Raw genomic sequence first — 51,516 nt, 5'->3', positions numbered from 1 at the left:
CCACCATTGAGGTTATTGTTGCCGCTGTTACCCGTAATCACATTATTGAGACTGTTACCAGTGCCGTTAATAGCAGCTGTGCCTGTGAGAACAAGGTTTTCAAGATCAGCAGCACCTAAGTTAAAGCTGTAGGCAGACTCAACTGTGTCTACACCTTCACCAACGTATTCAGTAATACTTATATAATTATCACTGTTGAATATATAGCGATCGTTGCCAGTACCACCGTAGAGTGTGTTATTGCCAGCACCACCGTTCAAAATGTCATTGCCAGCACCACCGTAGAGCGTATCATTACCAGCACCACCATTGAGTGTGTCATTGCCAACGCCACCATTGAGGTTATTGTTGCCGCTGTTACCCGTAATCACATTATTGAGACTGTTACCAGTGCCATTGATTGCAGCTGTACCTGTGAGAGTTAGATTCTCTACATTAGCACCCAGAGTATAAGTAACAGATGACCGAAGCGTGTCTGTACCTTCATTAGCGTTTTCGATAACGACATCTCCAGAGCTATTAACTATATAGGTATCATTCCCTCTACCACCTTTGAGAGTATCATTACCCGCGCCACCATCAAGAGTATCATTGCCCCTACCAGCAGACAAAACGTTAGCAGCACTATTTCCAATAATTGTGTCGTTACCATCGCCAGTAAAGGCATTTTCGATGGTAGTTCCTGTACTAATAATTAAGTTAGTTCCTTCGAGGATACTTGTAGAACCTGGATTCAGGTTGAGGTAAGAATTAGAAGTAATTGCCGCAGCATTAATTGTATCAGTACCAGAACTGTCACTTAGCGTAGTTGGGCCATAGATGCCATACTCATTAGTGTAGAAATAAGTGTCGTTGGCTGTATCTGCATCCCCATATAAATTTAATTTCCAACTGTTTAAAATGCCGATATCTGTAGGGCCTAGATCCTTTATTCTGAGTGTCCAGTTGCCAGCACTGCTTTCTCCCCAGTGTTGTGTACTGGAAAGTTTAAACACAATATTATCTCCCTCATCCTCCTTATTGCCTGGTTGATAAACCAGAAGACTCTCAACTCCACTTGGAGAAATGAGGGAAACAACCAAATCCCCTCGATAGGGATGAGTGACATTGAGTTCTACTTCAACAAAATCAATATCTAAACCCCCGCCTACAGTAAAAGTACTGCTAATTCCTGTGTTATTGTTATCCGGGATTGCCCAGCCTAAATTACCTGAACTAAAAGAAAGACGCTGCTCATTGTCAAATCGACTCTGTTTCTGCCAAGTTTCTGCCAAACGCACAGCAGCATGAGCATCTACTAAGCCAAATCCATAGTTGTGACTGACGTGTAAACCTCCGCCATTCCAGTTTTTAGCGCCGTTGTATTGCCAAATGTATGGGTACCCCCCGTAATTATTAGGATCGTTTTGACGAGCAGAATAGGCAAGGATTTCTTGGATATCTCGATAACCTAAGTTGCGATTGGCTTCTAGCATCAGAGCAACTACCCCAGAAATTTCAGGTGCAGCAGCAGAAGTACCATTAAACTCCCCAGTATAGTCTCCAATAGCATCGCCTTCATATCCTTGGCGATCTGTAGTCACAATACTGCCAGGAACCCCACTGCCAAAAGCTGATACAAGAATAGAAGCTCCAGGAGTGCTGTAATAAGATGCTGTACCATCATCTTCGAGTGCCGCTACAGTAATGACGTAACGGGAGTTGGAATAGTTAGAGTAATTGGTATTCAAACCTTCTTCACGACTATTTCCAGCTGACCAAACTATTGCAGTTCCTAATCCATTACGCCCAAACTGGGCAGCATCCTGAATAGCTTGGGCTACTGGAGTATATGCAGGATTGAGAAAATTAGCCCCAAAGATTGACGTGCTACCCCAGCTATTATTGGCGACATCAACATTGCGTAAGCGCTGCAAAGCCCTAATCTGGCTATCAGAATTTCCGTAATTAAACCGGAAGGAAGCTAAGGTAGAGCCATAGGCTACACCCACACCACCAATGCCATTTCCAGCAGTTCCACCAATAACGCCTGCAACAGAAGTAGCATGACCGCTTTCTCCAGTTAGAGGATAAGGATTACCACTGTTGGTAACGCCATCATAGTCTATGGAAGTATTGTAATTTCGAGCTAAATCAGGATGGTTGTATTCAACTCCACCCCCCTCGAAAACACCGACAACAACACCGCGCCCTGTATAGTCATCCCAAACATTAACTACGTTAAGATCCATACCAGGAGTACCACCGAGTTGACCGTTGTTGTAGAGATACCATTGATACGGAAATAAGGGATCGGTAGGAAAAGTAGGCATAAGTTTGTCTCTTGAATTGTAGAAATATTTAGATGCTGAGAAATTAGTCAAATAAGCTGGAGTGCTGATTTTTAATGACTCAGACTTGATTGCTATTTTTTGACGCTTAAAATCTTTGTTAATTCACACAGTAAAGAAATTACAGAAATTAATCCTTCAGCTTTTATGCAAATCACGATACTCAAACTTGCATCGTGATTTGCATCATCATGCATGTAATAGTGCAGAAAACTGTATTGCAATTTAGCCTGTTGTATTGTGAAGCGATGAGTTTTTAGTTATTGAGAAATAGCGATCGCTCCATTGCAGTAAACTGCATAATTAACGAAGATTCGCTGATTTATTATCTAAAGGTGCAGTTCTATTAGATACTCAAGTAATCTATATAAAATCGCACCCAATGACGATCAAATACGGTTTAAACAGGTGTTTGCAGTTCGGATTGGCAGGGTTGCTGGGCTGCTTAAGTGTAAGTCTTGTCACTAGCGAAACCCAGGCACAGCAAAGCAATATCGTGCCTGATAACACACTTGGGGCTGAGTCATCTCAAGTTATAGACAACTTTCGGGGGCAACCAATTGAAGTCATTACTGGTGGTGCAACTCGCCAAATCAATCTTTTTCACAGCTTTCAAGAATTTAATATCAGTGAGGGACGTGGGGGTTATTTTTTCAGTCCTAACGCAGATATTCAGAATATTTTGGCACGGGTGACAGGTAATAAACCTTCAGAAATTTTGGGGAGACTGGGCACATTTGGTAATTCTAGTCCAAATTTATTCTTGATAAATCCCAATGGCATTGTGTTTGGAAAAAATGCCAGTTTAGATGTGGATGGTTCTTTTTTGGGAACGACAGCAAATAGTTTAGTCTTTCCCAATGGGATAGAATTTAGCGCCACAAATCCCCAAGCACCGCCGTTATTAGCTATCAATGTACCTGTTGGCTTGCAGTTTGGTTCGCAACCTGGAAGTATTACTAGCCAAGCATTGATTCGGGATTCACAAGGAAATATTATTAGTGGTTTGAATGTTGGCTCTGGTAGCACCCTAGCACTTATGGGTGGTGAAATTACCTTGGATGGTAGTATTTTATCTACTGAAAATGGACAAGTGAAATTAGGAGCAGTTAGTGGAGATGCAAATATTGGGCTAAATGTCAATGGTTCCTCATTGGGTTTTCAGTTTCCAGAAAATTTCGGACGCGCACCCATCAACTTAACGAATAGTAGCTTCATCATTGCAAGTGGCAATAGTGCAATTGAACTATTTGGCGGTGAAATTGGGCTAAACGATTCGTTTCTTTTTGGTAGCAATGGCGGCTCAATTGTTGTTGATGCGACTCAACTTAGTTTGGATAACGGTGCTGCAATTCAGAGTGCTACTTCTGGTGCAGCGAAGGGTGGTGATATTCAAATTCAAGCCAGCGATGCAGTAACTCTCGCTAACAGCAGTCAGATTTTATCTATTAGCACCGATAAAGCTACAGGTGTGGGTGGTGATATTACTATCAATGCCGGAAAAATTACAATTACCGGAGATGGAATAGCAGAAAATAGCGGTATTCTCTCTGCATTGAGTCGTGGTAAAGGCAATGGAGGGAACCTGACTTTAAATGCTACTGAGTCGGTTAACATCAATGGTGGCTTTACCTCTGTTACATCTGGAGGTGCAGGGAATGCAGGGAACTTGACAGTGCGAGCTAGAGATGCTGTCAATATAACTAACCAAGCTTCTTTAGGACTCTTCAGCATTAGTTCAGGTTCAACAGGTAATCTGCGGATTGAAACGGGTACTTTCCGAGTTCAAAACAATTTTCTCCAAGGGGGAGTGACAGCACTTACATCTGGTGGTGGAAGTGTCGGTTCTATTTCCATTCAGGCTCGGAATGCGGTTGAAGTGACTCAAAGTAAAATATCTACAGGTATTTTTGTTACACCACGCGGAAGTACAACTCAAGCAACAGCAGGGGATATCACCATTGAAACCCAGCGACTCAATCTCAAAGATGCGGGTTATATAAGTACGGATACTTTTAGCAGTGCAAATGCAGCTAACATTTTTATTAAAGCTAGTGAATACGTAGAGATTAGCGGTTTCTCTAGCTATGTATCAAGCAGTACATTTTCTGGCTCAGGAAATGGAGGTAATGTAACGATTGAAACACCGCGAGTCACTGTCAGTCAAGGAGGACATATAGACACCACATCCACTCAAAGCAGTGGTAATGCCGGGAATATTAACATCCGTGCCAAAGATGTAGAATTGGACGGGTTTGTTTTCGTACCCAAAGAACAGTTCTTGGCTCCACTAGGTCAAGCTGGTGCGGAAGAAATTTTGTCCGATCCTCTAACACAAGAAATTCTGTCTCGGTTCGGGGGTTTTTATGAGACAAGTAACTTATCCTCGGATGTGACTGGAAGTAATACCGATGCGCGGGGTGGCACAATAACTATTGACACAGAACGGTTGCGCTTGAGTAATGGTGGAAACATCGATACCTCAGTGATACTGGGACGGGGACAAGGGGGAAATTTGGTGGTTCGTGCCACTGATTCTATTGATATTACTGGGGTTGGTGCAGAACGACTAGATGGTTCATTTGCACCATCAGGTTTATTTGCAGAATTGCAAACTGGGGGAATTGGTTCTGGGGGCAGCATTGACGTGACAACAGGACGCTTAAACCTCAGCAATAACGGAGAAATTTCTGCTTCTACATTCAATCAAGGTAATGCGGGAAATATTACGATTAATACCAATCAAATTGATTTACGTGGAAATAGCAAAGTTATAACTCAGGTTGACGACGAAGCTAAGGGGAACGCAGGCAATATCAGCATCAAAACTCAACTATTAAATGTACAAGAAGAATCGCAGATATCATCAGCAACTCAGGGAAATGGAAATGCAGGTAATTTAAGGGTACAAGCTGATAACATTATCCTGACTGGTTCAGATAGTGAGTTTGCAACTGGCTTACTATCATCAGTTGATGAAGAGGCTAATGGTCAAGGTGGTGATATAGATATTACTACCAATCGCCTGATTGTACGTGATAATGCTGAAATTGTCTCCGGCAGCATAGGTACAGGTGAAGCTGGAGATATTAGAATTAGTGCTAATTTTCTGGAAATTATTGGTAAAGGCAGTGCGATCGCTTCTTTCACGAATGCAGGTAATGGTGGTAATATCACCCTGGACATCGCTGATTTATTATTTTTGCGCGATCGCGGTTTAATTTCAACCACCGCAGGTAGGGCACAAGCTGGTGGCGATGGCGGTAATATCAACATCAACTCTAAATTCATCGTCGCCAGCCCCGAAGAAGATAGCGACATCAATGCGAATGCATACACTGGTTTCGGTGGAAGAGTCGAAATTAACTCGCAAGGTATCTTTGGTATTGAGCCACGCCCAAAACCAACCGAAAAAAGTGATATTACAGCCAGTTCAGAACTAGGTATTGCAGGTGCCATCAACATTAACGCACCCGATACCAGTTCCCTTCAAAACAGCTTCACCGAATTACCCCCAGCCATTGACACCAATACACTAATCGCCAATAGTTGCATTTCACGCGGCACAAAGCGGCAAGAAAACTCTTTTACTATCACAGGTTCTGGTGCAATAACCACTAATCGTCCTGGTGTTTTGGTTTCTAACTACACAACTGGTGAAGTTAGAGGTCTAGAAACTACATCCCGTCCTTGGAAGAAAGGCGATCCGATTATTGAACCGCAAGGTTTATATCGGCTGAATAATGGACAGTTGCTATTGAGTCGAGAATGTTCTAATTAATGTATAGCCTTTTAGGAGAGAGGTCAAAGTAAGTATCTAGGCATAAATAAATTTAAAGTTTGTAGTAAGGGCTTTAGTCCTGATAATCCTTGCTTTGAGCGATAAATCGCTCACTACAAACTAGGAGTTTATTTTATATTTAATTATGTCTACCTACTTATCCCTCTTCTGTCACTCTCCGGGAGGGCGATCGCTAGAAGCCTCATGAGGCAATCAATACAAGCTATACTATTAGAAAAAAATCGGTCTTGTATTTGTTATTAGAGAAGAATCGCGCGATCGCCTGCTATACAAAAGCTCTAGAATTCAGAAATGGCAAAAGTTTCCGGAGAGTGACAAAAGAGGGTTATATTGCTTCCATTCGAGAAGCGCTATAACTGTAACGCGAGTCTGCTTCTAATAAAGTCAAAGCAGAAATTGCTACAGACTGCGCGAAACACGGAAACGTGAAAGCAGAAGCTGCTACAGGGAAGGCAGAAGTTGCTACAAGGAAGGCAAAACAGAGAAATTTGTCGTTATATGCGGAGTTTTACCTCCCAATTACTTAACCGAACACGATATAAGTCGGGGATTTAAACCTAGCGATGTTCACAAATCAAAAACTTGTTGCGCGGTCAGGTTGAATTTGGGAAAAGTGAGGGAGACAATTACATCATTACCCCTGAATAACCTTTTGACATATTCCCCATCAACTAGTTCGCACACAAAAAAAGCAGGTTGTTTAGGGTTACCAATAAAATCACGTCCCCCCAACCCGGCATAATCTACAATCCAATATTCGGGAATTCCCATCTCCTCATAATCCCCAAACTTGTCATAGTAATCGTCACGCCAATTAGTGCTAACAACTTCTACTATTAATTTGACTGAAGTTGCATTTTGAATAACTGATTCACTTTCCCAACGTGTTTCATTACTAATAGTTTCTTGGTTAAGAACAATGATATCTGGCTCGTAACCTGACTGATTGCGATTAGGTTTAACAATCGATTCTCTAGGAATAAACCAAATATCGCTTTTGGTTGTTTCTCTAATAGTTATAAGTAATTTTTCAATTAGGGAACCTGTTAATTTGGAATGCTTACCTCTGGGTTTAGGCATCTCAACAATTACCCCGTGATGTAATTCGTAGCGTAATTCTGAGTTTTCTGGATACCATTCGATAAATTCATCGAAAGTAAATGTTTTTGGTTCGGCTTGTATTTTGGTCATAAGGTTTAGTAGTGTCAACTTAACCCTTAACGAATAGAGCTTTAAAACCCACCTCCGCGGGTTTTCCAATCGCCCTTTTAACGTTCACTTAACTACGTTAATTATAAATATTTAAATGGAGGTAATATTAAAACGGCTGATAGCGGACTGAAAAATTAAAGCCATTATCTTGCAGTGAATTACCGCGATCGCTTGTGCCCATCAATGGTATACCATAGTCTGCACGCAATACCAAACCGTTAAAAGGTTGCCAGTTCAAACCCAACCCCAGACTAGCAATGGTTTGTGGGTCGGCATTAACACCGCGATTGTTCCAAGCTGTACCGATATCAAAAAATGGTATTAGCTGTAATGTTTCCACATTCGATGCTAGGGGAATACGAACTTCCACACCTCCAACTACCCCATTGTCAGCAACAAGTTGATTTTGATTATAGCCGCGCACTGTATCAACTCCCCCAATGCTAATTTTTTCCAGCGACAGTAAGGAATCAGGAGTAAGTTGAGTGTTAACTTTAGCCAGCATCAAGATGCGGGGAGATAGCCGTTGTACCCATTGAAATTGTCCCACCCAAGAGAAAAAACGCCCGTCAGTACCACTATCGTTAACGGTTGCGTCAAAAGCATCAATCCCAAAACTAAATTGCGATCGCGCCGCTAAAACACTGTTAGCATTACGTTGTAACCAATCTTGCGAAAAGCGGATTACTGTAACTCTTGATTTCCCATCTTCGGGCCCTTCGGTAAAGGAGAAGGGGATATCGTTGAGGATGAAGGTTTGACTGCGCCGTAAATCGAATGCCAAACCTAAAGCAAATTCGCTATTTGGTGTGTGGATTAACGGTTGACGGACATTAAAAGAAAGGGTTTCGGCTTCGCTACGGATATCCAAGTCACGAAATTCGCTTTCAATAATGCGGCTAGCACTGTTGCTGTAGCGGACACCAATGGTTCCATCTAGGGCGTTAAAGGGAATAGAATAACCGATATTGTAAATGTCTAAACCTTCACTACCAGCATATTCAGCATTGAATTTATCCCCAAACCCTAAGAAATTATCGTGAGCAATAAAAACAGTCCCTTGTTCTGAACCAACACTAGGTGATTGGTTATTTGCAAAGACAACCCCAGCGTGGAATGGTGGCGATTCGGTAATTGTCACCTGTAAAATATTGCTTCCGGGAGTGCTACCTGCGGTTAACTCAGCATTGACTCGTTCAATCACGGGGTCAAGTTGTAATAATTGCAGCGCTTGTTCAAGGCGTTTTTGGTTTAAAGGCTTACCTGCCAAGCGGGCAATCCGAGAACGCACGTATGCAGCTTGCAATCTTTCTAACCCTAAAATTGAAATTCCTTCAAGTTCGCCTTCCACAACTTGGATTTGCACGACACCGCTAGCGACATTTTGATTGTTGGAAATAAATGCACCACTGGTGATATAGCCATTATCAACATAGAGTTGGGTGATTTGCGATCGCAGTTGCAATAACTGCTCGAATGTGATGTTTTTATTTTCTAAAGGCTGTTTTAACTTGATGATTTCATCTTCTAAAACAGAATTGCCTATAACTTGAATTTCTTTAACAAAAAAACTTTCACCACTAGGAAAGGTAGTATCGGGTAGATTTTCCTGTGGAGGTGATGGAAGTATGCGGTCAGTTGGTGCAGATGGTGTGGAAGGAATAGTTGGTGATGGTGATGGTTGAGGAATAGTTTCTTCCACTTTCCCTGGAATATCAGGGGGAATTGTTACTCCAGGTGGGGGTGTAGATTGTGCAAATACTGCGAGTGGAGTGATGCTGATGCAGGAAAATAAGATGAAAAAAAGCTGTTGAAACCGGAGGTAGGAACCCATTGTTTATCTATTGTTTGTAAGATTCGTCATTTGTAGGGGTTTTAGGTATATTTATACTTAGTAATATAGTTCTGTTTATTCCCACCAACTAACTTAGCGATCGCATCAATAAATAGATACAGGAATATTATCTGATTTCTGAACTGCATTTAAGATGGAACCCTGATAAAACAGGGTTTTCCGCCTCAGTATGTTTTCAACAATCAAAATATAGTCCTATATATAATAAGTATTATCACTTAATTAAAATACCATAATAGTTTGCTTGATGATTACACCTTTATGCAATCATCAAGATCCGATTCGGTCATTTTAATCTTGATAAATAAGACAATAAATGCAGTCAGAAAAAAATACGCGATAGCGCAAGCGCTGACTTCTCAGTTCGCTAATCACCAGGAAACTTGAAAGACAGATAGTTTACGCTATCTTTATTTAAGATTGGGACACTATCCTTTCCACATCTACAGTTGAACATTGTCGTAGATCATCGCAAGTATACGCTATTACTGAACCATCAGGCTCAACAGAAAACAGAAAGTTATCAGCAGCATAAGTAGGGTGTCTTCTAGAAGTTCCAGGATAAACTGGGTTATATCCCAATAAAACTAATCCTTGAGAAGAAGATTTGAGGCTAATTTCCTGGTCTACAACCTGCTTTTTATTTATTCTAGAGTCAAAATAACTAGTTCTCATCACTCCAGAATACCCGTTCATTACCAGGACGCTTTGATGGACGATTCCATCAATGCTATATCTTAGCTTCCAAGTTCCGTAAATCGGAGAATTGGCATCAACCAGTTGCGCGATCGCATAAGATGAAGATTGAGAAACATCTGGTGTTTGTACTAAAGCCTGTCTCGCATCTACTGACTTGATGCCAAACAATCCAATTCCAGCGACTAAAATTGCCATCGAAGTGGTTTGCTTGAAATTCGGGAATGCCAAAGATGTTGCTAAAACTGTGTTGCGAACTAGTTTATAAAACATAATCAACCTCTGAATCTGAGTTAAAAAAATAACGATAATTTCATCAGCAACGGTGATAAATTGATGATTTTTGCTGTTTTGCGATACATCAACCGTTTCTTTAATACTCAGATTAAGGGAGATGACTAGGTAATGCATTCACCATTTATGCATATATAGTTGCATGAATTGTATGGTGCGATCGCATGATGGTGCGTCCCAATTTACACAAAACTGCAACGCCAGATTTTCCCATATATGCAATATTTCTGTTTAACAACTTCGACTCAAGATTAATTGCCCATTGGGTAATCGATACAATCCTTGTGGTTCAATAATCGGGTCGCCTTTTTTCCAAGGACGGGATGTCGTTTCCACACCTCTAACCTCACCAGTTGTGTAGGTAGAAACCAAAACCCCAGGACGATTAGTGGTCAAAGCACCAGAACCTGTAATAGTAAAAGAGTTTTCTTGTCGCTTTGTGCCGCGTGAAATGCAACTATTGGCAATAAGTGCGTTGGTGTCGATGACTGGGGGTAATTCGGTGAAGCTGTTTTGAATAGAACTGGTGTCGGGTGCGTTAATGTTGATTACACCTGAAACGCCTTGTTCCGAACTGGCTGTAATATCACTTTTTTCAGTTGGTTTTGTCTGCGACTCGATACCAAAGATACCTTGGGAGTTAATTTCGACGTTTCCACCTGTTCCCGTAAAGGCGTTAGCACTGATATCGCTGTTTTCGTCGGGAATTGCAACGATAAACTTGGAGTTGATATTGATGTCACCGCCATCGCCGCCTAATTCTTCTGTCCCTGCGTTGGTAGAGATTTGAGCGCCACGACGAAGTAAAAGTAAATCGCTGTTAACATTGATGTTACCACCGTTACCAGATGCAGATTCGGCGTTGAGTTTGCCTTGGTTGTCTAAGGTGATTTCAGGTGAGTTGATTTCGATATCGCCTGTGATTCCTGAACCTGTGGAACTGACAAATAAGCCACTGTTAGCACCAATATTTGCTACTCTGCCACCAGGAAATTTAGTACTTCTGTCATTGTAATTAGAGTCAATACCGCTAATTATTAGCTTATCGTCAGCGTTGACAGTAATTTTACCTGCACGTCCATTGCTTGAGGTAGTGGTGGTGAGTTGTCCGCCGTTGAGTGCTTCAAAGACATTTGCATTTACCGTAACATCACCACCCTTTTGATTATTTCTAGTGCGTGCATCTAGTAAAGCACCGTCTGATACACGAAAGATATTGGTGTTTACAGTGATATTGCCACCTTCGCCTGTGGAAGTAGAATCAGTAAATGTAAATAAAGCAGTAGAAACTCCGTTTTCTTGACTAGTTCCAGAAACAGTTACCGCATCTTTTGCATTGACGCGAATATTTCCCGCATTTCCCTGTCCATAAGTTGGGGTAACAAGTTGAGAGCCATCAGTGAGTGAGAGTGAAGTCGCATTGATGTCAATGTTGCCACCCTGACCTACACCTCCGGCTTCTACCGTGCTGAAGATGGTCGCATCTGTAAGGGAAACAAAATCTGATGCACGCACTGTCACATTCCCTGCATTCCCCTGTCCAAAAGTTGCGGCATTAAGTTCAGCGCCATCTCGTAATGAGAAAGAATCAGAATCGATAGTAATGTTACCTCCATTACCTACTGCTCTGGTATTAACAAAACTGCGAATTCCAGCCGTAAAACTGTTTTTCTCCCCAGCAATATCAACAGCACCTGTCACCTGAAGATTGACATTACCTGCATCTCCCCGTCCAGAAGTTGAGGCAGTAAGTTCAGCGCCATCTTGTAATGAGAAAGAACCAGAATCAATAGTAATGTTACCTCCATTACCTACTGCTCTAGTGTTAACAGAACTGCGAATTCCACTGGCAAAACCGTTTTTCTCCCCAGCAATATCAACAGCACCTGTCACCTGAAGATTGACATTACCTGCATCTCCCCGTCCAGAAGTTGAGGTGGCAAGTGTAGCACCATTAGTAAGTGAAAGTGAAGTAGCATTGATGTCAATATTGCCACCATTACCCTCACCTTGATTTGGGACATTAGTTATCACACCACTAAAGAGTCCATTACTACCAACCCCATCTAAGGTGACAGTATCACGAGCATTAATTGTGATGTTGCCTGCATTCCCTTTAGCAAAAGTGCTAGAAACGATTACTCCGCCATTGCGTGCCGTTAAAGAGTTGGTTGTTATCTGGATATCTCCTCCCTTGCCGATACCTCCACTATTCAGATAACTAATAACACCACTGGGAATTTCATTCTCAGCTACACCATCCAAAATAACAGCATCACGGGCATTGATGGTGATATTTCCCGCATTTCTCAGCGCAGAAGAGAATAAATTGCCCCCATTTGTCAATGACAGCGTTCCAGTGTTTACCTGAATTTCTCCGCCATTACCGCTTTCCATTGCAAAGGAATTTGCACCACTGGGAAGTCCGTTACTACCGATACCATCAACAATCACTGTATCACGCGTATCAAGAAAGATACTGCCAGCGTTACCTTGCCCAGCACTATACACATTAAGTTGACCACCATTGGTTAAAAATAATGCTCTAGCGTTGATGCGGATATTGCCACCATTAGCGTAGGCGTAGCCCGCCGTAGGCATCGTATTAGAGAAAGCTATACTATTGGCGCTGCTATAATAACCATTCCTGCCTACACCATCAAAAGTAACTGTATCGCGGGCATTAATAGTGATGTTACCTGCATTTCCCTGCCCATAAGTACCGCTATCGATAAAAGCGCCATTAGTAAATGCAAGTGACCCCGTTGTAATTTGAATGTCTCCAGCATTGCCAACTGCTCTAGGATAAACATTACTGTCAGCAAAAGCATCTCTATCAAAGCTGATAGTGTCGCGGGCATTAATTATGATGTTGCCTGCGTCTCCTTTGCCCAAAGTGCTGCTAGTGATAAAAGCGCCATTAGTAACTGCAAGTGACCCAGTTGTTAACTGAATGTCTCCCCCATTACCTACACCTGAAGGGTTGACAGAACTAATTATGCGGCTAAATATATTGCTAACGTTACCAAACCCATTTAGAGAAATTGTTTCGCGGGCGTTGATAGCAATATTACCTCCGTTACCTTGTCCGATAATTGTGGTATTAATTTCCGAACCTTCTGTTAGCGAGAGGGAACCAGTTTGAATTTCAATGCTACCGCCATTACCCACAGCGCCTTGTTCAACAGAACTTTTAATATCAGCACCACCTGTAAGTGAAATACCATCCTTTGCTTGGATTAAAACACTACCAGCATTACCTTGACCATAAGTGCTAGCGTTTAATGTACTGTTATTGACTAAGTTTAGTGACCCCGTAGTGATGTTAATATCACCAGATTTACCAAAAGCTCTTTCTTCTATCACATTAGCAATAAAGCTCAATTCAGTTAGAGTTGTTGTCGCTGTAGCATTAATTACAACATCTCCACCTTGACTGTTTGGCGTTCCCAAGCCTATATCTATCCCTGCTCTGAGTTTGCTTTGCTCTGTTAAATTCACATTTCGCGCATTAATTTTGATGTTACCGCTATCTGCACCCCGGACGTTGATTTCTGCACCATTGCTCAAAGAAACATCTGCACGTTCCACATCATCGGGTATCACTAAATTAGCCGAATTGTTATTTGTAATATTCAGTCCAACTGTTCCTGGTGCAGCTAAAGCCGCCAATTCAATATTCCCACCGTAAGCCCCAATTGCTCCGCCATTGATGTTGATATTTCCACCAACCAGCAATAAGTTCTGACCATCTGCTACTCTTAAGCCTGTGACATTTTGACCAGCAGGATTAATACCTGCTGGTGCTTGGGATTGATTGGTGATTCCCCCCTGATTTAGTTGGTTAAACAGCAACGCTGAAGGATTGATGGTTAATAAGGGTGGTGCTTGGGGATTAGTTGCACTAAAATTTCCCTGATTTCCAAACTGCACTCCATTGGCTGTTGTCCCGACAAAACTCCCTTGCACATCTAACTGTGCATTCTCCCCAAACAAAATCCCATTGGGATTAATCAAAAACAAATTTGCTGCACCATCAACTCCCAAAGTCCCGAAAATATTCGATGCAATCCCACCTGTTACCCGCGTTAATATATTTTCTACTCCAGTTGGGTTGGCAAAATACACACGTTGCCCATCTTCAATATTAAACTCGCTGAAACTATGAAAAAGATTGCCACCGCGTGTTGCACCACCGTTAATTTTGTCACCCAGTGTGTCATTAATTAACACATTTGGATCGAGTTGAGAAGCTTCTGTACCAAGAGTGTTGTCAGGTGTGATTTGTGCCTGGACTGGCGAGGAAAGGCTGAATGCAGTTATTAGGCATAAAGGAATAATACTTTTAATACTAGCTTTTTGGGGATGATGTGCTTGATTCATAAGTAGTTTACCTTGGAGAAATTCAAAGACAATCCACAATATTGCTGATATGAATGTTTTTTCTCTGTTATGAGGAGTCGAGGTTAGACCATAATTCAATAATATCAGTAGAGGGCTTTATTATATACATTCCACAATATTCAATTTGCTTAACGAATTAATAGCAATAGTAGCTTGTATTTTGCGATCGCTCGACTCAATAAAGACTTGATATTGTTGGGTTTTGTTGTGATGCTAGTTTTTCGAGACGCGATAAATCGCCGTCTCTACAAGTGTTTTGGTCTTATCTGAACTGTATTGGCTACAGTGTCGGTCTAATTGCTGTTTGAGATAAATTGCAGAAAACTGCACACTTTTGAAAACTTCAGTTTTTTCTGCTGATTTCTGGTAATTTAAACAATAAAAGCTAAATACCTATTTTTTCTATGTTTAGAAATATGAAAACCAAACATAAATATCTCAAAACGTTACTCTCTATGCGTTGCTGGATGCAAATCTTGCTTAAGGTCGGAAACCTCTGCAAGAGGCTAATTTATTTCTCTACTCAGCAACACCAAAAACCAAACCGACATCACAGATTTATTCAAGTATTATTTTTGGCAACATTACTAACATGTCTTTCGTTTGGACAAGTCGTATCTGCACAAACTCCAAATGTCACTGCACTAGTTGAGCAAGGTATTAAAGACTATAATGCTGGAAATTTATTTAATGCGATAAAAAATTGGCAAGAGGCATTAAATCAAGATAATAATAATCCGTCAGTTACGGCGGTTGTAAATGAAAATTTGGCGCGTGCCTATCAACAAGTAGGAGAAAATAAAGCAGCAATTATATCCCTATCAGCAGCAATTCGTGACTATGGAGCCATAGCAAATATCCAGCAAGTAGGACGAATGCAATCAGAACTAGCCCAAGTTTACAGCAATTTGGGACAACCCCGCAAAGCGATCGCACTTTTGTGTGGTCAACTAGTAGATAAGCCGAAAAGTTACGAAAATCAACCAAGTCAGCAAATAAAATGCACTCCAGAAAGTGCTGCACAAATCGCCACCAAATATAACGATAAACGCGGTCAAGTTGCGGCTTTGGGTATTCTCGGTGAAGCATATCGCTTAATCGGAAGTTACGACCAAGCAATTCAATATTTAGATGCAGCACAAGAAGTTGCACCAGAATATAAATTTTTGGTTTTTAATAGTTTGGGCAATGCTTACAAAAGTCGCGGTCAATTGCGAGAGTTACAAGCTGATTCTGCCAATAAGACTGGTATTTTTAGTAAAGAACAAAAATTTAGTAAACAATCTGTAGAAGACTACGACAGAGCTTATCAATATTTTCAGGATAGTATAAAGTTCGCCCGCAATGAAAAACAACCTTTAGCAGAGATGCGGGGATTATTAAATTTAATTCAGTTGGATTCCCAGACAAATAAGAGCAAATTGATTAATGATGAGGAGTTTAACACAACCGTTAAAAATGCTTTAAAAGTTCTCGAAGTTTTGCCCGATTCAGCAACAAAAGTCTATGGGGCAATTGATTTAGCATACTTGCAGCCCGATGCTAAACGAACTTCACCCTTTACCGACTGTGCAAATCAGCCAGTTTTATCTAACAACGAAGCATTAAAGTTGCTCGAAAACTCAGTATTAACAAGTAAAAAATTACAAGATAATCGCCTAATTTCTTATTCTAATGGTGCTTTGGGCCATTTCTGGGAATGTAGCCCAGATAATGAAAAAGCATTAAAGAATGAAAAAGCATTAAAATATACCCAAGCTGCGATCGTTGCAGCAGACAACAAGTTGAGTGCAAAAGATAGCTTGTATTTGTGGGAGTGGCAAGCCGGACGCATTTTAGATAAAGAGAAGCGAAAAGAAGAAGCGATCGCATCTTATCAACGAGCATTTGATACCCTGGAAGATATCCGCAGCGATATTTTGACCGCCGAACGGGATGTACAGTTTGATTTCCGCGATGTTGTGCGACCATTGTACCGGACATTGGCACAGTCGCGGCTTGATTTGCTAGGAGTTGGGGCAATTGCCGATGAACGACGCGCCAATGAATTATCGGCAGTAGTTAAAACCATCGATGCTTTGAAATTAGCAGAATTACAGAATTATTTTGGTAATGATTGCATTTTAAGTGCCTTGAATCCCAAACAGGTGGGCGAACTCCTCAAGGATAATAGTGTAGCGTTTCAGAATACTGGGTTTTTGAGTTCCATAATTTTAAAGGACAAAACCGGGATATTATTGCAGTTACCCAATCAGGCAACTAAATTTAAGTGGATTGAAGACCCCAATCAAGAAGGTACAAACAAAATAGTTAGCAGCGACGCGCTACAGAAAAAAATTGCCGAGTTTCGCACAGGATTAATTAAAGGCAAAGAAGAATTTAGCTACGATACAACAACTGCGGCACAGCTTTATGATTGGATAATTCGCCCCTTTGCTGAGGATATCAAACCGGAGAAAGTCAAAACCCTGGTATTTATTCAGGATGGGTTTTTGCGTAGCGTCCCAATGGCAGCACTTTATGACAGTCAACAACAGAAATATTTAGTCGAAACCTACGCAGTTGCTACAACCCCCAGTTTACGACTTACCACACCCAAAGCACGCGATGGCAGTACACAAAAAGCGTTAATTTTGGGTTTAACGGAAAAAGCCACAATCGACGGGAAGGATTTTGACCAACTTTTTGCTGTTCCCGATGAAGTTAGTGCAGTTAAAGGTATATTTCCTAATCATACCGACCTCATTGATAAAGACTTTTTCCCCGAAAGTTTTCAGAAAACACTTGACAAAAGCACATATCCCATTGTTCACATAGCTAGCCACGCTCAATTTGGCATCATTCCTGAAGACACCTTTATTGTTACAGGTAAAAACCAAAAACTTACCATCAGCCAATTAGAAAACTCACTGCGAAACCTCAACAGTAAATCAGATAGCGTCGAACTACTCACCTTGACTGCATGTGAAACCGCAGTTGGCGACGACCGTGCCACACTAGGATTAGCTGGAGTTGCATTGCAAGTTGGGGTTAAAAGTGCGATCGCATCTTTGTGGAGTGTCAGCGATCAATCAACATCCGAACTAGTCGAAACATTTTACACCAACTACCGCAACGCAGGCATGAGTATTGCAGAAGCATTGCAAAAAGCCCAAATTAGAATGATTCATGCTAAAAAATTACCGCAATCCGAAAGTATAAATCCTAGCTATGACAATCCTGCGTATTGGGCACCAATGATTGCGATCGGTAATTGGCTGTGATGCTAATTCGTAATTAATAGGGCTACCCCTTTCAAGGCGGAGAAATTTGGAACAAAGATAAGTTATTTCAAACTTCAAAAAGCCCAAAATCCAGATGTAGAGACGCGATTTATCGCGTCTTGAAAGACCAATAATCTACACCAATAACCCTTATCCCAAGCGTATTGCTATATAAAATAAATCGGTTTGTGTGTACACCCCAGCAAAAAATTACGAATTACGAATTACGTTAGCGCAGCGTTAGCGACGCAGGAGCGTCATTACGAATTATTCTGACATTCTCGACTGAGTACCAAGCGTCCATCAGCAAGTCGATAAAGCCCTTGTGGTTCAACTATTGCATCGCCTTTTTTCCAAGTCCACGATATTGGTTCAACATTACGCACCTCACCAGTCGAATAGATTGAAATTAATCCATTCCCCGGACTATTACGTAAAGCGCCAGAACCAGTAATAAAGAATGTACCCTCTTGCTTGGAACTGCGTAAAACGCAACTATTGGCGATGAGTGCATTAGTATCAATGACGTTTGGAAATGCTCCAGTGAAGCTGTTTTGAATGGAAGTGGTATCGGGTGCGTTAATATCGGTTATACCTGAAACGCCTAATTCGGAACTTGCAGTAATATCGCTTTTTTCGGTTGGCTGTGGACGCGACTCAATACCGAAGATACCTTGCGAATTTATTTGAACTCTTCCACCAGAACCAGTGTATGCGTTAGCCCTAATGTCGGAGTTTTCTTCAGGGATGGCAACGATAAATTTAGAGTTGATATTGATGTTACCGCCATCGCCACTAGCTTGGCTTCTACCTGCGGTGGTTGATATGAAAGCACCACCGCGCAAGAGTAATAAATCAGCGATATCGAGAGTGATGTCACCACCATTACCTGCGTTCGTTGAAGAAGCGATCGCACTGAGTTTACCAATAATTTTTAGAACATTAGCATTAATTTTAATATTTCCAGCGTCACCCGTACCGAGGCTGCCAGAGATAATCTGAGCATCATCACGTATATCAAGATTATTGGTAGTGATATCTATATCACCACCTTTACCATTAGCCCCTTCGTAAACTGATGATGTTATACCAGTGAACAACCCACCGTTTGAACCAATCAGGCTAATGTTATCAGCTTGTACAGTTAAATTACCCGCATTTCCATTTCCGAAAGTTGCTGATGATATCTGCGATTGTTCTTGTACATTTAATAGTTGAGTTTGGATGCTGATATTGCCCCCAGAACCAATTCCTCGCGTTTGCACCTCGGCAAATAAACCTGATGGTGCAAATGAACCATCTAGTCGTTCTGCACCAACCCCAGTAATATCAATAGAATCAGTGGCACGAACCACCAAATTACCCCCTTGTCCTCGTCCCCCTAATACTGAGGTTGATATGTTTCCACCATTACTCAACCGCAACCGTTCCGTGTCAATAGTTATTGTGCCGCCTCGGACATCGGCATTACTTTCAGTAACATCCGAGGATAAGTCACTCATATCAGAAATACCCCCGAACCGAGACAGAATTTCTTGTGTTAGAGGATCAGACAAAAATTCTTCCGCAGCACCTTGATTTAGTCCAGCCAAAAACTGTTCTTTAGGTACGAAAACAAACCCATCCAATTCTACATCTTTGGCGCGGATGGTAATATTCCCGGCATTACCACTGCTCCTAGTAGATGAGGTGTTTATATGTCCTCCTTGAGTTAGGGAGAGTTGAGGCGTTTCTATCGTTACATTGCCACTATTTCCTGAGCCAGTATAAGTATTGCTTGATACATAGCTTTTGCCGCTAATTCTTACATATTCACTTGCTTTAATCAAAATGTTAGCCGCATTTGCGCTGCTATCAGTATTCGTTCTGATATCACTCCCATCTTTGAGATTGAGTCGCTGGGTTTCAATGGTGATATCCCCTGCTGTTGCTTGAGTTGTACTTCCGAGTGGAAGAAAAATAAGTGTATATATATTACTTTGAGTCACCTCAACCGCATTTCGAGCCTGAATAGAAATAGAACCGACACTTCCACCACCAGATGCAAGTGCTGTCACTCCCCCCCCCAAGAAATTATTTTGAACTCGCAAAGTGCCTGTTTCAATTTGTATATTCCTTGTTGAACCAGAGCCACGGCCGAATAGCCCTAAAGAGCCGTTATCAGTGATATTGACTGCATCTGTAGTTCGCACAGTCAAGTTTCCTCCATTACCTGCACCGTCATTGTTAACGTGTATAAAGCCGCCATTGACGTTAAGCGACTCCGTAGCATTTAAGGTGAGATTCCCTCCATTGCCTTTATCATTGCTAGCTGTCAAGATACCACTGCTATTTTCTGTTCCATCTCCGGTAATTGTGATTTTTCCGGCATTGATGGTGACATCACCACCCGCACCCGTAGCATAGTTGTTGGAAGAAATAAAACTGCTGCTAGCGAGAGTTACTGCATCGCTGGCTTGAATTTGAATATCACCACCCTTCACTGCACCAAAAGTAGCGCTCACAATGCTAGAGTCATTGCCTAAACTCAATTGAGTCGCATCAACCACAATTGAGCCACCATTGTTACCGTAAATAAACACATCGTTTAACCCAATCTCCCCCCCAAATAGTTCAATTGCACTATTACCACTCGCAACGATGAAGCTACCATTCGTTAAGTTGATGGGTGCGCGTCCGACATTTTCTGGTAAATTAAAACCCAATGAGGAGCCATTGACATTCAACCCAACGGTTGTATCTCCACTGACTGCTGTCAATTTCACTTGTCCATTTTGAGTAAACAAAAAACTACCATCCAAGTTGATTTCACCGCCCATAAATGCTAGAGCGCTACCAGTACCAACACTTAACCTACGAACTGCTTGACTAGTAATACTTCCGGGTTGCGAACCAAACTGTAAGCCAACTGGTACATTGATAGCCAACAACGGCGGTGGTTGGAGATTTGTGGCGCTAAATTCTACTCCATTAGGAAAGACTAAACTATTTGCTGTCGTCCCCAGAAACGATCCCTGGATATCTAACTGGGCATTTTGACCAAACAAAATGCCATTAGGATTGAGCAAAGTCAAATTTGCATCACCTAATACCCCCAAATTCCCGAAAATATTCGATGAGTTACCACCAGTAACACGAGAAAATATATTTGTTATCCCTTCTGGATTGGCGAAATAAACGCCTCGGCCAACACCAACGCTAAAATCTTGAAAACTGTGGAATAGGTTAGTACCACGAGCCGCACCGCCATCGATAATGTCATTATTTTGATTAAAAGGAATGACTTGCGATCGCTCACTTCCCAGGCTGTTATCGGGAGTTAACTGAGCAAAAGCAGGATTAATAGAAACTGCAACTGCTCCCACGCATCCCAGCCATCCCGTGACAGCAAACCACCAAATTTTCACCATTTCTATTCTGCCTACTATTTCTATAGTGGTTCTTAGTTGTTTAATACAGACCTAACCTCCAGCCCCTTCCCTACCTCTCCCTAACCCTCTTCTACGAGGAGAGGGAAGCGGAAAACTTTTGTTGTTGGAAGGGGATTAAGATTCAAACCTCTCTCCTTTTAGGAAAGAGGTTTGGAGAGAGGTCAAAATGTGTTACATCGAAATGAAAACTGCTATATTCTTTCGCTGGCAATTTTCTGGAGGTATTCGATTCTTTGCTGAATATTTTTTTTATCTACGTTGTTACCCGTCAGCATTTCAAACTGTGCAAGTTCTTTAACTAAATTTGCCCCAGTTTGCCCAAGTTTACCATTATCGGTTGCTTTCAATGCTTCTTCGAGTGCTTCATACCACAAATCATTTTCAGCATAATAATTTACGCTTTCAGGAATGCTAGTAAATTGTTTTTTTACAAGTGATTGAGGAGGGATGACGGTAAATTCTGCACGTCTAACAATCGGGTCATTTCCGCAGTCAATTGCAATTTGCCATAAATATGTTTTACCCACTGTGAGTTCGGGGTAATCGAGGGGAAGTTCTAGCTTGTTAATCCCGACTGTTGTGGGTATTTCTTTAACTGTGCCAATTTGTTTAGGGGTGTTGGTTGAATCAAATTCAGCCAATCGGAATCGCACATTTTGGGAACTTGACATATACCAAGCTAACATTGGACGGGTGGAAGTGGTTTTACCAATAAATGTCTGAGGTGCAAGCTGTGTCACAGGGATACCGCCGTTAATTGGACATCCACGAGAACCACCCGCACGGGAATGTCCGCTAGCTGGTTTGCGATCGCGTGGTTTAAACTGGGCAAATGCTGGGACTGTAGTCATGAGAAAAACCGCGCCCATAACCAAACTTGTAAGTCTGCACTGATTTCGCCAAAATGCAAAATGTTGATGACTCATGGTGATGTTGTTGATTGTATGGTTATCTAAAACTTTTAAAGGTCTTACTTTTTGCACTTTTGCATGAAACGAATCATCAATCAAAATCTCAAAGCTGAAATTATTTCATGGGTTTCCAACTAAGTTCGCATATAGTCCCGCAAGGGGAAACTGATTCGCGGCGAAACTCTCCTCCTAATTGTTTGGCAAGGATTTTAAAATATTTTGTACCTTTGTTTTCTAGCTTTGATTTAATTCCTGAACCGTTATCTTTGACCCACAAGTTGTATTTACTTGCACTATAAACACCTGATGCTTGAATGCGCTTGACTCCTTGAGCATGTTTACCAACATTACATAGAGCTTCTTCCAAAAACAGACATATTCCGCGTTTATCTTCTATACTTAAGTATTTATCATCAATTGGGTCAAAATTGCGAATTTTTACTTTTAATGTTTTAAAATGTTCAAAATCTTTACGTTCTAACGTACTAGAATAAACTTCATATAATAAATCGTGAAGTGGTCGGTTCAATTCGAGTATTAATCCGCTACCTAAACGCAAACTCTCTTCTGTGGTTAATGCTTCAAGTTTGAGAAATTCACCAATTTCCCGAATTTCCCTATCCAGCTTTTCAAATTGCCCAACTAGTTGTTCATAAGGGATATCTTTAGCACGTAGATGCTTTAATCCATAGGCAAGAGTTTGCAAAGGGCCATTATGAATTACAGTAAAAGTGTGTTGAATCGTACTTTGACGTTCGTTAATTTGCGATCGCAAGAATTTATCATGCTGGTAAAATGCAAAAGCACTCAAACCTACCCCATTCAAGGCTAATATCAGAAAACTAGGTGCTACAGGAATCCATACACCCCACACCCACAGCATCATATACCCGCAGCTAAACAGACAAAATACTGCTACACTTACACTAAGTAAATTTCTCCACACAGATTGGGTCAGCCGTCCGATAATAATCGGCAAAAAACCCCAAAGAAATATCCATGTGTACTCTCCAAACTCTCCCCAACTGTGCAACATCGTGCGACTATCTATTACACTACTAAGAATTTGACTGATGACATGAGCGTGATAGTCAATGCCATAAATTTGACCGCTTAATTTTAAATTAGGCAAAGCAGAAGTATAAAAAATATCACCAGCACTCATGTTGCGGTTGCCAACTAAGACAATGCGATCGCGCAGCAATCTTGCATCAACTTTCTGACTGAGAATATCGCGCAGCGACACAACATTAAAAGGTCGCTCACTGTTGCGGAAGTTCATTAAAATTGATAATCCCCCATCATCAACTCTGACGTATCCACCAAAATTATGGGTAATTCGGGGTAATTCAATCTCACGGAATCTTATTGTATTCGGGTCATTTTTTCCCGTTTCCAACTCAATGCCTTTCGCCTTTAAATATTTAGTAATTAACCGCAATGCTAAAGAATATTTATCTTCATTGATATTCTTAGGATTCGGTGTATATAACAAATAGCGTCGATTTTTACTATCCTCATCATTAGGTAAATCGACAAATCCAACTCCTTCGGGTGGCAAGCTCTGGGGTGGCGAAGTTTCTGCGGGTGGTAAAATTTTTTCAATACCAATAATATTAGAATTTGCTCGTAATATCTGCGCTAGTTGTTCGCCACCAGGTTCTACAGGAGCATTTTTGAAGATATCCAGCCCAATAGCTAGCGGTTTATAAGTTTCCAGGTTGGTGAGTAACTCTGCAATCTTTTCATCTGGAATTGGATATTGCTTAACCCATTCAATATCCTTTTCGTCGATACCCACAATTACTACACGTTCATCAGGTTTTTCTACCGGACGCAGACGTAACATCGTATCGAGAAGCATCCATTCCCAAGATTGCATTCCTCCAGCTATTCGGATCAACATTACCAACAACAGCACCATGATCCCTGGACGTGCAGCCAGCGACCATAAACCGAATTCTTTCCAAATGCGATTCCAGATTCTCCTTTTCATCTAGCTTCCAGATTAATTTTTTGCGTATTAATCAATTAAGCCTTCTTCACGGGAACGAATTTCGGTGAGGATTCGCATATTCCTACCACTTTGCTTGCAGTCTTCAGGATACACCCCTAAAACATCCTGAATCTTCGTCCAGTAAGTGCGTACTGCACGTTCTGATTTATACATTCTTTCGGCGATCGCTCTATCTGTCAAACTCTCTTCAAAAGCTAACCGCAACACATCCAACCATTCGGGTTTGAGTTCGATTCCCGTTTTGATGTCTTTGGTGTGAGTTGCACCCTGAAGGGCCAAATTAACCCGCATCAGCATTTCATTTTCGGGTAATCCTTTATCTGCGATCGCAAACCCACCTTGATGATTATCAATCTCGTGTTTGATTCGGATCAAGGCCTTGACATAACTAGTTTGCACCATGAAATTCTGATGGGGATATTCTTTGAGCAAAGTTTGTAACAGCTTAATTCCGGTATCAATTTCTGCTGTCTCCCCTTGGCGATCGGGAATTGATAAATCCATCATAATCAGGTCAAACTGGTAACACTGAACGTGAGAAAGTGTATCTTTTCCCGTCTGAGCTTTAATGATAGAAGCTTTGGGATACTCACGATTTAAGACATCGAGGGTACCAGTCAAAATTAATTGATGGTCATCGACAACAAGAATACCCAGCTTTTTTTCCACTGGTAAATACCCATAAACTTGATGTTCTTTCAAACTTATCCTTACCATATTTTCACCTAAATTCATCTAAATTATAAGTTTGTTTAAGCTTTACTGAAAAATCCCTAACTCTACGGTGTTTGTTTTGAGGCTTATCAGTTGAAGTATCTGCCTATTTTAATTGGAGATGAATTTTAGACATATGCAGAAAAGTGCAAATCTAGTAGCTTGCTTCCGGTTCGCCATAGGGAAGGGTGCTGCGGGGCGTAGCCATCGTCAAAAAATAGTAGTTTCCCAAATAGATTCCGAGGCAATTCTGAATTTACGTTTGATTTTTACTTTGATTGATTGGATCTATGCGTTGTTCATTGTTTGACAATCGTTTCATCATTTGTATTAAAGCTAACTGCATTTCTGGTGTAAATTCCAAGGTGCCAGAACGCATATGTAAATCTAACTGAGCAAAAGGAATTTCAATTTGCCTTTGCTGTAATACTTCGTAAATCTTGTAGTATAAATCACTCTTGAGCAAGAATTGTTTATTAGGTTCCGCAGTCCATACTAATAACTCAAAATTTAAGGTGTTGTTACCAAACTCTTTAAAAAGCACTAAAGGAGAAGGAACCTGCAATACATTGGGATGCTTAGATGCTGCCTCTAAAAGAGCAGCTTGCACCGCGTTTGGATCTGAACTATAAGCAACGCCCACGGGGAGATGAAGGCGAGAAATCGGGTTGCGGTGGCTCCAGTTGATTACTTCTTTTTCCAAAAAACGAGAGTTGGGTACAATGATTGAAACGTGGTCAAGAGTACGAATCTCGGTACTTCTTGCGCCCATTCGCTCGACAATACCGGTATATTCGCCAACTTCCACAAAATCTCCAACCTGAATCGGGCGCTCAAATACTAATACTAAACCACTGCCAAAATTCTTAGCAATATCCTGTAAGCCAAAGCCAATTCCAACGCTTAAAGCACTTGCTAAAATTGTCAAAGAGCTAATGTCAAGCCCCCAGATTTGTAGCAGTACCAATGTGCCAATAAAAATTACACCATATTTGAAAAGTATTACAATCGCTTCTTGAGCGCCACGATTGATTCTAGTAAAATATAGAATGCGAGAACGTAAAAAATTGGTTAGAGTTCCAGCAAAGATAACTAAGCCGAACAACAAACCAATCAAAATTATTAATTCAGTAATAGAATAAGGATTTTTACCTAACGTCAGAAGAGGTGAGGTGAAACTAGTAATCAGAATATTTGAAATTTGGTAGCTCCATTGACGAGTGAAAGGAAAGAGATTAGTGATATAAAGAACAGCACTTACCCAAAGCCCGATACGTATACTTGCTAAGACTAATTTTAAAAATAATTCTAATACTTTAAGTGGTTCAGAATTAGGTATGGCGTTGGTAGTAGTTAAGCGTTGTGATGCTACTCGGAAAAAGTGATGCTTAATCCATCCCAATAGCCAACTAAATCCGGCAGTTATGAATAAAATTGCTACTGCGACAAAAGTTGTTTGTTGGAGATACGTTCTAGTTCGCTCTAAGTGGGCTTGCTGTAACTCTTCTTCAAGTTGCTGCGCCCACATCGTTGCCTGCTCATCAACTGTGCTACCTGGAACAGAATCTTGTTCTGTAACAGTTAACAGATAGCGGTCATTCAGCAAAATAGTAGGTAGCTGGTTGCGCTTTTCAATTTTAACTTGAATAGATTCAGAAGTTTGAATCACATTTTTTAGTTGTAAATTGATTAAATTTGCCCGATCTTGAGCGCTATACTGACCAGAATCGCTGATCTGAAAAAGCTTTTGCCCATCCAAAATAACCGGAGCTTTAGTTAATGTTTGAGCAAAGACAGGAGTTAACCAGAGAAGTAAAACAAAAGTTAGTACTGCAATGAGAATATAGAAATATTTTGATGGCAGTCGCAAACGGTGAGAATAAAGCATGAAGATTCTCATAAGATAATTTTACTCAAGCTAATTCAGAATCCAGACTACTAAATATAGCGGTTCTTGTTTGCATGAGATTTAAACTACTTAACTTTTCAGAGTATCTGGAAAACCTCTCTCAAAATCTCTCTCCTTTTCGGAGAGAGACTTTGAATTTTCCCCTTCCCTCTCCTTGTAGGAGAGGGTTAGGGAGAGGTCGGGAAGGGGGTTAGTTTTTCGTGGACTTTTCCACATGATGTGAAAATTCAGATCAAATACGGGGTGAGGTTCAGACTGGATTGCATGCACTGAAGTGAGAACGGCATTTAGTGTAGGTGCAAAACACCTTTTATTTATGCTCAATTCTGATTCCTGAATTCTTTCTTATAAAGTTAAAAAAGACAGGCTTGTTGCCTGTCTCTTAAGTAATGATTTAGCAGAGAATTTAGAAATTCATCTCAGCAGCTTGAACTTTTTCAACCTGCTTCTTCTTCAGCACCAGCATAACTTGAGCCAACATCACAAGAGCGATAAACGCAATCATCCATTTGACTCTTGAAGCGTCTTGCAGTACGATTTCTGCATCTGTTTGACCGAATCCACCGACATTCGGGTTGCTGGTTAAAGCATCACCAGTCTTAACTGCTTGCCCTTCGGAAACAAGCAATTCTGGCCCTAAAGGAATCGTATCAACGACAACATCACCAGATTCAGGTTGGATGTTGACTAGATATTTCACATTACCGTCACCATCTTCTTCTTTGGCAATCTTGGTAATTGTGCCAGTAGCGGAAGCATTGTAAACAGCGTTGTTGCTCTTTTCGCCAGTGGGATAAACTTGTCCGCGTCCCCGATTACCACCAACGTGAACTGAATATTTACCGAAGTGGATGTTTTTGTCGGTTGCGGGGTTAGGAGAAAGAACTGGGAAGACGATTTCCTGATACTGTTCACCTGGTAAGGGGCCGACGATGACGACGTTTTCTTTGTCTTCGCTGTAGGGTTGGAAGGGAGTGTCGCCAATTTCTTCTTTAAGTTCCTCAGAAATCCGGTCTTCAGGAGCAATCTTAAAGCCTTCAGGTAGCATCAGCACAGCGCCGACATTCAAGCCAACCTTAGAACCATCGGCACCAACTTGCTGGGCGCTGATATCGTAGGGGATTTTCACCACAGCTTTGAATACAGTGTCAGGTAGTACCGATTGGGGAACTTCCACTTCTGTAGGCTTGGCCGCTAAGTGACAGTTGGCACAAACAATCCGCCCGGTTGGTTCGCGGGGGGTTTCGGGATAGGTTTGCTGTGCCCAAAATGGATAGGCGGCAGCAGATTGGGGAAGGGCTAGATCGCTGGTAAAGTAAAATGTCACGGTAGCGATCGCTATGAGCAATGTTTTTACAATCGCTCTAGCACTGCGAGTTAACCTCGCTGTTATGAAAACATTTCTCATCTCTAATAAGGGCAACGATTGAATTAGTCATTAGTCATTGGTCATTGGTCATTAGTCATTAGTCATTAAGCCCTGAACAAAGGACGAATGACTAAAGACTAAGGACAAAATTATTAACTCCACCAAGGTGCATCACCGGTGCGGAAGTCGGTTTCAGTCCAAGGGGTCAAAACAATTTTGTCGTCGTTTACTTTGGTATGAGCCAAAGCCAAAGACAGAGGTGCTGGGCCCCGGACAACCTTACCAGTTTCGTCATACTGGGAACCATGACAAGGACATTTAAATTTGTTCTCAGCAACGTTCCAGGGGACGACACAACCTAAGTGGGTGCAGATGGCATTAATGCCATAATCTTTGATCGCTTCTTTGCTATCTACCACAATATACGTGGGATCTCCCTTTAGTCCTTGGACTAGGTTGCGATCGCCTGCATTCCGGTTTTCTAGAAATTTAGCGACGCTAACATCGTTACCTAGCTCGTCTTTTGCCGTTGTACCGCCACCAGCACCACCAGCTGCGGGTGGAATAAAGTACTTGACAACGGGATACAATGCACCCAGAGCCACTCCAGTGACAGTCCCAAAAGTGAGCAGATTCATGAACTGACGACGCCCCATATCGGGCACGTCTGCTGATTCAGAAAATTGAGCCATAATCTACGCGCTCTTTGTGTATTTTGTTAAGCATTTTGACAAAAGTACTTGTACTTGAGGAACTCTTGTCTAAGTCGAAATGCTAGCGCTCACAACGATGCCATACTTCTTTGTTTCAAGATATGTTTAGCATCTTTTCTGTTAGCATTACATTTCTTTATATCCTTATCATACTGGAGTCACGGAACTTAACATCATAACTAAATGTAAAATCTGATTGAGAAAAGCTATGACAGGACAGGAATTACGTCAGATATTGCTTGATAAGTGGGGATACTCTTACGATGTGCAGTTCCGGCGGGCACAGGGAAAGATATTTTTGCAAGTAATGTGGAAATACTTGGAGCAAGCTTCTTTTCCCTTGAGCGAGGCGGAGTACCAGGAGCATCTTGATAGTATTGCTAATTATCTTCATGCCTTGGGTGGGTCAACACAAGTACAAACTTTTATTGCCCAAACACGCGATCGCCCCCGGCTCGGCAAAGCTGTTAGCATTCCTTTAGATTTGGGTGAACGCTCTTCGGAATGGATCTTATGACCCGCTATGACATTAAAGTGAATAAATTTCTCAGTAATTACAGGATTTTTTCTCCACAAGTACCATAACATGCTATAGAATTCTTTTGCCCACCGCTACATCTCTATCTGGCTGAATTAATACAACTTCTCCACCGTCTAAAACCACTCCTAATACTAAAACTTCCGAGATGAAATCGGCTATTTGGCGGGGTGGAAAGTTAGTAACAGCTAATATTAATCTGTTGATTAATTCCTTTTGCTCATAAAGTTTAGTAATTTGGGCACTAGATTTTTTAATGCCCAAATCACCAAAATCTATCCACAATTTATAAGCTGGTTTTTTAGCTTTAGGAAACTCTTCAACTTTGATGACTTTGCCAACATGAATCTCAACTTTTTCAAAGTCATCATAACTAACTTGTCTCATTTAGTTTCAAGATGAGATTTTTTAATTTTGAATTGGAGAAATGCGACGATCATTTACCTGTGAGCTTCACTAGTCCAACACCACCGAAATAAAGCCCTAAAACTGCCCCAGCTAAAAGACTTTGAGTCAGGGGGTCAGTGGAAGGTGTAAGGACGGCTCCTAAAACCACTGCTCCCATAATCACGTAACGCCAACCAGAAACCATCTGTTCAGACGAGACAATGTTCAAATTACCGAGCAACAGTTGGATAATGGGAATTTGAAATGCTAAACCAGTGCTGAATAACAGTAGCAGCACAAATTCAAAATACTTATCAATTGACCAAAGTTGTTCAACTACATCTGCTCCGTAGCTAATGAAAAATTTCAACGCTGCGGGGATAAGGAGTAAATAGGCAAATACCAACCCCGCCCCAAACAGCACACTCGAACCCAAAACCACAGGCCCCAGTAAACGGCGTTCGCGGCGAGTCAGTCCTGGAAGTACAAACTGAATAATCTGGTAAAGAATAAAAGGACTCGTTAGTACAAAGCCAGTGTAGGCTGCAACTTTGAGGGAGACAAAGAAATATTCTCCGGGTGCAAGTTGGAGAAATTTTACTCCTTGTGCTGGAACCTCAAGTAGCTGGACAATCGGCTTAACGGCAAAGAAACAACCAATAATACCCACCGCTACGGCAATCAGCGAATAGAAAATGCGCTGCCGCAACTCTTCTAGGTGGTCGAAAAGGGACATTTCGACTTCACCTGGCAACTCATCCAGAGGATCGGTGTCTGAGTTGCCATATCCTTCGGGGTCGATGTTGGGATTTACAGTATCTACGTCTTGTGAAGGCGTCATGAGTCAGCTAGTAGGCAACATTTGTTAACTATTTTATCCGGGGAATGGAGCTAGCAAGATATGTTTTTGGGTGCTGTGGGTTTTTTGTCCTGTTTTTTCGGGTTGCATTTGCATAAATTAGTAGTAAGCCATCTTGTAGGCAATTCTTAACCTAAAAAAAGAGTGGAACCGATAATTTAGAAATCACGTCTCTGCGGCTAGTAGCGCTGAGTAAATTGACACAACATCAACATCCAATACTCAGTTTTGAAAATCCGGTTCATCAAGGTGGCATCTATACATAGCGCAATCGGAAATTTTTAGCTGAGGTTTTATGAATCGGACAATTTGCATTGGACTGATGGCATTGCCTGTTTATTTATACAATGCTCAACTAGGCAATACTTATAGTAGTGGCGTGTCAATTGTCGAAAACCAGCTTCCCATAATAACTGCTCTAATTGTTTACAACACAAATACTCTGTCACACAAATTTCCGTGGCAAATATCGGCTAGAGATGACCAAACCGAAGATTGCCTTCGCGCTGGTACTTGCAGAGATTGATACTAATTCGTAATTCATAATTACAGTAATTCCATCATAATACGGAGAGAGTTAATGGTAGCAGGAAATCAACGTATAGTAGTGGTTACAGGAGCATCAACAGGAATTGGTCAAGCGTGTGCTTTGCTTTTAGACCAGTTGGGCTTCTCTGTTTTTGCGGGCGTGCGTCAAGATATTGATGCTCAAACACTTAAACAGAAAGGATCACAAAGGCTCGTTCCGATTTTTTTAGATGTTACTGACGCTGATTCGATCGCATCTGCCGTTGATAAGGTAACAAATGCAGTCGGTGGGGCTGGAATTTTAGGTTTAGTGAATAATGCCGGAATTGCGATTCCAGGCCCCTTAGAATTATTAGCGATCGCAGAATTTCAACACCAGATGCAGGTTAATGTCACTGGACAATTAGCAGTGACACAAGCATTTCTTGGTCTATTACGCCAAAGTCGGGGTCGAATTGTCAATATGGGTTCCATTGCTGGTAGAAGTCCTACGCCATTCCTGGGCGCTTACAATGCATCAAAATTTGCCTTGGAAGCACTCACTGATGTAATGCGCATGGAGTTGCGACCTTGGGGAATCTCGGTTTCAATTATTGAACCTGGTTCCATCGCTACCCCAATCTGGGAAAAGTCCCTAAGTCAATCTGAAATAGCACAGCACGATTTACCCCAAACGGCACACAATCTTTACGGACAGGCGATGAATATTGTCCGCAAGAAAATGCAGATTATCGCATCTAAGGGAATTTCTGCGGATATTGTCGCTCAGTCTGTTGTCCATGCGCTCACTGCAAAGCAGCCAAAGACACGCTATCTTGTTGGACAAGATGCCAAAATTGGAGCTATCCTGAAGCATATTTTGCCCGATAAGCTGCATGACCGTATAATTTTATACTCAATGGGTTTGTAGATTACTTCTTCATTTCTTGGAAAACCCCTACCTAGAAATATACCTCATTGCGTTACTACCGCTAAGAAACGAGGCTTTGCATCACAGTGGGCATTCCCAGCCAGAGGCTGGGAACGAGAGAAAGCTTTTTCGCTTACTGGGTTTCACCTTAAGTTGACACCAATGCACAACTTTGAATCCAGAGAATATGGTTTAATTCTTTGAAAATTGCTGTGACAGAACTCTATATTCAAAAACACCCGAAATTGTACTCAACAGTACCTTTTTTTGTGTTATTTATTTTTAATATTCATAAGAGTACCTTATTAAATATTAGATATTTTTGCTAGTTATACTTATAGAAGTATTTCTGCTTACTTAAAATCAAATATTAGTATTTTAATGTGCTACATCTAACCTATATATGATCAACAATTAACCGGAATGCTGCTAATTTAGTTAGTATTTTGAGTGAGATGTACTTAAATTAAGGGATAAATTCCTTAAAATCAAATATATTTATTCAGCAGATTTGATCATCCCTATTCCTGAGTGAACTCGATTAGTTATGCTCCTAGATTTAGAAAGATTTTATCAGGCTTGCAATCCGAGCAGACCTCTAATCATAGGAAATGCCAGCGATCGCAGGTACTATATCGATTTTGCTGCGGTGCGGGGTGGTAAAATCATTGAGGCTTTGCAGCGCACGATCGCTCGAATCTCGCCGGATGTCCCAACCTGTCAACTATTTACAGGACATCTTGGCTGTGGAAAATCAACGGAGTTGTTGCGGCTGAAAGCTGAACTGGAAGTGCAGCAATTTCATGTGGTTTACTTTGAGTCTACCCATGTCTTAGAAATGGCAGATGTGGATGTGACTGATATTTTGTTAGCGATCGCAGGTCAAGTAAGTGAAAGCCTAGAAGCGATGAAAATTAGGCTCAAACCTGCTTACTTTACCAAGCTGTTTGGTGAAATTGTGGATTTTCTGCAAACGCCAATTGACCTTGGAGTAGAAGCAGAATTGTCTGTGGGGATTGCCAAAATTACAGCTAAAACTAAAGAAAGTCCCCAATTGCGGCGGCGGTTAAGAGATTATTTAGAACCGCGAACAGCAAATATTTTACAGTCAATTAATCAAGAATTGCTAGAACGTGCCACCAAGGAACTTAAAACCAGGGGTAAAAAAGGACTAGTGGTCATTGTTGATAACTTGGATAGAGTCGCAATTCGACCTTTACCATCGGGGCGATCGCTACCAGAATACTTATTTATTCAGCGAGGTGAACAGTTACGCAAACTGAATTGTCATGTAGTCTACACTATTCCCCTAGCCCTGACTTTCTCTAACGATAGCGCCGAACTTCAGCATCGTTTGGGGGGAGGAGTCGCACCAAAAATGTTACCGATGATACCTGTACGTTTGCGCTCTGGGGAAATTTTCACCCAAGGGCTAGCAATGATGCAGCAAATGGTGCTAGCTAGAGCTTTCCCAGACATTCTGCCTAGCGATCGGTTAGGCTTAATTACAGAAGTGTTTGATACTCTAGAAACCTTAGATAGATTGTGCCTGATTAGTGGTGGTCATGTACGCGACTTGCTAGGTTTGCTATTTGACTGTCTGCGAGAACAAGATCCACCCTTTGAGCGGGATTGTGTCGAATTGGTGATTCAAAGACAGCGAGATTACCGAGCCAACGCCATCGACCCTCATGAGTGGGAATTAATCTTTCAGGTGGTGCAACAGCAAAGAGTTAGAGGTGATATAGAATACCACACTCTATTGCGAAGTTTATTTGTATTTGAATACCGCGATCATCAGGGAGCTTGGTTTGCCGTCAACCCAGTTTTAGCAGAGACGGAAAAATTTAAATCATGGTTGAACGACACCCACAAGCAGATATAAGAGCAGCTAACGAGCGGGCCTTGCGAAGTTTGGGGAGAGCAATTGCCCTTTCTAGCGGTCAATTCTCCCTGGTATTGGTGTGCTGCAATTATCGAGTTTTGCAAGAGCGCATGCTGCAACGACTCGAAGAACTCTCTTCAGGAGTACACCACATTCAAAAGGTAGTTCTGCCGCATAATGCTAGAAGCCTTTACACAAGTATTCATTTACAACTGCTAACCGAAAATAATCCGCCATCGGCGTTGATGATTTTCGGTTTAGAGTCAGTAGATGGACTCGATGATCTACTTAGGTCTATCAATCATATTCGTGATGAATTTCGCAAACGCCATCCATTTCCGATGATTTTGTGGGTGAATGAGGAAGTGTTGCAAAAGGTTGTGCGTTTAGCACCAGATTTTGCTAGTTGGGCGGCTACACCGATTCGGTTTGAGATGACAAGTCAATCATTGTTGCAATTTTTGCAACAGGAAACTGACTCTTTATTTGCTACGGTGTTACCAACCGATACTGCACAACACCAACCTCCTCAAGTTGCAAAGCATTATTTCACTGTGGAGCAAGTTTGGGAACATAGCTATGAACTCCACTTTGCCATTAGAGAGTTACACAATCGTGGGATTACCCTAGAACCAGAATTACACGCTAGTTTAGAATTTGTTTTTGGTCTAGATAATTATATTAGCGATCGCATTAATCCAGCTTTAAACCATTTTCAGCAAAGCTTGCAAGTTTGGCAAAAGTTAGTGGAGATAGAGAATAAAGGAGATGAGGGAGATAAGGAAGTATTTTCTTCCCCATCTCCTCCATCTCCCCCATCTCCACTACTTCTACGACAGGGAGTTTTACTATTTTATATTGGGCTGTGTTATTGCCGTTTAGCAGAACAAAATCAAACAGAAAACCGCCGCCATTGGTACACAGCTAAATCTTATTTTCAGCAGTGCTTGAATATTTTACAGGTGGCTGGGCGTTCAGATATAGTTGCTGGATTTATTGGTCAACTTGCAGAGGTTTTGCAATATCTGCAAGAGTGGGAAGAATTACAGACTGTCGCTCAAAAGTCTCTAGAGTTGCATCAAACTTATGGTAGTCAAATCCAATTAGCTTGTGACTACGGTTTTCTGGCGCAAGTGGCTGTGCAGCAGTCGCGGTGGGTACAGGCGAGTATATTAGCACACGTATCACTGCTGAAATTAGGTGAGGCACAAAAGCACAATGACCCTTGTAACTGCTTATTTCCATTACTACTGGCACAAATTTACTATTTAGTTTTAGCGAAAGCGCAGCGAAATTTAGGTGAGCTAGAAGTCGCTCATGAATACCTAGAAAAGGCGACAAAAGAACTGCCAGTAGCGTTAGAAAGCAGTGCCCATCAATACGATGCTCATCGTTATATTCGCTTATTGCGGACACTGCGATCGCTCTACTTTGAAGAAGGTTGCTATCTGGAAGCCTATTACATTCGGCAGAAACGGCGTTCTGTTGAGCAACAGTACGGTTTTCGGGCTTTTATCGGTGCAGGGCGCTTGCAACCCCAAAGACAGGCGACAAACCCAGCATTGATGTCATCTTCTGGGAGCAGCAGCGTTGCTTTAGAAATTGCGGCTTCTGGTCGAGAGCGTGATATTAATAACTTAATTGGCAGAATTAGCCGCGCTGATCAAAAATTGACGGTGATTCACGGACAGTCAGGGGTAGGTAAGAGTTCTATTGTAACTGCGGGCTTAGTTCCAGCACTGCAAAACCGAGCCATTGGCGATCAAATAGCCGTGCCTGTAGTGCTGCAAGTTTACACCGATTGGGCACGGGAATTAGGGAAATCTTTAAGTGAGGCGATGTCTAGTGATGCATCCCTTGCCATCTACGCTGATATCAAGCTAGAAGCAGTCATTGAACCGGAAGCTTTGCCCTATGACACACCCATCACCATCGTTAGAATTTTACAGCAACTAAAAGAAAATGCTGATAACCACCTGATCACAGTCTTAATTTTTGACCAGTTTGAAGAATTTTTCTTTGGTTATAGCGATCGCAATCAAAAGCAAGAATTTGATAAATTTATTAGCGACTGCCTCAATATACCCTTTGTCAAAGTTATCCTTTCCTTGCGAGAAGATTATTTACATCGTTTATTAGACTTTAAACATGTTTCAGCACTGGAAGCGATTAATAATAATATTCTTGACAAGCATATTCGCTACCAGTTAAATAATTTTTCGCCAGAATATGCTAAAGCAATTATAAAAAAATTGACGGAGCGATCGCAGTTTAATTTAGAACCTGCTTTAATCAATGCCTTAATCGAAGATTTATCAACAGAATTTGGAGAAGTCCGCCCCATTGAATTGCAAGTTGTGGGAGCGCAAATTCAAGATGAACGAATCACTACACTAGAAGAATATCAGCCATATAGACCCAACAAACTCATCGAACGATATCTTAAAGAACTGATCAAAGACTGCGGCCCAGAAAATGAACGAGCCGCGTTACTCGTCTTATATTTATTAACAGATGAAAGTAACAACCGACCTTTTAAAACTCGTGCTGAGTTAGCGGCGCAACTAGCAGAGTTAGAAGATGTTGACAAATTAGAGTTAGTATTAGACATTTTAGTACGCTCCGGTTTAGTGGTACTATTCCCTGATGTCCCAGAACGCTATCAACTGATTCATGATTATTTAGTAGACTTGATTCGCTATTTGCAACAACAAGAATCGAGCTTACAGGTACAACTTAACCAGCTGCGCTACAAAGTAGAACAGAGTCAAGCAGAGATTGAGCGACTCAAGAGTGAACTTAGCCAAAATAAGCAGCATTTCAAATTGGTAGACCCTCATCCCCAACAGGGTTTGGACTTATTAACAGAATTGCGGGAGTTACACAAGCGCGAAGAGTTGAGTCAGTTAGAAATTGAGCAATTACGAGCTGAACTCAAAGAAAAAGAATTAACAGCAAAACTCGCAGAAAGTCAAAAGAAACAAAGACTCAGTGAAGCTCAATTAAATCGTTCTTTGAAAATTGCACTTACTGCTTCCGTTCTCGCCATATTGGGTTTAAGTATTTCCATAGTGACAGCAGTAGATAGCGAAATTAAAACCCTCAGTGCATCCAGTGAAGCCCTCTTTGCCTCGCAAAAAGGTATTGATTCTTTAAAAGAAGGTTTAAAAGCGGGGAGAAAATTACAACAAGCAATTTGGGTAGATTCCTATACAAGAGAGCAAGTACAGACGGCTCTCTATCAAGCAGTTTCTGGGTTGAGAGAATATAATCGTTTCGATGGGCATATATCTGGGGTAAATAGTGCTACATTTAGCAGCGTTCCCCCTTGGGGTTGGCAGAGCCATCGCTCTTTAATTGCCTCAGCCAGTGCGGATACTACAATTAAACTTTGGCATCCCGATGGTAGCTTGGTCAAAACGTTATCGGGGCATGAAGATGTAGTTAATAGCGTCAGTTTCAGCCCAGATAGTCAAATCGTTGCTTCCGCCAGCCAAGACAAGACCGTAAAACTTTGGAGTCGAGAGGGTCAACTGCTTGCTAACCTATTAGGGCATCAAGGTGTAGTGAATAGTGCCAGTTTCAGCCCAGATGGTCAGATTATTGCCTCCGCGAGTACAGACAAGACAGTGAAACTGTGGAGTCGAGATAACAAACTGCTCAAAACTTTGGAGGGACATGATGGTGCAGTTTTAAGCGTTGTTTGGTCACCTGATGGGCAAACCATTGCTTCCGGGAGTGCTGACAAGACGGTAAAATTTTGGAATCGCGATGGTAAGCTGCTCAAAACCTTGCTTTTACATGATGATGCAGTTAAAAGTGTAGCTTGGTCGCCCGATGGGAAAATTATTGCTTCTGCTAGTTTAGACCAGACAATCAAACTGTGGAATTTGGAAGGTAAGCTACTGCGAACCTTATCGGGGCATAGCGCTGGAGTTACCAGCGTCAGTTTTAGCTCCGACAGTAAAACGATCGCTTCCGCAAGTACCGACGAGACAATCAAACTCTGGAATTCTGAAGGTGTGTCGCTCGGCACTCTGAAGGGACATAATAATTGGGTTAATAGCGTCAGTTTTAGCCCAGACGGCCGTACCCTTGCTTCTGCAAGTCGGGACAAAACTATTAAACTTTGGCATTGGGACGATGTGTTACTGCGAAAGCCCAAAGTTGATAATAATGACTGGGTGACTAGCATCAGTTTTAGCCCTGGAGGTCGTACCTTAGCCGCAGCCAGTCGAGACAAAACTGTAAAACTTTTCAATCGAGAGGGTAAGCTTATCCGTAGTCTTACGGGGCATCAAGGTCAAGTTTGGGGAGTTAGTTTCAGCCCTGATGGTAAAGCGATCGCTTCGGCTAGTAAAGATAAAACAGTGAAGCTTTGGAGCCGCAACGGTAAACTGCTCAACACCTTACAGGGTCATAATGATACCGTCTTGGGTGTTGCTTGGTCGCCTAATGGTCAAGTAATTGCTTCGGCTAGTAAAGATAAAACGGTAAAACTTTGGAGTCGAGACGGTATATTACTTAACACCCTGCAAGAACATCAAGATGCAGTGAATTGGGTAAGTTTTAGCCCTGATGGTAAATTGTTAGCCTCAGCCAGTGATGATAAAAACGTGAAAGTCTGGAGTGTAGAGGGTAAATTACTATACACATTAACTGGTCATAGTCGCCGGGTAAATGGGGTTGCTTGGTCGCCTGATGGTCAAAGCATTGCCTCAGTTAGCATTGATAGCACGGTGAAGATTTGGAGCCGAGATGGGAAACTGTTAAACAATCTCGCGGGCGATGGCGATAGTTTCATCAGTGTCAGTTTTAGCCCCGATGGCAAGACTCTAGCAGCTAGCAGTGATGACAAAGTGAGGATTTGGAACCGAGAAGGGACGTTACTGATTGCTTTAAAAGGTGATAAGCAAGAGTTAACCAGCGTGAGTTTCAGTCCTGATGGTAAGACTCTGGCTGCGGGTAGTGGTAATGGTACAGTGATTTTCCAGAATTTGGCAGATATCCAACTGGAAAAATTACTAGCACGGGGTTGCGATTTGCTGCAAGATTATTTGCAGACTAATCAGAAGCTAATGAAAAGCGATCGCTCCGCCAACGCCAGGGGCGAACGCGCCTTGTGTTCTAGTAGGTGATGGAGATTTTGTTCCCATTCAAATCGTTAATTTAAATTGCGTAAGGGATTATTTGCGCTATTCTGCCAATGTGAAAGAGGATGAGTAGCATTTGTGTGATGGGTCTTTCATAGGCGATCGCATTACCAAAAGCTCTCCTTAATTTAGCAGATGGGGCGATACTCACTAACAAATATCGCTTACTTAAAGCAATTAGCACCCAAATTCTTCTCTAAGCCTGCGCTTTAAATCTCCAGAGATCGGTAGCCAGTTAATTTCTTGGCAGATATTGTTACGAGTTTCCCCGTTTTGTAGGCGCTGTCTATAGATGGCTATTAACAATGTCTCTAGGCCAAACTTAGATAACATATCAGCTGCCAAGCCTATTATTCCCAGCAGAACTATACCACCTATCATCCCTCCTGGCCCCAATATTGCTAAAGCTGCTGTAATAGCAGCAGCTCCGGTAAGACCTGTAGTAGCCATCGTAATTATAAGTACAATTGCAGGCAAACCTATTCCAGCTGCTTTCCTTACGAATTCATCCATACTATATCCTCTAGTAAATACTGATATAACAGACTTATTGGGGTTTCAAGTTTAGTGTTCCCCGAAATTTGTACGGCTCAACATCAAATAACAATTGTTCTATAGCGCAGTGATTTGAGGTTGGTTATGGGGAAATATATAACAGTACAATTTCTAGCAGTTATAACTGTAATTACTCATAAGTATGCTTGTATTCTTTATCCACGGTGTCAACACTCATAATTCTAGATATGCTGACGTACTCATAAAAAAAATCCACAAAAAACTAGCAACCCCTGCAAACTTTTACTCAAGTTTTTGGGGAAACTTATTCAACAATAAGAAACATCAAACTATTGGATGTATTGAAAAAGATTTTTCTAGAGTTTGTGAACACCATAAAGAATATAAAAGTTCGTATGATGATATTTACAGATACAAAAAACGAAGAAATGAGATCATCAGTAATTTTTTAGGTGATTTTTTAATCTATCAAAATCCCGATCGCGGTAAAGCAATACGTAAAACTATCGTTGAACAACTGAGTCAGTTCTTAAATGACCACTCAGATCAACAAGAAATTCATTTGATTGCTCATTCTCTAGGTAGTTTTATTCTTTGGGATCTCATTTTTTCAGATACTTTAGACAATGATGATCCAGCTTTTATTTTTCGTGAGAAACTAAATCTGTTAAATTTAGCTAGCATTACGACACTGGGTTCTCCTCTCTTATTCCTTAAGCAAATGCTAGATATTGATTTCTCGGTTATCAATTATTATTTTAAAAACTCTGATAAAGAAGAAACTGCTGGATTGCAGAAGTTAAGATGGGTAAATATAATTCATTCCTCTGACTTAATTGCTTATCCTCTGAAAGCTGCCATAGAAGATGAAATTAGCTCAGATTTATTATTCTGCGATCATTATGTGTGGCAGTATGCAAACAAGATGGAGAAAACATTAAACAATATGGGTCAATCAGATATGGCAATGGTTATTGGAGCAGAAGATGCTCATTCTTCGTACTTCTACGATAATCTGGATGGTGATATCACATCAGGTATTATTGCATATAATTTGTTAGGAAAGACACAAAAACTTTTAGAAAGGTGTGTCCATCCAAGACCTATGGGATGATTGAAGCCATAGACAAAGCTGTACATCTTGGTAGTATTGAGTGAAGTATCCGTCAGCAAGGGAGCGAGGGCGATGTACGCAACCGTCACACAACCACTGACTTTTGAAGAGTTTCTTGCCTGGGACAATGGTTCAGACAGAGAGTTTGAGCTATTGGATGGGATTCCCGTGCCATTATCAGAACCAAATGCAAATCATGAGGATTTGATCGAGCGACTGTGTACCTACTTAGAAAATCACTGCCAAGAAAATGACCTGCCTTACGTGTCGCGCCAGTCCAAGCAGGTTCGGCTCAAAACAGCGCCAGGAGGAAAGGAAAAAAGCCGGAAAGCAGATATTGTCATATTTGCAAGAGTTGAATGGCAGAGGATGAAAACTAGCTCTAGTTCCGCTGCTGCATATATTCCACCACCCGGAATCATTGAGGTCGTTAGCAACAACTGGAAGGACGACTATCTGACAAAACTTGCTGAATATGAGGACTTGGGCGTTTTCGAGTACATCATTGTGGACTATGCTGCTTTTGGTGGCATTCGGTTCATTGGCTCTCCCAAGCAGCCAACCATTACAATCTACCAACTTGAAGATGGAGAGTATTTACCCCCAAAGGTGTTTCGAGGGCAGGATCGAATTGATTCTAGATTGTTTCCGAACATTTCCTTAACGGCTGAACAGATTTTTGCAATGAGTCGCTGATTAGCAACGCCAGAAATTTATTCTAGTCGTCTTCTTGCCACTAGTTTAATGCGCGATCGCTCTTAGAATTGGAGAAGCGATCGCTTTCTAAACCCCTATACACAAAAATAAATAAACGCTCTAGAACCTTAGCCTCTGGGCGATGAAGTTTACCTATATTCCCAAATAGAGCCTGTTTTGGGCTTTCGATTTTGTTCTAAGATGGAATCAGAAATCGGATACAGAAAAGGTTGCTTCTATGCATTATCCCAACCTCAACCGCGAAGAAATTGCTCAACGTGGCGAAAAACTTTACCAGCAGAGTATCCATACCCAAGTCGAAACAGAAGAAAATATCGGCAAAATTATTGCAATCAATATCACTACAGGTGATTACGAAATAGATGACGATTTAATTGTGGCTTGTCATCGGCTGCAAGCTAAACAGCCAAACGCAATCATTTGGACAGAGCGAATTGGCTATGATGCTGTTTATGCAGTCGGTGGTACGTTGGTTAGGACAGCACAGTGATACATGGGACAGTTGTTAGGCTTCAGGCATGTATAAGTATCACTATTTGTCGTTTGGGGCGTGCAGAAGTAGAAATTGAATGTGTTGTCGATACCGGATTTGAAGGGTTTTTAACCTTGCCATCTACGGTAGTCACAGATATGGATTTGCCTTACGTTGCGCCAATCAAAGCGAATCTTGCGGACAATTCTCGTATCATAACCAATGTTCATCAAGCCACTATCTTGTGGAATGGCACAGAACGTGTGATCCCGGTTTTAGCGATGGGTCGTCGTCCCCTAATTGGCACAGCACTCCTGGAAGATTATCATCTCAGCATCGATTTTTGTGAGGGAGGGACAGTGCTGGTAGATGATATTATGTAAAAAAATCCCTATTACCTGCTATTAGTCAAGGTCTTAGGGATTTCTTCAGTTACGGGACTGGTGCGGCTCGAACGCACGACCTGACGCTTAGGAGGCGTCCGCTCTATCCAACTGAGCTACAACCCCAACTACGAAGCATATATAATTATAGCAGTAGTTTTAGCGAGACTGCCAACAATCATCCCAAGAGCCGCCGCCTACTTCTAAACCACAAAGAAAACTTTCTGCTTTCAAGATTATTTGAGATTTTCTCCCATTTAGTTCTCGTAACTCTAAATTTAACTTTCCTTGCATGGTGTCTCGGCAACAGTATCTTAAACCATCCTCTGTAGGCGCACGCAGAGGTGTTCCAGGTAAATCTGTGGTTCCTGTCAACTCAATTTCATAATTAGAATTGGTAGCTTTCATTTGCCATCTACCCCAAGGCTGAATTTCCCAATCTACTTGTGAATTCCAGGGAACAAATTCATAAAACTTGCCTTGATAGTGCAACCCAATCATCGCTACAGATTCCATCCACCACAGCACACCGCGCCGTCCACCGCCAGCAGTTAGCGCTAAGTCGGGTTCGCCCTCAAAGCAATTACAATTTAGCCAAAACCATTTTTGGGGAAAAGCACCACCCCAATTTTTCTCGCCGTAGGCTGGGGCGTTGGTGAATTCGTAGATTTTGCCATTCCAGTCAATCTTTCCACTGGCTAAACCGTGAGCCATCAAAATCTGCCATCCGGGTTCAAAAATCTGCGAGAATGACAGCCAGCCTGCGGTTGATTGCTGAATGCTATTTTGATTACCCCAACCGTATACTGGTTGAATTTCATACTCCCAACGGCAATAATTATTGGTGGCGCGATCGCAAATTATTCCCTGATTTAAGGTGGCTGTGGCTTGATATCCCTCTTGAACATGATGCTCAAACTCTGCTGGGAGCAGGTATAGAGGAGAAATTTGCAAATCTGTTTTACCCCAATGACCTAAACCCAGGACATCCCGACTACCCCAAAATTTCTTCACATCAGGAAAAGTTCGGCATAAATACTCATCATCTGGGCCAAGAACTTGGGCTGCACCACCACTGTGGGGTTGACCGCCGATGGGATCTTCAATGGAGTACATAAAGGCGAATGTTTGCCCAATTTCCGGTAAAGTAACGCGGTAATACCAGCCTTCAAAAAAGCGGCGACTACTACCATCCCAGTGATAACCAGAATGGGGCGTTTGGGTTGATTGGAGGAGATTTAGGGGAATAGTTAACATATATCTATATAGTTGCCGATTTTTTCAGTATGCGCGATGACCTCGATATCAATCATGCTTATGAAATTCTTGGGCTGGAACCCGGTGCATCACAAGCACAAGTAAAGCGAGCTTACCGTCAACTGGTAAAAATTTGGCATCCCGATCGCTTTTTTGAGCAAAAGCAAAAACAGGAAGCTGAGGAAAAAATCAAATCAATTAACGCAGCTTACAATAAGCTCAAATCTGAAAGTCTATCCGAACCTCCCATTCCTGAAAATCCATCTTCATCTTCGCCTAAAAATCCCACAAAAATATCTGTCAATCGGTGGGATGCAGAAACTTTCTATACTTTAGGAGTAGAGAATGCCACGGAAGGAAGGTATGAGGATGCGATCGCAGATTTTACCCACGCAATTCGTCTTAATCCTCACTATGTTGACGCATATAAATACCGTGGGCTAGTTTGCTCTCAACTGGGATACGAATATAGAGCCGCTTCCGATTTAAATAAAGCTGCACAAATAGAAGAAGAGTTAAAAAATCCACAGGCTGTGCGTACATCGCGATCGCCTAGATATGTATCAAAACCTAGACCTTTGGTCGAAAGATTTTGTCAAAGGATAAAAAGTTTACTGCGCCTAAATCGGCGTAGGAGATAAAAAGTGAATGCTTTAATTAGATAATTGAAGCAAATTACTAAATTTTTTATCAATGCATCACCTGACAGTTTAATAACATCCATCTTTGGGATACTCTTTCTTTTGATTAAGTATTAACTTTCTTTTGATGAAGTATTAACTCCCTAGAGATAGAGCCACTTGTCTGATCTCAGAGGTTATTCTGATAGTTACCAACAATTGGGTAGCAAATAAAACTCAATATTTATCAGCAACATAAATTCTTAAGCTCATTAAAACCTCTTGTTCTTACAAAGCTTTAATTTTTCAAAATCATATCGAGGAGTTAAATCAATATTTATGTCTATTCCCAATGAACGTGAAAGCAAAAACAGTGAAGTTAAACAAGAATCTTACACTGATGCTAATGGTAATATTCACACTGACTTGACGCGAACTACTGAAACAGTCAAGAACAGCACAGCTAATCCCAACTCTTACAGTAACGGTTACGTACAAGGTCGAAATACTGAGCGTAGCTACCAGCAAGCTGATTTAGCCGAGCGTGACAATGAAAATGCTAGTCGTGGTTTGCTGTTGGGTATTATTGTTACTTCCCTAGTTAGTTTGATTGTAGGTGGAGTCTGGTACTTTAACCAACGTAATAACGCTGCGGTTGAAACGACTGTGCCGGTCGTGGTTCCTGTACCGAATAATAGTAGTCCAACTCCTAGTGCTTCGCCTCAACCACAAACGAAGATAATCGAAACAATCAGGGAAGTACCTGTTCCTGTCCCTGTTCCACAACAGCAGGTTATACCTCCATCTGCACCTCGCCAACCAGATATTAACATTACTATTCCACCTCAGCAGCCTGCGGCAGAAAAAGCGCCTTCTGCAATCCAGCCAAGCCCGAAAGCAACACAAAGTCCGGCGACGAGTCCAACTAGTATTACTCCTAGTTCGCAGAACGAGACTTCTAATACTGTCGCTCCAGGTACGAAAAGTGATACCTCTAAAACCACTCCACCTCAAGGCGTAGATCAGCCAAACAGTACATCTAATAGTGGTTCTTCTACCGCAGATGATACTACTACAGGGGGTTCTGCTCAATAACGGCTTCTGGACTTTCAGCCCACTTGATAATGCTGGCATTAACGCCAACATCTACCAAGTGGGAATATTCTTAAGCAATATTTCTGAATTGTTGCGATAAATTAATGGTATTCAAGTTTGGTAAACACATCTTGTAGCTAAACAAACATGATGCTAGATTAAGAGCAGGGTACAAACAGGTTAAAAGTTACCAAAAACTTTCAAGTTAGAGCCTGTACCTCCTGCTCTAATATTCTTGCGATCGCTCTGAAGTTGTGGCATCCATTGAATATGTTTCGCCTTAAGTTCAATGAGTTGTTTTGGAGGTTTTAAAACGCACTGCCAGAAAATGCCTGCCTAGTTGGAATGTTAGGATGTGCAATTCTGAGTATAGCGATCGCGAATACTGTCCACCTTAGTCGAGTTACTTACTTCTGAATTCTCCAATCTTCAAGAAACCGCCCCAAGCTGCTGATATTTATCCATCGTAGCTTCCGGCGGTTTCTGCTTTGAGTAAATTAAAAAGTTTAGAATTGTTAATGACTAACTAAGGTAATTACAGTAACTTCTGGCGGACAAAATAAACGTCCTGGTTTATAAGTTCCTAAACCCCGATTGACATATAGTTGATTTTCTTCTACTTGGTGAAAGCCTTGCGCCCACTCCCAATATCGCACCACTTTAGAACAGTCTCCCAGGAAAAATGTTACCCAACGCCGCAATTTTTTGGGAATTTGTTTGAGTAGTTTTTTATAATAGAGTACTAAAGGGCCAATACCTGGAATTACAATGTGACCACCGTGAGTATGACCAGATAGTTGCAAATCTACGCGCCATTGTTGCAATATCTTGGCTGTATCTGGGTTATGGGATAAAACAATGCGGGGTATAACAGAATCTAGTTGATTCATGACTGGTGCGGGTTGAAATTCCCGTGACCAATAATCAGCTAGTCCTACCAATGGTAATTCTGTTCCTAGTGGATAGGCGATTTCGTTCCAAAGCACATGCACACCAATGCTAGTTAACGCCTGTGTCACTTCTGCTTTTGAGTGGCTGTAATAGATATCGTGATTACCAAGTACGGCGTAGATACCACAGCGGCTTTGCAGATGTTTGAGTCGAAGCACCAATTGGTGAATTGGTGTCGGATCGTCAGTTACGTAGTCACCAGTTAATAAAATTAAATCTGGTTCAGCTTCATTAGTAAGTGCGATTGCTTTTTCTAACATATCTTCCGACAGCCGCAAACCATCGTAGTGAAAATCCGACAACTGCACTAACGTTGTACCCTGTAAAGATGCTGGAAGTTCCGCAATCTTAACCGTTATTTTATCTACTCTTAAATGTCCCGTAAATAACCAATGCATAAGGCAACCGATACTCCTCATACCAGCGCTTACAGCTTACCAAAAATCAAAATGTAACTGGATAAACTGCAATAATTTATGTCATATACTCCAAATATAATTAACTAATTAGCTGAAATCTTAAAGCTAAACTAAAAAACCTTGCTTTAATTTGCAGGGATTCTTTAGCTAGAAAACCTGCTGTGATGGCGTTCTTTAATTTTGAAATTTTAATTACTTACTCACCTTGTAGGGTGATTATAGTAACTTCTGGGCGGCAAAATAAGCGTCCTGGGAGGTAAGTTCCCAAACCACGATTGACATATAGCTGATTTTTTCCTACCCGATGAAAACCCTGTGCCCATTCCCAATGGTTGACTACAGAAACATTTACTTCCAAAAATGGCACTCGACGGCGCACTGCTAGGGGCATTTTTTTTGCAATCTTGCTATAAACCAATGCCGCCGGGCCAAGTCCGGGAATCACGATTTGACCACCGTGAGTATGACCAGATAATTGTAAATCAACTCGCCATTCTTGCAGTATCTCCGCAGTATCTGGGTTGTGGGATAAAACGATGCAGGGTGTGTCGGGGTTTAGTTGATTCATGACTGGTGCGGGTTGAAATTCCCGTGACCAACTATCCGCCAGTCCAACAAGTGGCAATTCTTTACCTAGTGGATAGGCAATTTCGTTCCAAAGGACGTGAATTCCAATGCTAGTAAGGGCATTTGTAACTTCTGCTTTTGCGGGTTTGTAATGTATATCGTGATTGCCAAGAACAGCATAGATACCACTGTGACTTTGTAGATGTTTTAGTCGAAGTATCAGTTGGTGAATCGGCGTAGGATCGTCAGTTACGTAGTCACCAGTTAATAAAATTAAATCTGGTTTAGCTTCGTTAGTAACTGCGATCGCTTTTTCTAACATATCTTCCGACAGCCGCAAACCATCGTAGTGAAAATCTGACAACTGCACCAGTTTCTTACCTTGTAACGATACAGGCAATCCTGCAATGTTAACCGTCAATTTCTCTATACTCAACGGCCCAGATAACAACCAATGCATAAGACGTTTAATAAACTTTAATCATAGCGCTTACAGCTTAACGAAACATTATCGCTTTGTGTGTAGCGACCAGTGCAACTTATTGAAAATTTCATGAAAACTGTAGATTCTATTTCTTTAAAAGATGGGAGTTAGTAATTCATGTTACATCTATAAATCAACCATACACTTAGGACTGATTTTGTTAGAGTATACTGTATTACATACTACTGCATTAAACAGCATTGGCATTAATGAGAATTCCTTTACTACTGGGGTATACATATACTCGAAAATCCAGAAAATCCTGTCAGTAGATTAGCATTTGATCTGGTTGGCGGAAGATGTTACCCGCGTGAAGATTTTATTAACTTAGCAGATTACATTGAGAGAGAAGCTGGTATAAGAATTCTTAGAACTGATTAAGAATTTTAAGAAAAATTTACACTTAGCGATCGCACAATATATATTAGATTATTATCAATAATCAAAAAAATAGCGCCAGCCTGTTATAAAGGTGGCGCTATTTTTTTTTGATTTAATTCACAATAGTTAAATGAATTTTCTAAATTCCCCTCATTCATTGTACGCAACTTGCTTTTATACAGCACTGCGGCGAGTTAATAAGTTCCACAGGAAAACTGCAACAATTGCACCTAGAACTGCTACTGCAATACCAGGAATACTAAGACTCGGAGCTGCTAAACTTAACGTTCCTGTACTGAAGAATATGCCTAAACTACCGCCAACAAAAGCACCGATGATTCCTAGTAAGATTGTTCCCAGAATTCCGCCACCTTGATGACCGGGGTAGATAGCTTTTGCGATCGCACCAGCAATTAGACCTAAAACAATCCAAGCAAGAATATTCATTGTTATTAAATTGGTAAACGTTTTTCACTCACAAATACATATTACCAATCTTAGTCTTTTGATTCCATCTACCATCAGAATTAATCATTAATATCCATAAGGAATAGTTTAATTGCAACTAGGTTTTTTCATATGTGCTCCCATTGAGTTAGATAATTAATAAAAAAAAGCTCCTAGTAGGTCTTCAACTAGGGGCTTATCAAACTATTGCTTGGTAATTGCAGTATATGCATTTTTAATTAGCTCTCTCCTCTACTAGAAGAATTAAGCTGAGTTTTCAAAGACTGTCTCTAAAGTAATGTAACGGTAACTGGACAGACTTTTTGTTGTTTATATGCAAAATCTCATAACTTGCTTGATACAAGAAGCAAGTTTAAGAGCCGGTCGCTGCTACTATGTCACGCTTGTATTGGGGAATAGGGACTGGTGAGTGGGAAAATTTGCTTGATATTATCCCAATCCATGATCCCTAATCCCCAATCCCTAATTCCCAGTCAAAATGCTTAATCAAATTTGGTTATCACAATTACAAAAACATCGTGCGATCGCAGTCATCCGCGCCTCTCAAATCGAAGCGGGACAGCAAATGGCAATGGCTGTAGCATCTGGGGGAATGCAGTTAATTGAGATTACCTGGAATAGCTCACGCGCTGGGGAATTGATCAGTCAACTACGCTCAGAATTACCAGCCTGTACTATTGGCACTGGTACGCTATTCAATGTGCAACAGCTACAAGAAGCGATCGCATCTGGGGCGCAATTCCTCTTCACACCCCACGTTGACCCCGCAATGATTCAAGCAGCACAAGAAAAAGATGTGCCCATTATCCCAGGAGCGCTGACTCCTACAGAAATTGTTACCGCCTGGAATCAGGGCGCTAGTTGTGTAAAAGTGTTTCCCGTGCAAGCAGTGGGAGGGGCTGAGTATATCAAAAGTCTGCAAGGGCCGCTGGGTCAGATTCCCTTAATTCCTACTGGCGGCGTGACTCTCGAAAATGCTCAAGAATTTTTGCAAGCGGGAGCGATCGCTGTCGGTTTGAGCGGTGAATTATTTCCCAAAAAGCTTGTCACAGAGGGAAATTGGGAAGCGATCGCATCTGGGGCAAGAAAGCTGATGCAGCAGTTAGGTTAACTTAGAATCAAATCATCAAAAATTCACGTCTATTAAAGTAATAGATAGGGGAATAAAGGTGAAAACTGATAAGTTTCTCAAGGCTTCATGATTTAAGTGTGAGTGTATCTAAAATGAACAAACTGATTAATCCTGACTGGGTGCGTCGCTTACAAATACTCCTCAGTGGTACAGCACTGTCCTTAAGTGTTTTTACTACTACTGGAACGAGTGAAGTTTGGGCGAATTCTAAAAATCAAGTAATTGCACGAACAATCCAGACATTACAAAAATCGGATAAGCGCTGGATTCAAATTGATCTTTCAAAGCAACGGTTAATAGCTTGGGAAGGTGACAGAGTGGTTTATGGAAGTGCTATTTCCTCTGGCAAAAAGTCTACTCCCACTCTTATTGGTACTTTTAATATTCAATCCAAGCTCAAAACTACACGGATGCGGGGAAGGGGCTACGACGTTCCCAACGTTCCTCATGCGATGTTTTACCAAGGTAACTACGGTATTCACGGTGCTTACTGGCATAAAAGGTTTGGCACTCCAGTCAGTCACGGCTGTGTAAATCTCGCGCCTAAACATGCTAAATGGATATTTGAGTGGGCATCAATAGGGACACCAGTAGTCATCCAGAAATAGTAGGTGAAGCAGCCAAAAGGCAATTTAGGCAAAATCATTAATAACAACGAATCAAGACAATTGAGTGATTCCCAGCAATATTTTATGCTGGGAATCTTCGGAGTCGGAATTACTGAATTTGAAATAAAATATAGAAGAGGGCATTTAACGATTTGCCCAAAAAATAAGCGTAAATCCTGACAATTCCTGTGTGAAATTAAAAATGCAAATATAAATTTGGGGAAAGTTTGTATTTAGGCATTTAAATGACAGATTTTTTGTAAAGGTGTCTTTTGTCATTAGTCATTGGTCATTAGTTGAACTCATCATTTAATCAAAGATAAATGACAAATGTGCAAATTGGATGCAGATTAGCTTAGGACTTGTTTTGAAAAGCATTAGCGGATGAATTGCGTAAATCCTCAACAGAAAGCGAGTAGTCGATCTGGAAATTTGTAGTTTTCCAGAAAATTACTTCACTTCATAATTTTTGCGTAGTTTAGAAGGTGAGGCATAATGCAATCTTGGATTCGCAGTGGTAAGATTCGTTCTTCAGGAACTTTTTGTACAGGCGTGGCCCTGATGGTGACAACTTTATTTTCTTGGTCATCACCTTTAGCAGGTACACCCAACTTTACTACAGCAACAGCCGCTTCAGTTAATGAAAACAGCATCACTGCATCTAATATCAGGCAAACATCCCAACCTCGCTGGATCGAAATTGACTTGTCAGAGCAACGCTTACGTGCATGGGAAGGTAAAAGGCTTGTTTATTCATACCGCATTTCTGGAGGCAAGCGATCAACCCCTACACCCATAGGTAGATTTCGGATTAATTCTAAGTATCGCACTCACCGGATGCGAGGCAGGGGCTACAATATTCCTGACGTTCCTTACACAATGTATTTCTACAGAGGCTACGCCATCCACGGCGCTTACTGGCATAATCGTTTTGGGACTCCAGTTAGCCACGGTTGCGTAAATTTACCTGTTAAGCAAGCTCGCAATCTTTACAACTGGGCTAGGAATGGAACTTTAGTAGTGGTACGGAAATAATTCGTAATTTGTAATTAAGAGTTGCAATTCTGCCTTTGATGTATGGACGGGTGCGTTCACTTTGACCGAAGAGGCGGAGGGGCAGGGGGCAGGGGGAGCAATAGAAAGCCCCGAAGC

36 protein-coding genes and 1 tRNA gene are annotated in these 51,516 nt (G+C 41.4%); 16 read left to right on the top strand and 21 right to left on the bottom strand.

All coding sequences use genetic code 11. The annotated features are described in order from the left end of the window. Positions 1-2,312: S8 family serine peptidase (locus tag F8R90_RS29880; protein ID WP_196513659.1), on the bottom strand; the 2,312-nt coding region annotated here is incomplete at its 3' end. 400 nt (positions 2,313-2,712) lie between these two features. Here F8R90_RS29880 and F8R90_RS29875 point away from each other — a divergent pair. Further along, the gene (locus F8R90_RS29875) at positions 2,713-6,111 is read left to right on the top strand and encodes a two-partner secretion domain-containing protein (RefSeq protein WP_196513658.1); all 3,399 of its coding nucleotides are present in this window, start codon (positions 2,713-2,715) and stop codon (positions 6,109-6,111) included. Between the two features lie 588 nt (positions 6,112-6,699). Here the strand turns inward: F8R90_RS29875 and F8R90_RS29870 are convergent. The 4 genes from F8R90_RS29870 to F8R90_RS29855 all read right to left on the bottom strand — a co-directional run bounded on the left by F8R90_RS29870 (position 6,700) and on the right by F8R90_RS29855 (position 14,572). After that, positions 6,700-7,323, bottom strand: a complete 624-nt coding sequence (locus tag F8R90_RS29870; RefSeq protein WP_196513657.1) for a Uma2 family endonuclease — start codon at positions 7,321-7,323, stop codon at positions 6,700-6,702. 127 nt (positions 7,324-7,450) lie between these two features. Beyond that, positions 7,451-9,178, bottom strand: coding sequence for a ShlB/FhaC/HecB family hemolysin secretion/activation protein (locus F8R90_RS29865; RefSeq protein WP_196513656.1), 1,728 nt, complete (start codon positions 9,176-9,178; stop codon positions 7,451-7,453). Between the two features lie 435 nt (positions 9,179-9,613). Continuing rightward, positions 9,614-10,306 (bottom strand): hypothetical protein, encoded by a 693-nt coding sequence (locus tag F8R90_RS29860; RefSeq protein ID WP_230967103.1) that lies wholly within the window; start codon positions 10,304-10,306, stop codon positions 9,614-9,616. A gap of 114 nt (positions 10,307-10,420) precedes the next feature. Further along, positions 10,421-14,572 carry a beta strand repeat-containing protein gene (locus F8R90_RS29855; RefSeq protein WP_196513655.1) on the bottom strand — a complete coding sequence of 1,384 codons (4,152 nt, stop codon included), beginning with the start codon at positions 14,570-14,572 and terminating at the stop codon, positions 10,421-10,423. Between the two features lie 596 nt (positions 14,573-15,168). Here F8R90_RS29855 and F8R90_RS29850 point away from each other — a divergent pair. Further along, on the top strand, positions 15,169-17,856 hold the full coding sequence (locus F8R90_RS29850) for a CHAT domain-containing protein (protein WP_331000747.1): 2,688 nt from the start codon (positions 15,169-15,171) through the stop codon (positions 17,854-17,856). 260 nt (positions 17,857-18,116) lie between these two features. On the opposite strand, the gene F8R90_RS29845 is transcribed toward F8R90_RS29850, so the two are convergent. The 7 genes from F8R90_RS29845 to petC form a co-directional block, all read right to left on the bottom strand. Next, positions 18,117-21,266, bottom strand: a complete 3,150-nt coding sequence (locus F8R90_RS29845) for a two-partner secretion domain-containing protein (protein ID WP_230967101.1) — start codon at positions 21,264-21,266, stop codon at positions 18,117-18,119. A 212-nt stretch (positions 21,267-21,478) separates the two neighbouring features. Beyond that, complete coding sequence (locus F8R90_RS29840) at positions 21,479-22,138, bottom strand: DUF928 domain-containing protein (protein WP_230967099.1); 660 nt, start codon at positions 22,136-22,138, stop codon at positions 21,479-21,481. 175 nt (positions 22,139-22,313) lie between these two features. Continuing rightward, the gene (locus F8R90_RS29835; protein WP_196513652.1) at positions 22,314-24,194 is read right to left on the bottom strand and encodes a sensor histidine kinase; all 1,881 of its coding nucleotides are present in this window, start codon (positions 24,192-24,194) and stop codon (positions 22,314-22,316) included. Positions 24,195-24,221: 27 nt separating this feature from the next. Then, positions 24,222-24,950, bottom strand: coding sequence for a response regulator (locus F8R90_RS29830; RefSeq protein ID WP_442946768.1), 729 nt, complete (start codon positions 24,948-24,950; stop codon positions 24,222-24,224). 235 nt (positions 24,951-25,185) lie between these two features. Then, the gene (locus F8R90_RS29825) at positions 25,186-26,817 is read right to left on the bottom strand and encodes a mechanosensitive ion channel family protein (protein WP_230967097.1); all 1,632 of its coding nucleotides are present in this window, start codon (positions 26,815-26,817) and stop codon (positions 25,186-25,188) included. A 427-nt stretch (positions 26,818-27,244) separates the two neighbouring features. Then, entirely contained in the window at positions 27,245-28,246 is a 1,002-nt protein-coding gene (petA, locus tag F8R90_RS29820; protein ID WP_196513650.1) for a cytochrome f, read from the bottom strand. Positions 28,247-28,359: 113 nt separating this feature from the next. Next, on the bottom strand, positions 28,360-28,899 hold the full coding sequence (gene petC / locus F8R90_RS29815) for a cytochrome b6-f complex iron-sulfur subunit (protein ID WP_190890793.1): 540 nt from the start codon (positions 28,897-28,899) through the stop codon (positions 28,360-28,362). A 229-nt stretch (positions 28,900-29,128) separates the two neighbouring features. Here petC and F8R90_RS29810 point away from each other — a divergent pair, with 229 nt between their 5' ends. Next, positions 29,129-29,437 carry a DUF3067 family protein gene (locus tag F8R90_RS29810; RefSeq protein ID WP_179063611.1) on the top strand — a complete coding sequence of 103 codons (309 nt, stop codon included), beginning with the start codon at positions 29,129-29,131 and terminating at the stop codon, positions 29,435-29,437. 72 nt (positions 29,438-29,509) lie between these two features. On the opposite strand, the gene F8R90_RS29805 is transcribed toward F8R90_RS29810, so the two are convergent. Together F8R90_RS29805 and tatC are read right to left on the bottom strand one after the other, a co-directional pair. Further along, entirely contained in the window at positions 29,510-29,845 is a 336-nt protein-coding gene (locus tag F8R90_RS29805) for a tRNA-binding protein (protein WP_196513649.1), read from the bottom strand. A gap of 49 nt (positions 29,846-29,894) precedes the next feature. Continuing rightward, positions 29,895-30,686, bottom strand: coding sequence for a twin-arginine translocase subunit TatC (gene tatC, locus F8R90_RS29800; protein ID WP_196513648.1), 792 nt, complete (start codon positions 30,684-30,686; stop codon positions 29,895-29,897). A gap of 313 nt (positions 30,687-30,999) precedes the next feature. Here tatC and F8R90_RS29795 point away from each other — a divergent pair, with 313 nt between their 5' ends. The 4 genes from F8R90_RS29795 to F8R90_RS29780 all read left to right on the top strand — a co-directional run bounded on the left by F8R90_RS29795 (position 31,000) and on the right by F8R90_RS29780 (position 39,165). Further along, positions 31,000-31,230 (top strand): hypothetical protein, encoded by a 231-nt coding sequence (locus F8R90_RS29795; protein WP_196513647.1) that lies wholly within the window; start codon positions 31,000-31,002, stop codon positions 31,228-31,230. Positions 31,231-31,284: 54 nt separating this feature from the next. Beyond that, entirely contained in the window at positions 31,285-32,142 is an 858-nt protein-coding gene (locus F8R90_RS29790) for an SDR family NAD(P)-dependent oxidoreductase (protein ID WP_196513646.1), read from the top strand. Positions 32,143-32,689: 547 nt separating this feature from the next. Continuing rightward, positions 32,690-34,027: a P-loop NTPase fold protein gene (locus tag F8R90_RS29785; protein ID WP_196513645.1), complete on the top strand. Its 1,338-nt coding sequence runs from the start codon at positions 32,690-32,692 to the stop codon at positions 34,025-34,027. After that, the gene (locus tag F8R90_RS29780; protein WP_196513644.1) at positions 33,997-39,165 is read left to right on the top strand and encodes an nSTAND1 domain-containing NTPase; all 5,169 of its coding nucleotides are present in this window, start codon (positions 33,997-33,999) and stop codon (positions 39,163-39,165) included. The genes F8R90_RS29785 and F8R90_RS29780 overlap by 31 nt, the downstream gene beginning before the upstream one ends. A gap of 31 nt (positions 39,166-39,196) precedes the next feature. Here the strand turns inward: F8R90_RS29780 and F8R90_RS33215 are convergent, their stop codons facing one another. After that, positions 39,197-39,364 (bottom strand): hypothetical protein, encoded by a 168-nt coding sequence (locus tag F8R90_RS33215; RefSeq protein WP_230967095.1) that lies wholly within the window; start codon positions 39,362-39,364, stop codon positions 39,197-39,199. Continuing rightward, positions 39,358-39,693 carry a hypothetical protein gene (locus tag F8R90_RS29775; RefSeq protein WP_196513643.1) on the bottom strand — a complete coding sequence of 112 codons (336 nt, stop codon included), beginning with the start codon at positions 39,691-39,693 and terminating at the stop codon, positions 39,358-39,360. Before F8R90_RS29775 ends, F8R90_RS33215 begins: the two co-directional genes overlap by 7 nt. Positions 39,694-39,877: 184 nt before the next feature. Between F8R90_RS29775 and F8R90_RS29770 the strand changes: the two genes are divergently transcribed. The 4 genes from F8R90_RS29770 (at position 39,878) to F8R90_RS29755 (ending at position 42,382) form a co-directional block, all read left to right on the top strand. Further along, positions 39,878-40,810, top strand: coding sequence for a hypothetical protein (locus F8R90_RS29770; RefSeq protein WP_196513642.1), 933 nt, complete (start codon positions 39,878-39,880; stop codon positions 40,808-40,810). 72 nt (positions 40,811-40,882) lie between these two features. Further along, positions 40,883-41,506 carry a Uma2 family endonuclease gene (locus F8R90_RS29765; protein WP_196513641.1) on the top strand — a complete coding sequence of 208 codons (624 nt, stop codon included), beginning with the start codon at positions 40,883-40,885 and terminating at the stop codon, positions 41,504-41,506. Between the two features lie 238 nt (positions 41,507-41,744). Beyond that, a complete protein-coding gene (locus tag F8R90_RS29760; protein WP_196513640.1) occupies positions 41,745-42,017 on the top strand; it encodes a hypothetical protein in 273 nt (90 codons plus the stop codon). Next, positions 42,014-42,382, top strand: coding sequence for a clan AA aspartic protease (locus tag F8R90_RS29755; RefSeq protein ID WP_196513639.1), 369 nt, complete (start codon positions 42,014-42,016; stop codon positions 42,380-42,382). The genes F8R90_RS29760 and F8R90_RS29755 overlap by 4 nt, the downstream gene beginning before the upstream one ends. Before the next feature lie 52 nt (positions 42,383-42,434). Here the strand turns inward: F8R90_RS29755 and F8R90_RS29750 are convergent. Together F8R90_RS29750 and F8R90_RS29745 are read right to left on the bottom strand one after the other, a co-directional pair. Next, positions 42,435-42,508: transfer RNA gene (locus tag F8R90_RS29750), tRNA-Arg, on the bottom strand. 33 nt (positions 42,509-42,541) lie between these two features. Next, positions 42,542-43,639 (bottom strand): tocopherol cyclase family protein, encoded by a 1,098-nt coding sequence (locus tag F8R90_RS29745; RefSeq protein WP_196513638.1) that lies wholly within the window; start codon positions 43,637-43,639, stop codon positions 42,542-42,544. Between the two features lie 29 nt (positions 43,640-43,668). On the opposite strand from F8R90_RS29745, the gene F8R90_RS29740 reads away from it, so the two are divergent. Both F8R90_RS29740 and F8R90_RS29735 read left to right on the top strand, forming a co-directional pair. Next, entirely contained in the window at positions 43,669-44,280 is a 612-nt protein-coding gene (locus F8R90_RS29740) for a J domain-containing protein (RefSeq protein ID WP_196513637.1), read from the top strand. Between the two features lie 318 nt (positions 44,281-44,598). After that, complete coding sequence (locus tag F8R90_RS29735) at positions 44,599-45,354, top strand: hypothetical protein (protein ID WP_196513636.1); 756 nt, start codon at positions 44,599-44,601, stop codon at positions 45,352-45,354. A gap of 515 nt (positions 45,355-45,869) precedes the next feature. On the opposite strand, the gene F8R90_RS29730 is transcribed toward F8R90_RS29735, so the two are convergent. The 3 genes from F8R90_RS29730 to F8R90_RS29720 form a co-directional block, all read right to left on the bottom strand. Beyond that, the gene (locus F8R90_RS29730) at positions 45,870-46,703 is read right to left on the bottom strand and encodes a metallophosphoesterase (protein WP_196513635.1); all 834 of its coding nucleotides are present in this window, start codon (positions 46,701-46,703) and stop codon (positions 45,870-45,872) included. Between the two features lie 217 nt (positions 46,704-46,920). Then, entirely contained in the window at positions 46,921-47,751 is an 831-nt protein-coding gene (locus F8R90_RS29725; protein WP_196513634.1) for a metallophosphoesterase, read from the bottom strand. Positions 47,752-48,330: 579 nt separating this feature from the next. Then, positions 48,331-48,603 (bottom strand): GlsB/YeaQ/YmgE family stress response membrane protein, encoded by a 273-nt coding sequence (locus F8R90_RS29720; protein ID WP_190890831.1) that lies wholly within the window; start codon positions 48,601-48,603, stop codon positions 48,331-48,333. A gap of 499 nt (positions 48,604-49,102) precedes the next feature. Between F8R90_RS29720 and F8R90_RS29715 the strand changes: the two genes are divergently transcribed. From F8R90_RS29715 to F8R90_RS29705, 3 genes are all read left to right on the top strand, one after another. Beyond that, a complete protein-coding gene (locus tag F8R90_RS29715) occupies positions 49,103-49,735 on the top strand; it encodes a bifunctional 4-hydroxy-2-oxoglutarate aldolase/2-dehydro-3-deoxy-phosphogluconate aldolase (RefSeq protein ID WP_196513633.1) in 633 nt (210 codons plus the stop codon). Positions 49,736-49,848: 113 nt separating this feature from the next. Then, positions 49,849-50,364 carry a L,D-transpeptidase gene (locus F8R90_RS29710; RefSeq protein WP_196513632.1) on the top strand — a complete coding sequence of 172 codons (516 nt, stop codon included), beginning with the start codon at positions 49,849-49,851 and terminating at the stop codon, positions 50,362-50,364. A 495-nt stretch (positions 50,365-50,859) separates the two neighbouring features. Then, complete coding sequence (locus F8R90_RS29705) at positions 50,860-51,399, top strand: L,D-transpeptidase (RefSeq protein WP_190890837.1); 540 nt, start codon at positions 50,860-50,862, stop codon at positions 51,397-51,399. The last annotated feature ends 117 nt before the right edge of the window (positions 51,400-51,516 follow it).

This window comes from Nostoc sp. NZL (assembly GCF_015714705.1).
Taxonomy (GTDB): Bacteria; Cyanobacteriota; Cyanobacteriia; order Cyanobacteriales; family Nostocaceae; genus Nostoc; species Nostoc foliaceum_A.
The sequence above is the reverse complement of the archived record's forward strand: the minus strand, read 5'-3'. Positions and strand labels throughout refer to the sequence as shown.

Bases quoted from the DNA above. Each gene is read 5' to 3' on its own strand.
- F8R90_RS29855 (WP_196513655.1), bottom strand. From the start codon at position 14,572: ATGAATCAAGCACATCATCCCCAAAAAGCTAGTATTAAAAGTATTATT.
- F8R90_RS29825 (WP_230967097.1), bottom strand. From the start codon at position 26,817: ATGCTTTATTCTCACCGTTTGCGACTGCCATCAAAATATTTCTATATT.
- F8R90_RS29740 (WP_196513637.1), top strand. From the start codon at position 43,669: ATGCGCGATGACCTCGATATCAATCATGCTTATGAAATTCTTGGGCTG.
- petC (WP_190890793.1), bottom strand. From the start codon at position 28,899: ATGGCTCAATTTTCTGAATCAGCAGACGTGCCCGATATGGGGCGTCGT.
- F8R90_RS29860 (WP_230967103.1), bottom strand. From the start codon at position 10,306: ATGCATTACCTAGTCATCTCCCTTAATCTGAGTATTAAAGAAACGGTT.
- F8R90_RS29775 (WP_196513643.1), bottom strand. From the start codon at position 39,693: ATGGATGAATTCGTAAGGAAAGCAGCTGGAATAGGTTTGCCTGCAATT.
- F8R90_RS29790 (WP_196513646.1), top strand. From the start codon at position 31,285: ATGGTAGCAGGAAATCAACGTATAGTAGTGGTTACAGGAGCATCAACA.
- F8R90_RS29710 (WP_196513632.1), top strand. From the start codon at position 49,849: ATGAACAAACTGATTAATCCTGACTGGGTGCGTCGCTTACAAATACTC.
- F8R90_RS29765 (WP_196513641.1), top strand. From the start codon at position 40,883: ATGTACGCAACCGTCACACAACCACTGACTTTTGAAGAGTTTCTTGCC.
- F8R90_RS29830 (WP_442946768.1), bottom strand. From the start codon at position 24,950: ATGAATTTAGGTGAAAATATGGTAAGGATAAGTTTGAAAGAACATCAA.
- petA (WP_196513650.1), bottom strand. From the start codon at position 28,246: ATGAGAAATGTTTTCATAACAGCGAGGTTAACTCGCAGTGCTAGAGCG.
- F8R90_RS29745 (WP_196513638.1), bottom strand. From the start codon at position 43,639: ATGTTAACTATTCCCCTAAATCTCCTCCAATCAACCCAAACGCCCCAT.
- F8R90_RS29865 (WP_196513656.1), bottom strand. From the start codon at position 9,178: ATGGGTTCCTACCTCCGGTTTCAACAGCTTTTTTTCATCTTATTTTCC.
- F8R90_RS29840 (WP_230967099.1), bottom strand. From the start codon at position 22,138: ATGACTACAGTCCCAGCATTTGCCCAGTTTAAACCACGCGATCGCAAA.
- F8R90_RS29785 (WP_196513645.1), top strand. From the start codon at position 32,690: ATGCTCCTAGATTTAGAAAGATTTTATCAGGCTTGCAATCCGAGCAGA.
- F8R90_RS29725 (WP_196513634.1), bottom strand. From the start codon at position 47,751: ATGCATTGGTTGTTATCTGGGCCGTTGAGTATAGAGAAATTGACGGTT.
- F8R90_RS29845 (WP_230967101.1), bottom strand. From the start codon at position 21,266: ATGGTGAAAATTTGGTGGTTTGCTGTCACGGGATGGCTGGGATGCGTG.
- F8R90_RS29870 (WP_196513657.1), bottom strand. From the start codon at position 7,323: ATGACCAAAATACAAGCCGAACCAAAAACATTTACTTTCGATGAATTT.
- F8R90_RS29795 (WP_196513647.1), top strand. From the start codon at position 31,000: ATGAATCGGACAATTTGCATTGGACTGATGGCATTGCCTGTTTATTTA.
- F8R90_RS29735 (WP_196513636.1), top strand. From the start codon at position 44,599: ATGTCTATTCCCAATGAACGTGAAAGCAAAAACAGTGAAGTTAAACAA.
- F8R90_RS29760 (WP_196513640.1), top strand. From the start codon at position 41,745: ATGCATTATCCCAACCTCAACCGCGAAGAAATTGCTCAACGTGGCGAA.
- tatC (WP_196513648.1), bottom strand. From the start codon at position 30,686: ATGACGCCTTCACAAGACGTAGATACTGTAAATCCCAACATCGACCCC.
- F8R90_RS29720 (WP_190890831.1), bottom strand. From the start codon at position 48,603: ATGAATATTCTTGCTTGGATTGTTTTAGGTCTAATTGCTGGTGCGATC.
- F8R90_RS29810 (WP_179063611.1), top strand. From the start codon at position 29,129: ATGACAGGACAGGAATTACGTCAGATATTGCTTGATAAGTGGGGATAC.
- F8R90_RS29875 (WP_196513658.1), top strand. From the start codon at position 2,713: ATGACGATCAAATACGGTTTAAACAGGTGTTTGCAGTTCGGATTGGCA.
- F8R90_RS29780 (WP_196513644.1), top strand. From the start codon at position 33,997: ATGGTTGAACGACACCCACAAGCAGATATAAGAGCAGCTAACGAGCGG.
- F8R90_RS29835 (WP_196513652.1), bottom strand. From the start codon at position 24,194: ATGAAAAGGAGAATCTGGAATCGCATTTGGAAAGAATTCGGTTTATGG.
- F8R90_RS29705 (WP_190890837.1), top strand. From the start codon at position 50,860: ATGCAATCTTGGATTCGCAGTGGTAAGATTCGTTCTTCAGGAACTTTT.
- F8R90_RS29715 (WP_196513633.1), top strand. From the start codon at position 49,103: ATGCTTAATCAAATTTGGTTATCACAATTACAAAAACATCGTGCGATC.
- F8R90_RS29730 (WP_196513635.1), bottom strand. From the start codon at position 46,703: ATGCATTGGTTATTTACGGGACATTTAAGAGTAGATAAAATAACGGTT.
- F8R90_RS29805 (WP_196513649.1), bottom strand. From the start codon at position 29,845: ATGAGACAAGTTAGTTATGATGACTTTGAAAAAGTTGAGATTCATGTT.
- F8R90_RS29770 (WP_196513642.1), top strand. From the start codon at position 39,878: ATGCTTGTATTCTTTATCCACGGTGTCAACACTCATAATTCTAGATAT.